The following is a 57671-nucleotide window of genomic DNA, read 5'->3' on the forward strand; positions in this document are numbered from 1 at the left end:
AGGAGCCAGAGAAGATAGTACGCTAGTATTATCAGAGGCAATGTTGGGATACTACCCTTGTTTGATGGCTACTCTAACTAGGATCTCTAAGCGAGATTTAGGACAGTGTCAGACGGGCAGTTTGACTGGGGCGGTCGCCTCCTAAAGAGTAACGGAGGCGCCCAAAGGTTCCCTCAGAATGGTTGGAAATCATTCATAGAGTGTAAAGGTAAAAGGGAGCTTGACTGCGAGAGAGACAACTCGAGCAGGGACGAAAGTCGGGCTTAGTGATCTGGTGGTACCGCATGGAAGGGCCATCACTCAACGGATAAAAGCTACCCTGGGGATAACAGGCTTATCTCCCCCAAGAGTTCACATCGACGGGGAGGTTTGGCACCTCGATGTCGGCTCGTCGCATCCTGGGGCTGTAGTAGGTCCCAAGGGTTGGGCTGTTCGCCCATTAAAGCGGCACGCGAGCTGGGTTCAGAACGTCGTGAGACAGTTCGGTCCCTATCCGTCGTGGGCGTAGGAAATTTGAGAGGAGCTGTCCTTAGTACGAGAGGACCGGGATGGACATACCGCTGGTGTACCAGTTGTCTTGCCAAAGGCATAGCTGGGTAGCTAAGTATGGCAGGGATAAGCGCTGAAAGCATCTAAGTGCGAAGCCCCCCTCAAGATGAGATTTCCCATACGTAAAGTAGTAAGACACCTCAAAGACGATGAGGTAGATAGGCTAGGAGTGGAAGAGTAGTGATACTTGGAGCGGACTAGTACTAATCAGTCGAGGACTTGACCAAAAGCGAGTGCAATTTGGTAAGAGAGTGGAACGGTAAAAGAGTAGATTATATTTAGTTTTGAGTGTAAAAACTCAAAGAGAATAAAAAGTACGGTGGCAAGAGCAAGAAGGAAACACCTGTAACCATGTCGAACACAGAAGTTAAGCTTCTTAACGCCGAGAGTAGTTGGTGGGAAACTGCCTGCGAGGGTAGGACGTTGCCGTGCTTTTTTTAATATTCCGGCTTAGCTCAGTTGGTAGAGCGCTTGACTGTTAATCAAGATGTCGTCAGTTCGAGTCTGTCAGCCGGAGCAAAAGAGGACCGAGGATGAATATCATCCTCGGTTTTTTACTTGATTTTTGGTTTGATTTCTAGTTCATTGAATGAATTAATTAGTTTTGTTATCCCTGGAGTTTGAGGTCTTTTTGCTTTGGTGGCAATGAAGTATCTAATATTAATTAAATTTGGGTCTAGGGGTAATAGGTTAATTGGTGTTTGTGCCATGCGTTTAATAATACTTGCTGCCGAGATCGTTAAGCCAACTCCCTTGATTGCTAAATTAGTGACAGTTATAATACTGTTGCTCTCTAATACTAGGTTGGGCTTAACGTTAAAGCGGTGAAAAATTGCATCTAGTTGATGTCTGATTGCAGAATTTGAATTACTGACAACAAATGGTTCTTGTAATAGTTCTTGCAAGTCATATTCATCAGATTCTAGAATAAACTTTCCTCTTTTAAAGTATTTTGATTTAGGTGAAATTATGATAAAGTATTTTTCACTACCATTTATGTGGAGGTCAAATTCTTGATTAATTGATTCTGGGTTTTGTCCAATATAACAGTCTATTTGTTCATTGAGAAGATTTGTTTCATTATTTCGGGGAGAAGTTTCCTTGAGTTGAATATTAATATTAGGATTTTTATCTAGAAAATCTGGTAATAGTTGTGCTAGTAAAAAGCTTCCCAGGCTTTCCAAAATGCCAATTCTAATGACTTCTGTGTTTGGTTGAATGATAGGAAGAAGCTGTCGATTTAAATTTTCTTTATCTACAATTTCTTTTTCAAGGTATTTATAGTAAATACTTCCAGCCTTTGTTAGTGTGAAAGGAATCTGCTGTCGGTCAATAATTGTTGTACCTAATTTTTTTTCGATACGTTTAATTAACTGAGTTAAATAGGGCTGCGAAATAAATAATTCTTGAGCTGCTTTGGTAAAATTACTTTCTTTTAGTAGAACATCAAGATAGTGTAACAAGGTTTCTGGATTTTTCATTAGTGAGCTCCTTTCGATAACAAAACTATTATAACCTATTTGCTAGAAAACTATTTCACAGATTTCGGTAAAGTTAGTAAAATTTAATTAAAAGTAATCAAAGTGAAAGGAAACTACTACGATGAAAACAGGAAAATATCAAGTTAAGGCTAAGGGTCATGGTTCAAGCTCTATGCCAATGGAAGTATCAATCGAAGATGATAAAATCACTAATATCACGGTTGATTCAAGTGGTGAAACTAAAGGCGTGGCTGATGAAGTATTTAAGCGTCTACCTAAAGAAATTGTTGATTATCAAACTCTAAATGTTGATGCAATCAGTGGCGCTACTATTTCCAGTAACGGAATTGTTAGTGGTGTTGCACAGGCAATTACAGAAGCTGATGGCGATGCAAACGAGTGGCAACAAAGGGCTAAACCAGAATTGGCACAAGCTAGCGATCAAGAGCTTACGACAGATGTTGTAGTGATTGGTGCTGGTGGTGCTGGTTTAGCAGCTTCAGCTCGTTCAATTCAAAATGGTAAAAAGGTTATTTTATTAGAAAAATATCCACAAATCGGTGGTAATACTACTCGCGCCGGTGGCCCAATGAATGCTGCTGAACCTGACTGGCAAAAAGAGTTTAAGGCTTTGCCTGGTGAAAAGGAAACTTTAAAAGAATTAGCAGAAACTCCAATTGCTGAAATTGATACTGAATACCAGGATGATTTTAAACAATTACAAAAACAGATTAATGATTACTTGGCAACAGGAGCGGATTATTTATTTGATTCAAAATTACTACATGAAATTCAAACTTATTTAGGTGGTAAAAGAACGGATCTTAATGGTCAAGAAATTCATGGTAACTATGATTTGGTTAAGGAATTAATTGAAAATGTACTTGATTCTGTTAAATGGCTAACAGATTTAGGAGTTAAGTTTGATCGTAAGCAAGTTACGATGCCAGTAGGTGCTTTATGGCGCAGAGGACACAAGCCAGTTGAACCAATGGGTTATGCTTTTGTCCATGTTTTAGGTGATTGGATTAAAGAGCACGGTGCTAATGTTTTAACTCAAACTCGGGCACAGCATTTATTAATTGAAAATGGACAAGTAGTCGGCGTAGTTGCTAAACAAGATAATGGCAGCCAAATAACGATTCATGCTAAACAAGTTATTCTAACATCTGGTGGATTTGGTGCTAATACGCCGATGGTTCAAAAGTACAATACTTATTGGACAGAAATTGCTGATGATATTGCAACAACTAATTCACCTGCAATTACAGGTGACGGGATTGCTCTAGGACAAGAAGCCGGAGCGGATTTGGTTGGTATGGGATTCATCCAATTGATGCCAGTTTCTGATCCAAAAACCGGTGAATTGTTCTCTGGACTGCAAACTCCACCTGAAAACTTTATTATGGTTAATCAAAAGGGTGAACGGTTTGTTAATGAATTTGCTGAGCGTGATACTTTGGCTAAAGCAGCGATTGACAATGGTGGCTTGTTCTACCTAATTGCTGATGATAAGATTAAGGAAACCGCTTATAATACTACACAGGAGTCAATTGATGCTCAAGTTGAAGCTGGCACTTTATTTAAGGCCGATACGCTTGAAGAATTGGCTGAAAAAGTTGGTATGGATCCAGCAACTTTAGTAGCAACAGTTAAAAAATATAATTCTTATGTTGATGCAGGTAAAGATCCTGAATTTGGTAAGAGTACCTTTAATTTGAAATGTGAAGTAGCACCGTTTTATGCAACTCCACGTAAACCGGCGATTCATCATACAATGGGTGGTTTACGAATCGATCCTAAGACGCGAGTTCTTGACCAAAATGGTCAAGTAATTGCTGGTCTGTATGCTGCTGGTGAAGTGGCTGGCGGATTACATGCCGGTAATCGGTTAGGTGGAAATTCGTTGGCAGATATTTTTACGTTTGGCCGAATTGCAGCAGATACGGCTTGTGCGTCAATCCCAGATACTGCTTCTGGCGCCTCAACACATTAAAAATTAAATTTAATCATTAAAAAGAAGTTGATCAAAGTCAACTTCTTTTTGTTTATAAATAATTACGCTCTAATGCTACAAAAATGGTCACGATTAACAGGTCAGCACAGCCACCTAGACTATAATTTTTATCAGTCATTTCTTGGTTAAATGCCAGTAAAAATTCCTTTCCTTGTACAGTTTGATATCCACCTAAAGCAAGATACTTTTTAGCTTGTTCTTGGATCCAAGTTACAGCACTAATGTCACCACCTGCTCGTTTAATCAAATTACTGTCAATTGCAACCGAGGCAATCTTCATTAGAGTATCCAAAATTCGCGCTTGGATAGGACCAGTTTGCTCCTTTAAGAAAGGCAGAGCGACTCGTTCAACAATTGGATAACCACTTTGTGCCTCTTGTCTGGCACCACCATAACCGTATTTTTGATAGGTTTTTGCTCCAGCAGTTTGAAGATCACGATTTTTATTTAGATCATGTTCGACTAAACCTGCGCACATTCGTCTAATAGTAGTGAATAATTCAGCTTGCTGCGTTTGTGCGTAACTTTCGGCGCAAACGAAAATTCCTAATGCAAAAATTGCACCCTTATGAGTATTGACGTTATTAGTGGCGGCATACATCTCTTGTTCAGCAGCAAGACCTTTTTGGCGTAATTCAAAGAACATGTCGGTTAAATTATCTTGTCTGAATGTTTGCCCTAGCATTTCAGCTGCTTTTAAATAGCTTTCTAGACTTAGGCTACTGTCAATAAAGGTATAGATATCCATGTCAGGATGTGGACCTGAGCTAACAGGGTCAACTAAGCCAGGTTTAGGCTGAGTGGCAACCTCATATAAAAGTGCGCGTAAGGCATTTTGTGTGATTGAATTAGTCATGATAATTACTATCCATAACAGATTCATCGGCTAAGTCTTGAATCATTTGTCTGCTTCCTTTTAAAAAATTAATCAAATCAAATATTTCTGGCGAAAGCTGATTAACAGGATCATAAACTAAATATAATTGTCGAGTATTTTTCGGTAAATCAATTTTTATTTTATGGATGTCGAAACCACTAAGATAAATAGTATTAGCAACAATTCCAACTAGATTATTGGTAATTACTTGACCAGCAATCGCTAATTCGTCATGAAGTCGATTGGTAATTGTTAAATCAGAAGCGGCAGCTAACAGTGCATCGGTAACATCTTTACCAATTTGAATTTTCTGGGAATAGGTAATGATATTTTCACCACGTAATTCTTCTGGTGAAATTTGTTTAATCTTTGTAAGGCTGTTTTCTTTAGCAACGATAGCAATTATTTCTTCGGTATAAAGTGGGATATAGGTAAAAGAGCGATATTTAGGGACAAAAGAACAAATTCCAATGTCATACCAACCGTTTTCAATCCCTTCACAAACTTGGTATGAAGGATTGTCATGGTAAATAAAATGGGCTGAAGTATTACTTTCTTGTTGATAAACTTTAATGATTTTAGGCAAAATAGTACCAATTGCAGTAGGGATGCTGGCGATATGAATGTTTCCTTGGTCTTGGCTAATTTTTTGTTTTAGCTTTTTTTTGCCATTATCAAGTGTATCTAATGAATTGACGACTGTGTCGTAGAAGATTTGTCCATAGGGCGTTAATTTTACATAATGACCAGCATGTCTAAATAGTTGACAGTGAAGCTCGTTTTCCAATTGCTTAATTGAAACGGATAAGGTAGGTTGACTAATAAAAAGTTGATTCGCTGCTTTAGTATACTGTCCTTGATCAGCTAACTCGCGAAAATAGTAAAGTTGATTTAAATTCATTTTTTACCTCAAAAGTTTTTGTATGATACCTAAATTATAAATGTTAACTATAAAATCGCAAAGATAATTTATATTAACTAATCAAAATAATAGTGTAAAGTTCAGTAAATGAATTTTAGTAGTAAGCAGTGCAATTTCTTAAATGGTAAAATCCTAGAGTTAAAGCCTTGATAAGATATAGTTTTATTAAATAAAGTCTAGAACAAAACTAATTGTTGTTTTTATTTAGAAAGCGGTATATTGATACTGATTAAAAAAACAAATATTTTTATAGGGAGAGTTTATGAAACGACAACGTTATGTTGGCGCAGCAACTTCTGTGTATTTGAATTATGCAGTAGTTGGTGCGGCGACAATCTTTATTAGTCAGTATCGGCAAGTCTTGGCTCAAGCTTGGCATGCTAGTGAAGCGGCTATTTCAATCGTGATGGCAATGGTTGGTTTAGGTCGAATTATTACAATTCTGTTTGCTGGTTCAATTTCTGATCGTATTGGACGTAAGCATACTTTACTGATTTCACTTGCTTGTGATATCGTTTTCTTATTAGGTGCAGCTTTTGCTAATAATGTTTGGTTAGCTGGAATTGCAGCCATGTTTTTTGGAGCAACTAATTCCTTTGGTGATACTGCTGGGTATCCTGCCTTAGCTGATGCTTTTCCAGATAAAACTGCAACGATGAATTCGTTTGTTAAGGCAGCTATGCAGGTAATGCAAATGTTGTTTCCGTTTTGGGTTAAATTGATTAAGGATCCTAAAATTACTGCTAGTGTTTTAGTAGTTATTTTATTGCTAGATATAGTGTTAACATTAAAAGTAGCTTATGCACCACAGACTCAAGATGAAACCTCAAGTGACCAAGCTGAAGTTGAGGCAACTGGCCAAACCGGTAATCAGCCTAAGCTGGCAGTTGATGGAGTTATGATTATTACTTTAGGTTTTACCCTTTGTTTTACTTTTTATATTTTTTCACTATATGCGCCGTACTATGGACAGTATGTTTTAAATGAATCAGCAGCTAATGCTAATCAACTAGTGTCATGGTATTCAATTGCATCGCTAATTTCTGTGTTTGTGACTTCAGCTTTGGTTACAAAAGTGAAGCGGCTATATTTAATTTTGACTTATGCTGCTATTTCAGCTTGTGGTTTGCTATTAATGGTACTTAATCCATCTGCTATTTCTGGTGAAATTGGTGCGGTTTTAGTTGGTTTCTTTGCGGCTGGTGGTGTTTGGCAGGTTGGTTTGTCTGTTTTGACTTCATATTTTCCACAAGGTCACGGGAAAATTACATCTTATTATAGTTTTGCACCAGCAGTGGTTTATTTTGTTGCCCCACTAGTGGCAGCCTTTGTCTTAAAAGCCAACTCGGCCAGTACATTAATGGTTTTCTGGATTACCACGATTATCGCTATTATTTCAGTAGTTTTAACTGGTGTTTTAATTATGCGGGGACGTAAATTTAATATCGCTGAATAAATAGGCACAATTAAAAAGAAAGGTTCAATATGACAACTAAAAAAATTAAAGCACAGGCTCAAGGGCGTAATGGTCAAATTGATTTTGATATTGCTGTAGATGGAAATAAAATTACCGATTTGCAGGTAACAAAGAGTTCAGAAACTCCAGCTATTTTTGATCAAGTTTTTGGTAAATTAAAGCAGAATGTACTGGATGAACAGAGTTTTGCTGTTGATGCAGTTTCAGGTGCTTCAATTATGACGCAAGCTATGCTTGATGCAGGACAAAAGGCACTTAAGGATAATGATATTAAACCTGCCCAGTCGCAGAATAAGCCAGAACATAAAAGTGTTACTCTAGATGTTGATGTTGCAGTCGTTGGATCTGGAATGGCTGGCCTAATGGCTGCATCGCGGGCATTAGCAATGGGTAAAAAGGTTTTAGTATTAGAAAAGAACGGCTACTTAGGTGGTGCAACTGCCTTAAACGGTTCAAACGTGGTTGGTACAGGTTCAAAAGTCTCTGCTAGGTTATTGGGTGCAGAAGCTCAAAAAGATTCTGTTAGCCGCTTAGTCAAAGATATTGCGCGTGAATGTCGCGGGACTAATTATCCAATGTTGTCAGATTTACTTGCCAATAATATTGGTAAAGCAGTTGATTTTATTACTGAATTTGCTGATTTACAATATCAAAAGGCTGAAACACAAACAGTAGAGCACTCGGTTGATCGGCAGATTGAAATGCCATCTGAAAGTTCGTATGAAGTTATAACTAAGGTGGCCAAGGCTTTTGAAGCAAAAGGCGGGAAGATCTTATTGGATGCGCGTGTTGAAGAACTAATTAAAAATGATAGTGATAAATTAGTATCCTTAGTTGCAGAGGGTAAGCATCAGACAACTACAGTTAATTTTAAGTCATTAATTTTAGCGGCTGGTGGCTGGGGTGCACGTGATTATCGCGAACACAAGACGAATATTCCTTACTATGGGCCAATGACTTCGACTGGTGATTATTTTGATTTTGCTAAAAACATGAACTTAGTAACACGTAATCTGGATTGGTATAAGGTATATCCACATGGCTTGGAAGTAGAACCGGGCATTGCTAAATTAACCACATATTCTACTAAAGAAGCTACTGATATGGGTGCAATCTTTGTTAATCATGCTGGTAAACGAATTGTCAATGAATCTGCGCCGTATACTCATTTTAGGGATGCCATTGTTGCTCAAAAAGATCAAACAGCCTACATTGTAATGGATGAGCGAATTTGGCAGAGATTCTATGCCTTATTACTAAAATATGGTTTTACTGCTGAAGAAATTGCTGGCTATTTTGCTTTGGAAGGAAAACAGAGTCCAGTTTTGGTTAAAGGTAACTTAGCCGAGGTTGCCCAAAAAGCTGGAATAGATTATGCTAATCTACAAAAGACGCTAGCGGATTATACGGCTGCAGTTAAGACAGGTTGCGACACAGAATTTGGTCGTCCGGCTAAGTTTATGCATGAGTATGAGGGTGATACCTATTATGTTATTGAACAAAAGTTGCGTTTTTGTACAACCTTAGGTGGCTATGAAACTACACCGCAAATGCAATTATTGGATACAGAACTAGAACCAATTACTGATTTTTATGCTGCTGGTGAGATTGTGGGCGGAGCTAATGGTAAGGATTCAATGCCAAGTATGATGAATTCCTGGAGCTATGCTTCTGGTTTTGTTGCTGGTACAGCAGCAGCTGATAATACTAACGCTGATTAATGGTAATTAAATTATTTAAATAAAGGAGAAAAAATTATGGCTAATAAAATTACAGGTATAAATGGACCAATTACAGGTTGGTTAGATGGACATACGTATTTAATCGGACTGATGGCAGATCCAATTCGGCACTCAATGTCACCGACGATGCACAACAATGCATTTGCTAAGTTAGGGTTAAATTATGCTTACCTTTGTTTTGAAGTGGGTAATGACAAATTGGGTAAAGCAGTTGATGCAATTAGAACGTTAGATATGCGTGGTTCGAATGTGTCAATGCCGAATAAAAATGCAGTTATGCAATATTTGGATAAGCTATCACCAGCATCAAAAATGTGTGATGCAGTTAATACGATTGTTAACGATCACGGGACGTTGACCGGTTATACAACTGATGGAATTGGCTTTGTGCAAGCTTTAAAGGATGAAGGCATTTCTGTTAAAGACAAGGTAATGACTTTAACTGGCGCTGGTGGTGCTGCTACTCCAATTGCAGTTCAATCAGCTCTTGATGGAGTTAAGGAAATTAAGATTTTCAATATTAAAGATGCTAAATGGGAACAAGCGGAAAAGACTGTTAAAACTATCCAAGAAAATACCAATTGCAAAGCTTCATTGACTAATCTTGATGATCAAGAAGCATTTAAAGCGGCAATTGCAGCTAGTGATATTTATTGTGACGCAACTGGCGTGGGGATGAAACCATTAGAAGATAAAACTTTAGTTGAAGATCCAACTTGGTTCCATAAGGATATGGTTGTTTTTGATACAGTATATTCTCCGCGAACAACTAAACTGATGAAGGTTGCACAAAAAGCCGGAGTTGAACATGTTTTTGACGGAATTGGAATGATGATCGAACAAGGTGCTGCTTCGTTTAAGTTGTGGACGGGTCAAGATATGCCTACTGATTATATTAAACAAATTATGTTTGCTGATGAAGACAAATAATTGAGGTAACCCATGGCAACTGTAAAAATCAGAAATATAATTTTAGGTGAAGGCTTACCTAAAATTGCTGTCCCCAATGTTGGTAAAACCAAGGCGGAAATCATTACTAATGCCAAGGAAATAGTTGCGGCTAGTCCTGATCTTATGGAGTGGCGGATTGACTACTATACTGAAGGTATTGAAGATAATGAGCAATTGGTTGCTACTGCACAGCAATTACGTGAATTAGTTGGTGAATTACCTATTTTGGTAACTTTTAGAACTAAGAACGAAGGAGGCGTGTGTGATTTAGCAGAATCCGCCTATCTTGAATTGTTGCAGACGATTATTACCAATCGCTTAGGTGATGCGGTAGATATTGAACTTTTTCATAATGAAAAACAGATAGTGGAACTAGTTGAGTTAGCTCATAAGTATAATGTGGTGGTAATTATGAGTAATCATGACTTTGAAAAGGTTCCTGGGCAAGATGTGATTGAGTTCAGGTTAAAAAAGATGGCACAATTAGGTGCGGATGTACCTAAATTAGCATGTATGCCGCAAACACCACAAGATGTCTTAACGCTTTTAGCAGCAACTACAAATGTCCATGACCAACTACCCAATCCATTGATTACGATGGCGATGGGAGATTTAGGTAAGGTAAGTCGGATTGCAGGGCAAGTCTTTGGATCGAGCTTATCGTTTGGAGCTGTTGGTCAAACTTCAGCTCCAGGACAACTTTCAATTGTTGATTTGCGTAACGCAGAAAAGTATTTACAAATGAATTCTTAAAGTCAATCTTTTTGAGCCCAAAGGGTATGATATTGCTATGTTGAGTGATATTGTACCTTTTTTGTTATATAACAAATCAAAATAAATATTTGATAAAGTTAAGTTATACTGTATTATATAACTTAGGAAACTAATTGAAAGGATATGATGATGTTGGGAAAGATAAAAGATATTAAAGTTAGCACATTGGTAGTTGCTAGCTTAGGTTTAACTGGTGTTGCTGCAGGCAGCACACTAATGCTTAATAATCAAGTAGTTAAGGCAGCCGATACTACGAATACAGCCACTAAAACTGCGACTGCTGACCAAGGGGTCGAAAAAGAATTATTTCATAATGCTTATATTTATGATCAAAATGGTCAACGAACTAACGACGTTGCTTTGAAAACTGGTACTAAGGTTGCAACTTATGGCACTAAGATTATTAATGGACGTAAGTTTTATAGTTTAGGTCAAGATTTATATTTGGCTGCCGGTAATATTGATAATAAAACTTGGACTGTGACTCACAATTCTGTTATTTATAATCAATATGGTGAGGCTACTAGTCAGGGTAAACTTAAAGGTGGCACTAGTATTGCGACTTATGGTGATCCTGTAGTCATGCATGGCGAAGAATATTATAGTATTGGCAATGATCAATTTGTTAAAAAGGCAGATCTTAATGATAACGCTGCTACACCGCAGCGTCCTGGCTATATTGAGGGAATTGTAGTCAATGGCAATGTTAAGCGAGATACTTATATCTATGATCAAAATGGTCAGCGGACTAATAAATTAATTCTTAGTGTAGGGTCAATGTGTTATGCTGCTGTATCTGAAACGATTAATGGTCAAGAATTTTATGAATTCGGTAATGGTGAACGAATTCCGGCAGATAACATTGATGGCACTAAACGTGGGCTTACTCATAATGCTTATATTTATAATCGGTATGGTCAACGAGTTGGTCGGCAGGTTGTCAAGGCAGGTCAAACATTGCGTACATACGGCAAGCCGGTAACTATTAAAAATAAAGCTTACTATACAATTGATAATAATCGCTATGTTAAGCAAGCTAATTTTAACTAGTTAGTATAAAATAACAAACCAAAACAAAAATGTCTGAATAATCCTTATAAAGAGGAAGTATCCAGACATTTTTTGTTATTATATTAAACTTAATTAGTCTTCGCTGTATGTGCCAACTTCTTTTAAGTTACCTAATACACTCTTACCGTGAGGAGATTGAGCAATTGCCTCAGTCAAGTCACGACCAGCTTCAACACCGTGATGTTCACCATCAGTCCAATGAGAATTGCCAGTTACATCGTAAACAGTACCGTCAATCGCAACGTATGCAGGGTTACCATTCTTACCATCAAATTTTGCTAAAGATTCTTTTGTGAATTTTTCCATTAAAAACATCTCTTTCTCTTTTATTCAAACGTTATTCTTATGATTATGATAATCTTTTAACGGCATAAAGTCTATTAATTAGCTTATATATTTATTCATTACACCAACCAGCGATGTCCCATGGTGTAAAGCGATAGTCTAGTTTTTTATGATAACACTTCTCATAAGCTGCTACCTTTTGTTGGTAGTCTTTTTCAAGCATCTGCTGCGAATTTTGTTTAAGACTTAGCTCGGGTTGCGGATAAATTGGTGGCAAAACATGGACTATATACTTGGTTTTGTAAAAGTTAGGGTGATCTTTTTCTTTCTTATTTATAGTTTGAATTTCAATAAAAGTTGAAATAATAGGAACATTTTGTTTAGCTGCAAAATAATAGGCGCCGCGCTGTAACTTGCGTGGTTTGCGATAGTTCCACCACATTTCTTGCTCTGGGTAAATTAAAACCCAATTATTTTTGGCAAGTGCATCATGCAAGTGTTTAGGAAATTCGTTACCCATATAGTTAGTGCTTCTAATTAGGGGAATAGTTCCGACATAGTGCATTAAATAACTTAAAAAACCAGGCAATTTTAAATTGGTATCTTCAATTACAATTGCTAATTGATGGTGAGTTTTACTTGCAAGGTGTTTAATGGCAAATTCGTCAATTTGATTAAAGTGATTAGCTGTAACAATTGCACCGCCAGTAGGGATATCTTTGAGGTTTTCTAATCCATCGAATTTGGTAGAAGCAGTTAATGTATGTACCAAAATATTAAAAATTGCATGGCCAATTTTGTTATTTATCTTACCTTTTAAGCTACTTTGATCCTGCCAAAAATCACTGACTAATCTTGTTCGCTCATTTAAAGACAAAACAGGATCTCCAATTTCAGTTTTAGCGGTAAAGTGTTCGTGATTAGCTGCTTGCTTGATATTTTGAATTACTTGTTCGCGCTTGTCGCCGATAATCATAAATTAACTGGTCCTTGTTCTTTGATCCGTGCCCAATTATTGGGATCATTGATAGTTTGATCTTTTTTGGTTAACATTTTATCAAGTTTTTGTCGATCATCAGTGCGCTGCTTGTCAGTGTAGTTGCTGCGCTCGGCTTGTAGCTCGTCATAAAACTTAGTTTCTTTAGCACTGTCCCAGAAATATTGGTCATATTGCACGTCATAAAAATGCCATGGCTTAAAGAAAAGATTGTAGTGAATTAGACTAGGATCTGTAAGAGGCTCCGTATTATCGTTTGGCATTGCATCCCATTTAGGATCAAGGTGCAAAATCCGTCCATCACAGATTTCATTCAAGTAATCTTGATCAGGCGCAATACAGTCAAAGTGATATTTGGTTAAAAGGCTCATGAAGTGATCGATAAACCCTTCTTCACGAAAGGCACGACAGTTTAGTACAAGCATTCCAGAATTAATGTATTTTTTGGGATCAAGAGCTAAGACCTCTTTAATATAAGTCACCATTTTGTCAACATATTGGATTGACAAATCTGTACAAGCTGCAAATAAGTTATTATTTAGCTCAGTGTTATATAGCTTAGCAATGTCATCATTAATGATGGTATCACTATCAATATAGATGGCCTTATCATATTGAGGAAATAGGTCAGGGATAAATAATCGGTAGAAAATCGACATTGTAAAAAAGTCTGCTCGTAAATAGTTTTCTTTGCGATTTTGAATCGGAGCAACTAATTCATCGTTAATTTTACAAAACTCAATATGAACGTTATCACTGCCTAACTCTTGTAGATCATGCTGATGCTTGGCAGTTAAATCTTGACTCAGAAAATGTACAGTGTAGTCGTTAGTGCTGTTTGCATGTTTAACTAGAGAATTAAGCGAGATAGCGGCATATTTGGTAAAATCGTCACTAATTGTATAAAAAACTGGGATAGTCATCATGTAATCTCCTCTAAAATATCAACTTTTAACTAAATTATCTTTAATAGCAAGGTAATCGTCTAATAAATCATCATATTCGTGTAATTTTAACACATCGTGAACGCGGTCAACCTCCCAAGGTTTGACTGTTTGTGTATGGAAAAATGGCAAGAAACGAAAACTAGTAGTGAAGTGTTGTATAACAGTATCGGGTTTTAGTTTGTATTGCTCATTGTAGCGGCGTGGCAGGATCCTTTTTTCGCGTGCTAAGCGATTAAGTGCTGCTTGATCAGGCATTAAGACAGTTTTGGTTTGTAATAGTTGCCTGATTCTGGCAAATAAGCGGGTACGTTTAATTTCTGCTAAATTTAACAGCAGAACTCCAGAATTGATATAGTCAAATGCTTTGTGTTCGTGTAAGTTGTGATAAAAGAAGCGACCCCAATAGTCAAGTACGCCGGCAAATTCAGTATTGGTTAGATCATGTTCGTAAAGCTCGGATAAATTTTGTCTAATAATTACATCTGCATCAAGGTATAAAACCTTGTCTGGTAATTGTGGAATTTGATCCGCAAATAAGCGCAACATGGCATAAGGAGTAAAGTGAGTTCCCATATTGGCTAGAGGTGGCTCCTTAACAAAGACACCAGTACAATCAATTAGCTTTAATGTGTTTTTGGAATTTTGTTTAGTTAAAAGTGAATTTAAATAATCTGCGGTGTGTTTGCTAAAAGGCTGAAACTGCTTTTTGTAGCTTTGAGCATACATTGTAAAAATATAAATATGTAGTTCTTTAGCTCCAGAATTTTTTAATAAAGATAGGATAGCAATCAAGATACCGTCTTCAGCGTGATGATCGCCGCAAAAAAGAATATTCATTTAGAACTCCTTAATCTTTCTTTGTGTAAGTGCAATATTGATAGTCACTCAATGCTGCTCGTTTCTGCATCATTGTATAAATTTGCTTGTGCAATTTATTTTGAGCTTGTTTCTTATTTAAATTATTATCAGGATAAAATGGACCATCAAGATAAACTATGATTTGTGGCTGCTTACCTCTTTTAGGACGATGATAAGTGGTTGTCATGACAAAACTTGGTGCATTAAGTGCAATTGGGAAATGCATACTAGTTGCATTAAATGGTCTAATTTTAGTGTAATAAGGCCAAACGTGCGCTTCGGGATAAATGACCACTGTTTTGCTGGCTTTAATAATTTTTTTAACAGCCTTAACTAGTTTACCAGATTCCTGTAAGTTATAACCAACTGGTAAGCCGAAATAGGGCACGACTAGTTTACCAAGTATGGGAATACTCCAATTAGCTTGGGCACAGATTGCGTAATAATTATTAGCTGGTAAAAAGCTTAGTGGCAAAATCGCATCGCCAAAGGCTTGGGTATGATTGCCATAAATAAAATATCCCTGTCCATGAGCTGCTGCTAGTTTTTCTTTTCCTATTATATGGACGCGTACAATTACTCGATTATAAATTATACTGGCTAAATGAGCAACCCGCTTGATGATTGCTGACCAAAACCTATGTCCAGTAGAAGTAGGAAGAATAGTGTAGTTAGAAGCTAAGTGATAGTCTTGATCTTTAGTTGTGACCAGATCATCGCTTAGATCGTGATAGTAATATTGGTGCTTAACCATGGATGCCTTCCTTACAATAATGTTACTAAGTAATTTTATCATGAATTACTTAATAAGAAAAAGAGCTGCTGTGTAAAGCATAACGATTGTAATTATATCCACGTAAATTTATAAGCAAATTTTTATTATTACTTGATTGCTAAAGCTGCTAATGTTTAATGCAATAGTTATAAAATTGTGTTATATTAATAATATGTAATTACAAAAAATAGTAATTTCAAATATTTACAGCTACACCATTAAAATATGTAATAACAAAAGGAGACTTGGAAATGAAATATACAGTTGATGACTTTGCGCGTTTAATCGATCACACTAATTTGCATGCTGACGCGACTGAGGCAGATATGAAGCAACTTTGTGCTGAAGCTAAGAAATATCATTTTAAGATGGTGGCAATTAATCAGGTGCAGTCAAAATATTGTTCAGAGCAACTGCAGGGAACTGATATTGATACTGGTGCGGCAATTAGTTTTCCACTAGGGCAGACATCAATTGCTGCTAAGGTAGCTGAGACTAAGGATGCTATCCAAAATGGTGCCAATGAAATTGATTATGTAGTTAATCTAACTCAAGTACGGGCGCACAATTGGGCATATCTAGAAGATGAAATGACACAAATGGTGACTACTTGTCACGACCAACAAGTGCCTTGCAAGGTGATTTTTGAAAATTGTTATTTAACCAAAGCTGAAATTGAACAATTAGCTTTGGTTGCGAAAAAAGTTAAGCCAGATTTTATTAAAACGTCAACTGGTTTTGGCACATCGGGAGCTAAAGTAGAAGACGTTAAATTAATGAAGCAAACGGTTGGCTCGACGGTTAAAGTCAAGGCAGCAGGTGGAATTAGAAATACTGATGACTTCTTGGCGATGATTAGTGCAGGGGCAGAACGAATTGGGACTAGTTCTGGTATCAAAATTATTGATGCGTTGAAGAAACGTTTTGCTGAAGATAAGGTAAGTTTTTTAGAAGTTTAAAAGTTGTAACTGCTTTTAAAAAGGTCGATGTAAGCAATGGAGATTTTGCTTTAACACCGGCTTTTTGCATGGTATAGTATTTATGTCATAACATAAATTAACAAGTTAGAAAGCAGAGAATCTATATGGCAATACCGAATCTTCCCAAATATAAAATAATCGCAGATGATCTTTTGCAGAAAATCCAGACAGGTATTTATCCATTAGGAACCATTATTCCTGCTGAAACTGAATTGGCACAAAAGTATCAGGTTAGCAGGCCAACCGTGCGTCAGGCAATTTCTAATTTGGTTAATCAGGGCTATTTGGAGCGTCGCCGTAAACGGGGAACTTTAGTAAAAAAGACCAAAATTGAGCAAGAATTCACGCATCTAATCGAAAGTTATAGCAGTGAAATGAGTGCTAAAGGTATGTATCCCAAAACTAACTTGCTTTACTTTAAAGAAGAAGCAGCTAAAGAAGAAGTGGCAAATAGTCTACATATCAAAGAAGCAGAGGCTGTTTTTAAACTAGTAAGACTGCGTTATGCAAATGATCAGCCTACTGTTTTAGTTACGACATATATTCCCCAAAAAAGGGTGCCAGAGTTAATCAAGTATGATTTTGCTAAAGATTCCTTATATAAAGTGCTGGAAAAATATGACTTAAAAGTTACCCATGTAATTCGTAAGTTGGAAGTACTTGAAGCCGATGAAACAATAGCAAGTTTATTGAATGTTGCTCAAGGTAAGCCAATTTTTAATTTTCATACTCAGGGGATGACGATTGATGAGCAACCAATTGAGTATTCGATCGCTAAGTATCGCGGTGATATTAATTCCTTTGTGATTGATGTTCAGCAGTAAGTAAATGAGAAAATTATAGTTGGTAATGAAGCCTAGTATAGCCAGACTTTTAAGCAATTGAGTTAATTAATTCTTAGTTTGACTAAAAATAACAAGTGTTGTATTATTTGTAGATGTAATATACTTAAAATGGAAAATATAGTTGATTTAATTTTTAGGAGGGGATATAATGCGTCGAAATACTGTTCCAATAGCTATTGCAGGCTCACTAGTTGCTGCATCACTAATGTTTATGTCAAATGACAATTCAAAAGTATATGCAGCACAATCTGACAACGATATAGTGCAGACTACAACAGCTATTTCGGATGAAAATCAGGCTACTAGTGTTGCTGAACCAGATTCTAATGCAAATGAGAATACTGATTCAGCAGCTCAAGAGCCAGAAGTTGTTGATAGTAATCAAGAACCAACAGCTAATCATGACAATGAATCAGATGTTGATACAACTGATAATTCGTCAGCAGTAGATAGTACTAGTTCATCTAATACTGCTACTGATCAAGATAAGCCGGCAGAAAATACTACCAATAATGAAGAAGCTCACACAGCAGCTACTACTGATGAAGATGCAAATGAGACTGCAACTGATCCGAGTAATCAAGGTAAATCTGACAAAGCAATGTCAGAGGCAGATGCTATCTGTAGTTCACTTGCTGTCGCAAATGGGATTAACTTAGCGGCTGATGTAGTTGAAAGCTTAGTCGCAGAACCAATTAATGCTGTTGCGTATGCGGCAATGATCGTTTTAGGAGTTGCTAGTGCAATTCCTGTTGTTGGTATTGCACCATTAATTGTTGATGGGGTATTAATAGGAGTAGACTCATTGTGGCATGGATTCCAATATGCTTGGAGTACAATTCGCCGCTCTCTTGTTTTAGCACCAGTTGCAGCACTATCTATTGTCGGTCCATTGAAGATCTATGATGAAAATCAAAAGGCTAAAGAAAACGACCCTGATTTAGATATGACTGATGAAGATGGTGAGGATGAAGAAGAGGATACTACTGAAGCTGACGAAGCTGACGAAGCTGATAGAGAACTAGCTGAAAGTGTTTATGGCTCTGTTGTAAACTTAGCTTCTATCGGAATTGATGCAGCTGCACAAGGTGTTACTTTTATTGCTCATGCTATAACTGAAGTAGTTTTTGATGTAGCTGAATGGGTACTCGGTGTATTCAGTGCAATTCCTGTTCTTGGAATCGCTCCATTAATTGTTGATGGTGTTGTAATTACTGTTCACTCATTAGTAAATGTTGGCCAACGTCTTTTAGATGAAGCTAGACGTGCAGTTATTTTAGGAATTGGTGGCGCCGCATCTTTTGCCGCTCCAGTTGCTCATGCTGCTAGTGAAAGTAATTCTCAAAGTCAAAACTAAGATAAACTTATGTATATTACACATAAAAGATAATGTTTTAAAAAACCAATCCATTGCGGATTGGTTTTTTGCTGTTTTTTAGTGTAATATTCCATATTTTTAGTGGTTTATAGTATATAGGCTAAATTTTCATGTTTTCATAATTAAATCATCAAGTGGTATGATTTTTAAAAAATAAAAATCCTTTAAATTGGTAAGTCAAAAAAGTGCTTTATTATTAAGCCCATTGTTTAAAAGATGTCAAGATGAGATTATAGAAAAAATTGTTGTATAGCCAATAATTTTAGAATTGGTCTACAATTATTTTATGTTTTTATTGAAAGCGCTTATTTAAAATGGTATATTATAAATATAAAGGTAATACGTATAAGAAGTTGGATTAATAACTTATAGAGAAAGTAGATGTAACTCATGAAGAAGCTAAAGAAAGTCCAAAATAATTCTAAAAAATTGCTACACTTTGAATTTGCTGTACATTTTGTTGTTACCGTATTAGTTTTGGCAGTAACTGATTTCTTTGACTATCAAATACAGATACTTATTCATAATATAAATATTTTTAGTGAATTACCAAATGTCTTGATAAAATTTTGCTACTTATTATTAATCTTTTGTGCTTTAGAAAAGATCTACCCAAAAGTCTTCAATTATTTTTCCAATAAAATATGTTGAACTATAAATTTTGGCAATCACATTAATGGTACTAGTGAGGTAAGCATATGAAAAAAATAATTAAAGTTTTAGCTGTACTAACAATGGTATCAACAGGACAGCTATTAGCTATCACAAGTAATACTCCGGTTCAAGCTGCGCAAGTAGAGAACCCTAAGCGTGTAACTGATAAAGCTTGGACTAAAAAGTTAGCTAATGCAGGATACGTTTTTGAATTACCTCATGCTACTAAAGGAGCACTGTATAAGAATACAGCAGCTAATGGTGGTAAATCATACAGTAAAAAGGTGCTAAAGAAGCTTGTTAAGAATCATACACTATTTAAAGTAAAGCGGCTTTCGACTATTAAAAATGGTATTTCTGTTGATTTAGTCTCTAAGGATGGTAAATATAAAGGCTACACTAATTATATTAATGGGATTCGTAACAAAAACCTATCCAATAAAGCTTTACAGCCATTGATTAAAGCGGAATTACGTGTAATGACTGCTAAGGATAGCAATGAGCCTACTTCAGACCTGTTAAACCAAGTTCAAGTATTAGCAAGTAAATTAACTGGTAAAAATAGAAAAATTGCTAATACTTCAGTTAAACAATTGAAGCAGTTCCTTAAAAATAATACGTTATCGGAAACGCCAGTACTATTAATTGGGAAATATCCGGATGGTTCATTAGAAAAATAAACAAAATATCGTTAGGTCAGAAGCCTTGCGATATTTTTTATGATGACAATGAGAATAGTTCTTATTTACCATACAAAACTATTAAGGGAAAAGAATATTATAGTATCGGTCATGACGGATATATTAAATCTATAAATGTTGCAGAGATTAATGTCCATTATCTTATAACTAATTATGCTACAGTTATTGTTAAAATGAATAGTAAAAATAAAATTTATGCTTATGATTTTGCAAATGGAGCACCAAAAAAGCTTTTAAAAAAGGGAGAGAAGGTTCTGGTTGATCGTGAATCAAGTACATTTGATCTGATGGGAGATGACAATGGTAATTTGACTTATTCTACAGCAAATTATCGAATAAAGGGTACAGATGGCTTCTTTATTGACGATGTTAACCTGGATAATAGACCTAGACAGCATCTTTTGCTTTATAGTGTTTATCCGCATGTATTTTTTATAAATAATTCGTATGTTTATAATAAAAACGGAAAAGCCCAAAAACCTACGAACATTCAAAACTTAAATGCTTATCGTTTTGATAAAGGAAGCTCAGTTGAAGTGACAAAGTTGGTTAATATTTGGTTTCCAGATGAAAATAAATATGAGCTTTGTTACGAGTTAGCTCCTCAAGGAGATGCAGGGGGCTACGATTATATTAAAGCTTCAGATGTTAAGTATGGTTATGGACCTCAGATAACTAATGTAAGTCCATTGGAATAAAAAATATCCGTTAGAGTGAATTCTGCGGGATATTTTTTGTTATAACTGAAACTTGAAAGCTAGAAATCACCTCAAAAGAGCGTGATTTCTAGCTTTTTTGCCTAAAAAATAAAAACGCAAGCCCTCTCTGCGTTATACTTTAAATAACCAAAACTAAAGTTACAGGAGTTCTTACGTTATGAACAGTATACCGCAATTCAATCAAGAAAAGGACACTTCTTCCTTAATTTCATCTTTTACAAAATTAATTGGTCTAGCTGACTTAAGTAAACAGGTTAATTTTAAACGTCATTCTTTAGTTAGCCTGCTCATGGTAGTCAAATGGTTAATCCAATCACGTTTTGCCCGTAAATCACTGTATCGTTTTGACCAACCAGCTGAATTTACCTCTAAGACTGGCAGAAATATCCTTAATGATGGCCGCATCAATTGGCAAAAACTGCTTTGCTTAGCTGCTGCCAAACTAATTAAGGTACTTAAACCGGTAATCGACAAGCGTAGAAGACTAGCTTTGATTGTAGATGATACTTTGCTAGCACGTTCCTATTCTAAGAAAGCGGAATTACTTGCCAAAGTTTACGATCATAATGAGCATAAATATGTTAATGGTTATCGTGGCTTGACCGTTGGTTGGAGTGACGGCAATACTTTTTTGCCAGTTAATTTTGCTTTGATGTCCACCAAGAGAAAACAAAATCTGCTTGGCAGTAAAGCCACTACAACCGATAATCGTTCTATTGCAGGCAGAAGAAGAACCCAAGCCCAAAGGCAAATGAATGATGTCACGGTTGAATTGCTTAAGCAAGCTATCAATGAAGGTGTACCAGCAGACTATGTACTGTTTGACAGCTGGTTTGCCTCGCCCAAAATGTTCTGGCAGTTAAAGCAGTTAGGATTAGACAGTGTCTCGATGCTTAAGTTGAGCAAGAAGGTATACTACTGCTATCGTGGTCGCCTTTATGATGTAAAAAGTTTGTATGAACGCTTAGCTGGCTCAAAGCTGAAAGCCAAAGATGACTATCTTTATAGTTGTGTAGTCGAGGCAGAGTATCAAGGACATAGTTTTCCTATCAGATTAGTATATGTTACTAAACGTGGTAATAAGGGAAAGTACTTGGTCTTGGCTACCACCAGATATCAGCTGCAACCTAAAGAAGTCATTCAGCTTTATGGTCGTAGATGGCAGATAGAAACCTACTTTAAAGCAGCTAAGCAATACCTAGCTTTAGATAAATCACAAATTCAAAGTTACGATGGTCAGTGCGGATATTTTGCAATTACCGCCTTAACTTATGACTTGCTGGCTTGGCAAGAGAGACAAGCAGTTGATGAGCGAACAATTGGGGATTTATTCTATTTGATGAATGATGCGTTGCCGGATTTGGCGTTTGAAGAAGCATTGGTCTACCTGCTAAGTGCCCTAAAAGCAGTTAAAGAAGAAATAACTACAGAAGTCGAGCGGATAATAAATAATTTTATTAAATTACTGCCAGGATTTATTCAAAAGCAGCTGCAGAGAAGCGTTTAAAATATAATTAAGAACCAAAAAAGCCAGACTCAATAAGGAATCTGGCTAGTTTTACTGCTTTCAAGTTTCAGGTTATAATAAAACAGCGTAGAAAAGTTAAAAAGGGCGGTGGCTACCGTTTGAAAGAAGATGATGCTTATGGCATTCAATGGACTAATAATCCAATTTCTTAGTAGAAAGGTAGTCATTGTGAGTGGATACGAAGTAGCAACATTAGTGTTGTTATCAGTTACGTTTCTCATTGATTTGTTGACGTATATCGACAATCGCAAGAAATAGTCGCAAACAAAAACGCCCTGAATAATAACTTGGTAGTTACAGGACGTATTTGTTTCAAATATTGTTTGGTAGCCACCGTCCTTTGAAGACGGTTCTACGTTGAGAAGCTCTATTAACAGTAGAGCTTCTTTTGCTTTACACTGGTATTGTAGCATGTTTAAAAGTGGTATGCAATTTTGATATTATTTTTATTATAAAATTGAAATCGCTTTATATGTATGCTAAAGTGACGATATTCTGATATTTGATTTTGTAAGTATCAATATAGTAAATGATAGGTAAAACTGTTAAGGATGATTATATTAAACTGGCACTTAAAAAGGATGGTAAGCTCAAGTTGATTCTTAAAGGTGCTACGGAACTAAAAAATGATCAAAAAATTGGTGTTGTTTCAGTGATATATATAACTAGGGATGTAGAGTTAGCAAAAAAGCAATTTGAAAAATTAACTAAACATAAAGAAAATGATGATTTTTATATGATCTATAGTTGTGATGAGGATACATATTTGCCAGAATTAGAACATTATCCGTCTATAGAAATCAGTAAAGAAGATTTACAAGATTAGGCGGGAGTGCTGATCCTGTAAGAATGGACAAGTAAGCGGATAACTACTAAACTAAAAATAGAAAGCTACAAAATGCTATAAGGAGAATCAATATGAAAAACAAGAAGACTCTGCTAGGACTAGCGGCAACATTGCTGCTAACTACTCCGGCAGTATCATTAATGACCAACACTAATCAAGCTCACGCAGTGGAAAGTACAACTCAAGATCCAGTTAATGAACAGGGGACTTTAGAGCTTAATCATAATGCTCGGGTATACAACAAAAAAGGCAAGAAACTAAAAAAATTCCAAGGTAAAAGTTCATTACTAAAGAAGAACAAGTCAGTTGAATACGCCAAAGAAGTCAAGCCAATTGCTGATCCAAGTACTAAACGATATTCCTTCCATGATGATAAATGGAATTGGTTCTATTTGCCATATAAGACGATCAAGGGCAAGGAATATTATAGCCTAGGACATGGTGGCTATATTAAGGCTGTAAATGTTGATAAGCTTAATGGTAACGATTTGTATACGAATTATACTACTGGAGTAATTAAAGATGTAGAGCACCTTAATCCACCTAAAAAAATACCAGTTTTTGATAATGATGCTAAGCAAATGAGTAAATATTATAACCCCGGCAAAGAAGTTATTGTTAGCCGATATACTACTCAAAGCTTATTAAGTAATAACGGAGGTGGCAGTGATGATAATCCAGAGTATTATGGTATACAAAACAAAAAAGAATATCTTTGGAAGAATGCAGTAACAGTTAAGAGTAGACAGTTGCTGTTACCATTTAGTAATTTTATGAATGTAGCTACCATCCGCGATGCACAAGTTTATAGAGAAAATGGTGAACCCTATATATCATATCCTAAGAGTAATGAAATTATTTTAAATGATGGGTCTAATCAGTCGAGTGCGATTGCTCCTGCAAAGAATATTGTTATTCCTAAAGGTGTACAAGAAGTTACTCTTAAAGCAGTTAATTTGTGGCTACCTAGTGAACAAAGATTTGAGTTATGCTATCAGTTGAGGTCATTGTATCCATATAATGGCTATAATGAGTCAGAGTCTGGATTTGTTAAAGCTTCTGATACTCGATATATGTATGGACCTAAACTAGCCTCTAAACAATAATAAGTTTTTGTAATTTTCTCTTGCAAAGTATTCTAATGATGTATCTAGAAAAAATAAATGCAAAAAGCAGTCAATTGCGACTGCTCCAGACGTCTTACGATTGATTGGATTGCATGCACGTTTTTTACTGATGCTAAAAACGCATTAAATTCTTCATAACATACATCTTTCTTAAGCAAATAACTAATTTATTAAATGCATTTCGTTGTATTTTAAACGATTTAGTAAAATTATTTAAGTAGAGTATACAAGGCAACCTAGACTTTTGTCTAGGTTGTTTTTTGCATCAAAAAAGCAGTCGATTAAGGCTGCTCCAGGTACCCTACAAGCGGTCAAACTTGCATGCACACTCTATTTCGTACATGACGAAATATATTACTTATTCTGATGAAATTATACCATAGATAAATAAATCTGGTAAACTAATTAAGCACGCTCGTTAGTGTCAACTTTTTGTGGGTAATAAACTTTTAGCCTTTACCTGCTGCTTTTCGTAGTTTTTGCTTTTTTAAATTATTTGTTCTGGCAGCTCAATTAATTGTCCACCATTGATAATTCCCTGATTCCAATAATGGGGCTTGGCTGCTTCGCCAAACTCAGCCTGCAACTCTTCATAGTACGGTAAGCTCTTGGCTTTAAACCGCCGATCTACTTGCATAATTCTTTGCGCTTTAGCTGTTTCTTTTTGCTTTTTAAGCAAATACTGCATAATATCGCCACCGTTTAACTGGAAGATAATACTCCTAGCTACACCTTCAGCGCCCCTTTTACTCCAACCCATTGGTCTTGAGCTTAGGCGTTCTGACAAATAATGACTAATATGTCCTTCAGCCGTACAGCGCTGATAATCTAGATCCTGGGTGTTTAGAATGGCTTGCCAATTGCCTAATAGATAGGTCTTTGCCTGCTTTAGCGCCTCTATTTGTGTTCTGGTTAATTCTGGATCACTAAAACGGGTTTTAAAGTATAACGCTACTTTATCCCGCTGACCTGTTAAAGCCCAACGATATAACCGATAAGCCGCACTGGCTTTAGTATTAACGGTTGCTTTACGGCAATACTTTAACAAGTGAAACCGATCCAAGACAAATTTGCAGTTAGGTAAATATTTAGCTCCAGCTTTAATCCAGGGTGCACCATCGCCAGCCAGATAAACTTGTTTAGCCTGGGGATAATTAGCTTCTAAATAACACAAGACTTCGTCCCAAAGTTGTTCATTGGCTACTCCAGGATAAGTACCGGTAAAATACTTCGGATTGATTAAATGATGCCGCTTCTGCCTTTCATCATAACCTTCATGGACATAAACCAGCTTCATAAAATGATTACTGCCATCTTGAAAGGCCACGTGATCTTCATCAGCTTCTAAATAAATGATTTGATTATCACGCGATCGCACCTGATCTGGCTGATTAGGTAACAGCTGTCCCTCACGATGCACAATATTCATGACTGTGGTTTTAGAATGAATTTCACTGTATTTAATCATGTCAATGGCTGCTTGATAATGATACTTAGCCACATTTTCTAAGACAGCTGCCTTAAAGCCTAGAGTCATACGGCTATATTTTTCAAAGGATAATGCTCGATCTAACCAAAAGAAATATTGCTTAGACTTCTTATCTTGGTAATAAGTTCGCTTAAAGCTAAGTTGACCATACAGGGTTTGTTTAATACATGTTCGCGTAGCTTTAACGGTATATTTCTGTTTACGACTGGGCAACTGCTTATAATTATCATCGAGCTGCTCAAGATAAGACCTAATTAAGTTTAAGCCCCAATGGCGTAATTCTTGCATAAAGGCTTCTAACAAATCATCAAAAGTAAGCTGGTTACCAAGCAGCTTATTAGTATTAGCAGTCAAATTATCTAACAAAAGTTGTAAGTCTTGTAGTAAACTAATCATATAGAAGAAAACCTCTCTTAATGTAATCTTGTTCAAACTACATTTTAGCAGAAGCTAATCTTCTATTTTTTGTTTTCCCCACAAATACTTTACACTAACAGCACGCTCTGCGCGCCATCTTGAGAAGTTTGGTCAACTTCTCTTTAAGGAGGTGATTATCGTGCATGAGTTTGTATTACTTATTCTACTGTGCTTTCTTTTTGCTAAGACAGAAAGTATTCTTGATGCTCTTAATGACATTTTGGATAAAATACTGAATTTGTTTAAGTAAGTTGCAGAAAAAGGCGTAAAATTTCTTGCGCCTTTTTTAATTGGTCTAGTTGTTTACTTCAACTTCAGGATCAATCTCACTACTTTTTTGAGATTTGAGCATTACATAAAAGGTAACAATAAAAATTATCACACCTACTACAAGTAACCCATACAAGGCATAATTGAGACTACTTGCACCAACAATGCTAGTAAAAATGGTAGTCATTATTGGCCCGGCAATTGCAAGAATAGTATTAACTGCCCCCATTGAAGAAGCTAAGATTTTACGATCAACTGAGGTAACTAGCCATTGAATTAGTTTAGGTCCAGCAGTTCCGGCAAAGAAGCCCAGCATAGCCCCAAAAATTAGGCAGGCAATGGTATTTTTGTTAATCATGGCGATTATCATACAGGTACTGGCAATAGTATCCAGTAAAATGATAATAAATAGTGAGGTTTTTTCGAGTAATTTTGTTCCGATTGCACTGCCTAGAGCTGTTCCGATGGAAACAACTGCTCCAAAAAGAGCGATGGTAAAACTATAGGTTCCAAGTAGCATACCTCTGTTAGCGGCAAAGGAAATTGAGATTAGCGGTTCAATGGCACTTAGTAAGCCATTTAGTAATGCGACAACTATGACAACAGTCAATAAGCCATGAGCTTCGCTAGCTTGCTTAATTGAAGTTTTAAAGGTAGTGAAAAAGTTTCGTTCATTAACTGTTTGAATTGTTTTTGTAGTTTGGCTCTTTTTAAGACTAGCTGCAATATTGGCAAACATAAGACCGGCCATTAAGAACGTTAAGGCATTAACTATGGCTAAAGTGGAATAGGACATAAATAATAATAAAGCAGAGCCAACAAATTGAGCTCCCATAGTAATTAATTGGAAAATTCCACCAGTAAAGCCTTGAGCTTCAGATATTTCATTTTCACCAACAAGATCGACAATGATAGGGGTCTGTAAGCCACTAGAATACATACCTGCAAGGTCGGAAATGAAGTTGATCCCAATTACCATTAGGACTAGGTTCCAGCCTGCAAGGTTAGTAACAAAAAGAATTCCAACAGCTACGTATAGTACAAAGCGAATAATGGCCAACCAAATCATGACTTTAAACTTGTTTCTAGTTTTATCAGCAAAATAGCCACTAATACTTTGCAATAGATCAGGAATTGCTTCAGTGATGGAAATTAACGACAATGCTAAAGCATAGTTTTTAAGTTTACTAGCATAGGTCATTAAAGCTAAGTAAAATAAAATATTTCCAGCATTTGATAACCAACTAGCAACTGTAAATTTACGATAATTCTTATTTTTTAAAAAAATGCCCATAATTTTCTCCTCCATTAACGTTACTTTTAGTATATTTTGTTTATAATAAGTTGGGAGAAATTGGCATATTTGACATTTAGCAACCATATTTGAAAAACTAAAGGGAAAATCGAAAAATTTCTAAATGAGTATAAATAAAGTTACAAGATGATGAACAATATAGAGAAATAAAAAAAGTTGAATAACTTAATTTTATGCTATAATTATACGTATTAGAGCGTATTATGAAAACGCCATTTTTAGCAAATAACTTTATTTTAAAGTAAAGGGATAAATCTTATGACCCAATATACGGCAGCAGATGTATTAAAACTTCTGAAGGAATACGGTTTCTCAGAACGCAACATAACTGGAGATCACCATAACTTTAAAGATGCAGCTGGTCATCTTGTTACGGTGCCCTATTCAAGTCGCAAAGATAGCATTGGCACGGGTCTTTATAAGGCAATACTTAAGCAAATAAAGGGAGAAGTTTAGGTAATCTTTGCTTTTGACAAGGTGCGTACTAATACGTAAAATAAAAAACAAGATAATATAAAAATGTAATTAAATTTAATAGGGGGATATAAAATGACAGCTTATACTGAAGACAGATATTATGCATTTCCAGCAGTGATTGATGATTCTGAAGATGCTAAAGGTGATTACACTGTAACTTTTCCTGATGTTCCAGGAGCATATGGTTATGGCACAGGTATTGCGCAAGCTATAACAAGTGGCAAAGAAGGATTAGAAGGTATTCTTATTAATTCGGATAAAAAATTTACTAGTAGTACGCTGGAAGAGATTCAAAAGGCTAATCCTGGTAAAATTGTCAGTTATATAACAGCTGATATGCTGGAAGCAAAAGCAATTACTAAGCCAGTTATGGTTAAGAAAAACACGTCGATTCCTAGGGATCTAGCTCTTAAAGGAGAAAAAATGGGCATCAATTTTTCAAAAGTATTAACTGATGCGCTTAGAGTAAAATTGGGTTAAAAATTATTGGAGCAGCTAAAATTAACTATTTTTTATTAGTCTAACTGTAAAAGAAAGAGTCCGCATTGGCGGACTTTTTTTAAATAGATCATTCATTTTTCACAAAGGACAGAAGTTAGTCAATTAGTTTTGAACGTTTGATTTATTCTGCGGGCTTATCTGTTGTTAATTGCTGAATACTTCTTGTTTTGAACATAACAGTTAAAGTAACAAGAAATACTACTATGCTAATTATTATTAATCCGAATAAAGCATAGTTCAGCCTAACTAGCAATTGTAAATTTACGATAATTCTTATTTTTTTAAAATGTCCATAATTTTCAGCTTCTCTTAATTCGATGTTATATATAAGTATGTTTTGGTTATAATAAGAGTTAGTAAAGACGGCATATTTGACAATTAATAACTATATTTGACAAATTAAGGAGGAATGAATAATGACGATTGGTGAACTGTTAAAAGATTATCGTATCCAGCAACGAAAAACACAAAAAGAATGGGTTGGTGATGTGATAAGTTCATCATTTTACGCAAAAGTTGAAAAAAATATTAGTAGAATTTCAGCAGATGATTTACTGGCTATCCTAAATCATAATAATATTTCAATTGTAGACTTTTTTAGTGAATTAAATAAAAAAAGGCAGTCAAAATATGACCAAGAACGTGATTTAATCCACTTGATAAATGATGCTTATTATCGGAATTCTAAAGCAGAACTTTTAAAGATTAGAAAAGTCATTAGTGAAAATGACTTTCCAAACCAAAAAGATGATTTACTTTATATTGATGCATATATTGCTGATGTAGATAATGAGGATTTGAATGAAGAAGAAAAGGAATTACTCAAAGATAAAATCTTCAGTAGTCCCAGTTTTGATAAAGCAACTTTATTGCTGTATTGCAACTTTATGATGTTCTATGACTTAGAAAGCAATTTATTAATATGTAGAAATATAACTAAACAGGTTTCAAATAGTAATGATGTTAAAGTTCAAACAATCTTGCTTAGTATCATAGCTAATTTGGTAATTCAATGTATTGAAAATAAAAAATATGATGAAACAAAATATTTTATCGCTGCGGCTGATCAGATAGAAACTAAACCAGAATTGTTTTTTTACAAGAATGTCTTGGTTATGCTTAAAAATATGATTAATTATCAATATGATCGTAAAGAAGCTTACTTAAATCAATGTACTAAGGCAATTGATAATTGTGCTTTCTTAGGTATGCCAGAGTACGGAGAAGAATTAGCAAAATTTTTTAAGAAGAATAAACGTTAAAAGCAGACTAGCGAAATCTAGCCTGCTTTTAAAATCTTGTTTGCTCAATTGTTAATTAATAAATGATAATGTCACCAGTATTGGCAGTTACCTTAAGCCAGTCATTCAGAGAGGTTTTGCTGTCAAATTTAGTTCCAATGCTTGACCTGTGATAAATAATGTTGCCATGTTCAGTTGCCAATTGATAACTAATATCATGCGCCAATTGGTTCAAATATAGATCCCCAGCAGCTAAGATGATAGTAGTTTTGTTGATAAATTGACTTTGTTTGATTTTGATATCACCATTTTTAGCCTGAAATTTTAGGGTAAGATTGCATTGGCTAAAGCTAGCATCGCCGTTTGTACTTTCTAAAGTAAATCGTTTTAAAATGCTACGCTTAATGTTAGTATCGCCATTGTGAATGTCAAAAATTCCTTTGACAATCTTGGTTTGAACTAAAGTTAAGTCACCGTTTTTTGAGGATAACTGAAAGTTTCTGTTAACATTGACATTGTTAATCAGGGTATTACCGTTTCTTTGAGTTAGAGAAATCTCACTCAACTGTAGATTCTGTAAAATGATATCACCATCAATATTTGTACCACTAATCTTAGTTATTGAATTTTGTTTAGGGATGATCACTTCAATCCGGCTGCCGCCGGTTTGCCAATTAAGTAGGAGGTGATGATTTTCTTCTTTGCTAGGCAATTCATCGATTAGTAGAGTTTGATTGGCTACCACTGCATTAACTGGACGACTGTTATAATCAGCAATAAAAATTGCCAAGCGCTCACCTTGATGAATAAAGACATCTGCGTTGATCAAACTGAGTTTGATTTTGCCAAATTTAGTTGGTAAAATGGTGCGTTTACGTAAAGGGTTCTTCTCCACATGAAAGCCGCGTACATAATTGTCACTGGCTGATGCTTCATTTTTAGAAACTGCTGTTTTCGCTTTGATTCGCTCGTAGTCTTGTTTAATTAACTTGGCTAATTCAGCAGGGGTTCCCAATTCTTTTTCAATTTCTTCTTTGGTTTGAAAGTCACCATCCAGCAAAAATTCACGGTAAAAATTAAGGTTATTTGTTCGCTCGATATCAGACAAATCTGTTAAATATTTTGCTAAATTCGTAATGTAATTATCAGTTATTTGGGACATTTTTCCCCCTACAATGAAAAGATAAAATAACTTACTTTATCAAAAATCCTTTAATTTAATTATATGCTTTTTACCAAGTAAGTGACTATTTAAGGAACCAAGCTTTTTGCTTATTACCTAATTATAATCTCCCCGTCATCAGAAGTAACCGCTAACTTATTTTTAGAATTATTAGTGTTCTTGATGAAGTGGCTAGAAACATGTCTGTTGCCAAAGATAATCGTGTCATCATCAGTTCTAAGATTGAAACTAGTGTTTTTTGGTAATGGATTAAGCCTAAAATCGCCTTCGGAAAGCGTGGCAGAATTATGCCCACTTAGAGAACAGTTTCTAAAAGTAAGATCTCCTTCATCTTGAGTAGTTGAAATAGCTTGAATTTTGCTATTCTTAATGTCAATGTCACCCTCATCGCTATCAAAATCACTGTTAGTTAGTCGGGATGAGTCGATGGTAAAATTCCCTTCGCTAGAGTTAAAAGTCCCTTTCTTGTTAATCGTAACATTATTTAGGCTGATGTCTCCTTCATCGATATCTAAGTCCAGTTGATCCATTGTCAAATATTCTAAAATTAAGTCCCCTTCGTCGTTTTTACTAGTAATTTTAGTTAAAGCAGCCTTTTTTGGCAGTGTAATTTCGATGCGAGAGTTGTGATTGGAGTTGCCAAAGTTAATCCAATAAGATGATTCTTTACCACTTATTGAGAGCTGCTTCTGGTTAGAAACTTTTGCTGTAATAGGTGTATCTGAGTAGTTGGTAGTGGTTACCTGAAATTTATTACCTCGATGAATATAAACATCGGCTTCATCAACATCGATATCAATTTGCTTAAATTTCGGAACATTAATTACCTTTTTCTTAGGTTTAGGCCTTTGCGTGACAACATGAAAATTGTTAAATTTGTTACCAGAGATGGTTTTAAATCCGTGATTAGCAAAGCCAATAATCGCTAGAATTATGCCGATAACTATGGTAAAAGCACCGATTTTGTAAAATTTCTTCATTGGTTAGTTCTCCTTGTTATGTGAGGTGGTTTGGTAGTATTGTTTTTTAAATAACTTGCTACCGAGATAACGGGCAAATTGCGTGCATTTATTAATTAAAAATCTAATAACGATAATGATGGCAGGACATAAGAAACAACCAATCCCAACTAAGATTAAACCTACGCCAAGATAAAAAACGCCTACGGGCCAACTCGCAGTAAAGATAAAACCACAGGCCACATAGCCAATAACAATTCCAGCCACTGTTAATGCAAAAATCACGCCAATTAGGCCAAGAAAAATGCCGAATAAGGCACATAGCAAGGCAATTAGTACAGCGATAATTGGAATAATGAGAATTAGTCCTGTCGGAATAGCGCAAATACCGACAATAATGTGCCAAATGGTCTTCATATTGCTTGAAGAAGATGGCTCAGTTTGTTCTTGTTTATCGTTTGTTTCACGTGAATCATTAATCGAATAATCTGCGACAATTTTGTGTGCCAGTTGGGTTGGCGTTCCTAAGTTTTGTTCGATAGCAGCGCGATCAGTAAAATTACCATCAAGTAAGAATTCTCGGTAAAATTCGCACACGTCTTTACGATCATTTTCAGGTAAAGTCGCTAAGTTCTGTTCGACTTCTAAAATATAGTCATTAATTGCTTGTTCCATGTTTTTCTCCCAAAATTGTGTTAACTTTTTGACTGAATTGCCACCATTCTAATTGGATCGATTGCAGTAATGTTAAGCCTAGAGAAGTTAAGCGATAATATCGCCGATTACGTCCTTGAAAGGGTTCATCGTAAGTCTCTAAGTAGCCATTCTTTTTTAACCGCCTTAAAACTGGGTAGATAGTTGATTCAGAAATGTCGAAAACCGCTTGAACTTTTTGGGTTAACGCATAGCCATAGAGGTCTTCAGTCTTAAGAAATGCTAATACTGCACCATCTAACAGGCGTGTCGGAATTTGAATTGCCATTGCTTTGCTCCTTTCTAATATTATACAAGATATAATATTGTCTGAAGCTTATTTTGTCAAGTGGTTTTTATCAAGAAAAGTAAATTAAATAACTAATAAAAAATTATTTTGTGTTATTTAATGGCTTTTATTAATTTGTTGTATACAAATATAAAATAACCACTTGACAGCGGAAACATTCTACAATATATTTGTAGATAACGTATGTAATTTAATTTAAAAGCATCGAAGGGAGGGTATATAAAGATGATTCTTAAAGGATTTTTTGCTATTGCAGCCTTAGTTCTTGATGGCATTAGTGCATTTTTTGATGTATTTAAATAATTACCTATATAGGAGTATCATTTTATTTATGAAGGAGATGATTTCATGTCTTGGGTTGCTATCGTACAAGCTGCATTGGGTATGGCATCAGGTATTTGCAAGATCTTGAGCCTGTTTCTCTAATTATTAGGCAAAAGAAACATAATAAAAAAGGAGCGTTAGACTAAAGTTTAACGTTCCTTTTTATGTGGGTAAGTTTAAAGACAATATGTATGATGATTAATAAATTTGGCGATTTATTAGTACTTATTTCTAAAATTGGGTATAAAAAAAGCACCGACTACTTGCAGTGCCATTTCTATTATGGTGGGTGGCCAGGGGCTCGAACCCTGGACCCACGGATTAAGAGTCCGTTGCTCTACCAACTGAGCTAGCCACCCATGTCAATATTTCTGTTGACAATTAAATATGTTAACAATTAATTGGCTCTTTGGCAAGTCATTTTGCTAAAAAAGTGCAAAATGTCTAGTAAACTACTCAGGATAAAATTTTTAAAGCCCATATAGCAACAGTTAATAATAGCCTTGATAGTTTGAATAGTGTCATTTTATGATCTAAAAGTATTTCATTTTGCTATTTTATTGTGATAAGATAATAATACAGTGAAGTGAACTCGACTTAACTTTATATAGGAGCTTAAACAATCATGAAGAAATTTATAAAAAACAGTGTTATCGTTATCGCTATTGGGTTATGTCTAATTGTAATAGGAGGCGTTATCCATCACCATGATGAACATGCTATACAGCATTCACCAAGAATTGCAAAGCATTTCAAGAATAGACACATTAGAACAGCTAACATAGAGCAAACAAGTACAAAAAAGCCTAAGTTAGGAGCCCAACGAAAACGGACTGTTTCAACAGCTAAATTTGATAAAATCAAACTAAATCTAGCAGCAACTGACGTTGATATCCATCGCGGTGATAAATATCAAGTCAAAGTAACTGACTTTGAAAATGTTACTGTTTCGGCAAAAGTTAAGCAGGGGACCCTAGAAATTAGTGATCACGGTCCTGGAAGACCCTTTGGCAAGCATGGTTGGGCTAATCAAGGCTTTGACTATGCACTTAAGATTGAAGTTACTGTTCCAACTAACGCAATCTTGTCAACAATTACTGGTAAAGATAATGCGGGAGATTTTAGCTTGCAGGGGTTACAACTGCAAAAGTTAAATCTTAAGACGGATGTAGGTGATTGCAAATTATCAGATTCACAGCTGCAAGACCTAAATTTCAAGACAGACACAGGTGATTTCACTATGCATCAAGCTTCTAAAAAAGTTAATTACCAATTGGGAGCAGTTGACTGCGACATTAACTTCTTTGGCAAGCAATATGATAATAAATTTAATCAGAAGATTGTTGAGAGTAATAGTTTGATCAAGGTTGAATCAGATTGCGGTGATATCCTGATTAATTGATGCTGAATAAGAGTAAATAGTTTTAGTTGAAAATCCAAAAAGTGCAAAAAAAAGACGATCAACTTAATGATCGTCTTCCTTTAGGTTAATGGGTGGCCAGGGGCTCGAACCCTGGACCCACGGATTAAGAGTCCGTTGCTCTACCAACTGAGCTAGCCACCCAAGTGTTGCAATAAATAATCAACAGAAACTATTATGCTATTATTTACTAAGAAATGCAAGTTTTTTTATTAAATTCCGGTGACTTTTTTGCTAATGGCGCAAAAACCAGTATAATAAGTAGCAAAGGAGGATTTCCGATGCCAAAAAAGATTTTTGTGGTCGATGACGAGAAGCCAATCTCTGATATTATCAAGTTTAACTTGACTAAAGAGGGTTTTGAAGTTGAGACTGCTTACGATGGCGAGGAAGCCGTCAAAAAAGTTGATGAGTACAATCCTGATTTAATGATTTTGGACTTGATGTTGCCCAAAAAAGATGGATTGGAAGTTGCACGTGAAGTACGTCAGAAGCATGATATGCCAATTATCATGGTCACTGCCAAGGATACCGAAATAGATAAGGTTCTGGGGCTAGAAATGGGAGCTGATGATTATGTCACCAAGCCATTTTCTAATCGTGAATTAGTTGCCCGAGTTAAGGCTAATTTACGTCGCCGGGCAATTGTCAAACAAGTTGAAACCACTAACCAAGATAATTCTACTAAGAATATTACTATCGGTAATCTGGTAATTATGCCAGATGCCTATATCGTTGAAAAAGATGGCAAAAAAATTGAGCTTACTCACCGTGAGTTTGAACTGCTGTATTATTTAGCTCAACATATGGGACAAGTGATGACCCGAGAGCATTTATTGCAAACTGTTTGGGGATACGACTACTTTGGTGATGTGCGCACCGTTGATGTGACAGTTCACCGATTACGAGAAAAGATTGAAGATAATCCGATTCAACCGCAAGTTCTGGTGACACGTCGCGGTGTCGGCTATTATGTTAAACATCCAAATGAAGAATAACCAAAGAAAGCCCGCAGATATTATTTTTGATGCGTGGCTTTCTTTTTATCTCTATAATATATGATTATGATTAAAAAGATTAAGAGCAAGTTCAAACATTTATTTATTTCCATTAATACCACGTTAGCAATTGTCTTTATGGCGATGATTATTGCCACGATTGAAGTTATCGGGGCTTATTTCACTAGGCAGCTAGAACAAAGTAGCATTGAAAACTTTCAGTCAACCATTCAAGTGCCACCAATTGTTACTAATCAAGTGGCGATGCAGTTGTTGCGTGACAACAAGCATACGGATAGTAGCATTAATCGGATTGTCAATGATTATGGCAACGGCACTAGTGCAATTAGTCAAATTATCATTGTTGACAATAAGGATATTATTCGCGCAGTATCTAACTTTAATGACAAAAGCCGAGTTGGTCAGCGAGTCAATAATGCTTTGGTTAAGCAGGTGACTTCGACTGGCAAGCAAGCGACCAAGGTGGTTGAGGATCATGGCGATTACATGGTGCAAGTTACACCGCTCAATGCGGGCAATGGGTCCGCTAATACTGTTGGTGCAATCTATGTTCGTGCGTCAATGCAGGGTGTCTTTGATAATCTGCGTAATGTTTCGTTAATGTTCTTAGTGACCTCGCTAATTGCAGCTGTTTTAGGAGCAATTTTGTCACTAGTAGTTTCACGTGCAATTACGCGACCGATTGAAGAAATGCAATCACAGGCGTTAAATATTGCCGAAGGGGATTATTCTAGCCAAGTAAAGATTTACTCAAATGACGAATTGGGGCAATTGGGCCAGGCTTTTAATACCTTATCAGTTAGAATTGAACGTTCCCAAGAAGAGTCAGAAAGTGAACAGCGTAGACTTGATAGTGTCTTGTCACATATGAGTGATGGCGTGTTGGCTACAGATCGTCATGGCAATATTAGTGTTGTTAATCAAATGGTGCTTAGTTTTTTTAATACTACTGAAGAGCAGATTATTAACAAGCCAATTGCGGTGGTTTTGGGAATTGATGAAACTTCACAAGACTTAATTGCCGAGCAAAAAGGCATTGTCCTAACTGTTAACAAAGGAACACGTGATGAAGTAATTTTGCATGCAAGCTTCTCACTAATTAAGCGGGTAACTGGCTTTGTTTCAGGTAGTGTTTGTGTCTTGCATGATATTACGGAACAGCAGAAAAATGAAGATTCGCAAAAACAATTTGTGTCTAATGTGTCTCATGAACTGCGAACGCCGCTAACAAGTTTACATGCCTATATTGAGACCTTGAATGCTGGCGCTTGGAAAGATCCCGAGGTTGCTCCACAGTTTTTGCAGGTTACTCAAGAAGAAACCGAACGTATGATTCGAATGATTAATGACTTGCTTAGTTTGTCACGGATGGATCGAGGCGTTTCTAAAGTTGACTTTGAGTGGGTTAATTTTAATGATTTTGTTGCGCATATTTTGGATCGCTTCGATATGATTGTGAAAAGCGATCAAAAAGCGGGTAAGAAGAAATACACGATTAAACGACATCTAGCCCCGCAAGCACTATGGGTTGAGATTGATACTGATAAAATGGCGCAAGTAATTGATAATGTTGTAAATAATGCGATTAAATATTCACCTGATGGCGGTGTGATTACTGTTAAGTTGCAACAAGATCAACAGCAGATTATTTTGAATATTGCTGATCAGGGATTAGGTATTCCGCGTGAAGATTTACACAAAATCTTTGACCGTTTTTATCGGGTTGATAAGGCACGTTCACGAGCTCAAGGTGGTACGGGTCTTGGTTTAGCAATTGCTAAAGAAATTGTTGAAGATCATCATGGCCAGATTTGGGCCACCAGTAGTGAGGGAAAAGGATCAGTCTTTCATATTGCACTACCGTATGAGCCAATGAGTGAAGGGGATGATTGGGATGAAGTTTAAGCATAAAATTGGTGATACACTGCTCTTTTTGGGTACAGGTGCAGCTTTTATATTATCAATCGTGCTGTGGATTTTTATTATGACTAATGATCAATATTTTAGCCATATTAAACAAGACAATAATGTTACTCAGCAGTCACGAATGCATAAGACTCAATCAGTTAATGACTTATATATCCCAACTAGTTCTTATGGTTATCAAGATGGTCAACTGTGCAGATTATATGATGCTAAGAACAACTTGCCTTTAGAATTTACCAAAGAATTAAAAGGTGCTAAATATCAGCAGGTAAAAAAAGTTAGCAGTAGTCAGCTAAAGTATGAGCAGTTACTGAAAGATCCAGATTACTTGCAGTTAACATTTCCAGATGAAGTTAATTTAAATTTACTGACTAAGCGAAATTTACAAAAAACTGGTCAGCAGTTTCGCCGTGTCTTTGTTTCCAGCAGTAACAAATATCTGTATTTAGGTAATGATGAAACTTATACTGTATTAAAACTTGAGCTAGCTAATGTTAATTTTAAGCGGCTGCGCGGGTACGCCAAGCAAGCACGCAGCAAGATTCCGGTTAAGTTTGAGCACCTAAAGGGATGCTACGAAGTTTTTTATCTTAATAATGAAGACTGGCGCGTTTACAGCTACCTTACTAATAGCCAAACGGATTCCTATTTTGTTTCACGTTTATTAGGCACAACCAATGTTACTACTCATACTGGCAAAGGCCCCTGGACGATCTATTCGCTAAATTATTATACTAAGCTGCGGGTACCTAAGACTAAGTCTAACCGTCATGACTTCTTATATACTAATTATGAAAAAAGAAAGAATATGACTGTTAATGAGCAGCTGCTTGATAGTGTTGATTACGTGCATAAGACTGGCTTAAATGAACAAGATTTACGCTTTTTTGATACTAACGGTGCCATCACCAACTATACTAATTATGTTGAAGGTATACCAGTCTTTTTAAATAAGCATGATTTACAAATTAATACTAATTACAGCCAAGATGCTGTTGAAGTGACTTTTAATAATTTGGAATTACAGATTCCGATTCCCTTTGATGGACAAACTCGTAATTTGCAGTCAACAGATTCAGTGGTGCAAAACTTAGTTAATAGTGGACTTAAGAGAACAGAGATTCAACGTGTAGTGGTTGCTTTTCAAGTAGAAAAAGATAACAGTCATGATAACTTGGTTAACTTGATTCCAACATATTATGTTAAAGCGTATGATCAATGGAAAAGCTTGTCTGAATGGAAAAAGCAAGACTTTAGTGTATTAGATAGAGTAGGTAAAAAGCAAGGAGGAACGCAATAAAATGGACCATAAACGAATAGAATGGCTATTTTTTATTATTTTCTTGTTAATTGACTTATACCTAGGAATAGAAATTTGGCGTTCTCCAATCAGTTTGAGCAGTAGTTCAGGGACGACAACTACTAGTATTCGTAATGAGATGAGGGCAGACGGGATTGATATTCCTCGCCACATATCGCATAAACAGCGTTCGGGTTATTATTTGGCGGCTAAGAACAAAGATTATTTAGGTAATAAAACAAACGATTTAACTCAGATGACTACTCATTTTTCCAAAAATGACAATACTCTAACTGTGACACCTAAGAATCCAATTATGTTAAGTGGCAATCAAAAACAAATATTGCAGCAGCTAAATAATTTTAAAAATGACTCACAGAATGTTCCGTTTGGCGCTAAATTTAATTATGATGCCGGCATGTCCAATAAAAGTACTTATTGTTATGTTCAAAGTTCACCTTATGGGCAAATCTATGATAGTAGTGCGCAACTAACGATTAATGTTCATAAAAATCAGATCACTAATTATATGATTACGTATCTCGGGCCAATTCACGCGGTACGTGAACCACAATTAATTATCAGTGCGTGGCATGCGGTTAAAGCAATGTATACTGATCGTGAAATTGCCAATAATTCACGAGTAATGCAAGTTAAACTAGGATATTCTAAGTTAACGGAAGTGCGTGGCAGTACAATTTTATTGCCGACATGGATTATTTGGATTGAAAGTAAGGCCACTAAGAATGTTACGATAAAGCGAGTGAATGCTTTTACTGCTCAGTTATTGCAAGTTGGTAGCTCATATTAATAATGAATATTTTAGAAGGGGAAAAATTTGCAAGTTTCTATTTTAGCTAGTGGTTCAACTGGAAATACCAGTTTAATCGAAACGAGGCAGCACAAGATTTTGATGGATGCTGGACTGTCTGGTAAAAAGACGCAGCAGTTATTGGCGCAAGTTGGAGTTGATATTGCGGATATTGACCTAGTTTTTTTAAGCCATGATCATTCTGATCACAGTAAAGGATTAGGGGTATTAATGCGGCGGTATCCGCAAATTGCGGCATATACTAATGAAGCGACTTGGAACTATCTATCGCAAACCAATAAGATTGGTAAGTTGCCAATGCCACAAATTAATGTCATTGAACCTGGACAGACATTAACTTTAGGTGATCTTGACGTTACAGCGTTTGCTACTAGTCATGATGCGGCTGCGCCGCAATATTATGTGTTTGCTAGTCAGGGCAAGCGAATGGCTTTTTTGACAGATACCGGTTATGTTTCGCAAAAAGTTGAAGAGGTAATCACAGATGCTGATGCCTACTTAATGGAATTTAACTATGATGACATGATGCTGCGTAATGGGCCATATTCGTGGGAATTGAAGCAGCGGATTCTTTCAGATGTTGGTCATTTGTCCAATGAAGAAGCTGGAGAGGCTTTACGAGATGTTGTAAGCAATAAAACTAAGCAAATTTTTTTGGCTCATTTAAGTCAACATAATAATACTGCGCAGTTAGCTAAAGACAGTGCTGAAAAAATCTTGCTGTCCGGGGATACGAATTTACCCAGTGATGTTAAAATTAACTTGACTGATCCACAACAACCTACTAATTTAGTTGAAATTTAGCAGCATTGTTCATAATTTGTTCAAAATTTATTAGTATATTAGAAAGTATAGACAAAGGAGATAATTAATCATGAAAAATGGTCTTGTTAAAACAGCGGTAGTTGGCGTTGTTGCAGGGATCATTGGCGGCGGGGTTTCTTATGTTGCCATTGATCAAATTAATAATGCTAACTTAAATAATAACAGTGCCCAGACTAGTGTTACTTCTAATAGTGCTAAGCTCTCTAAAAAGAGTGCTAAAACTAGTGGTGCAATGACCCCAGCTTATAACAACGTTAAGGGTGCAGTTGTGTCTGTTATTAATATGAAGCGACAGGCAAATAATAAGAGTAATTCTTTGTTTGATCTATTTGGTGATGATGACGACAATAATAGTAACAGTCAGGGCAAAGGTAAGTTACAGACTTATAGTGAAGGTTCCGGCGTTATTTATATGAAGTCGGGCAAAAAAGGTTATATTGTAACTAATAATCACGTTGTCTCTGGTAGTGATAAGGTGCAAGTGATGCTGACCAATGGTAAGACTGTCAATGCCCGAATCGTTGGTACTGATGAAACAACCGACCTTGCTGTGCTAGCCATTGATGCTAGTTATGTAAGTCAAACAGCTGAATTTGGCGATTCTAAGAGCCTAGCTCCTGGACAAAATGTGATTGCGGTTGGTTCACCTTTAGGTAGTGAATACGCGTCTACGGTCACTCAAGGGATTATTTCAGCACCAGCACGTAACATTACTACGTCATCTGCTAATGAGCAGACGGTTATTCAAACTGATGCGGCAATTAATCCAGGGAATTCCGGTGGTGCTCTAGTCAACTCGGCTGGCCAAGTAATTGGAATTAACTCAATGAAGTTAGCCCAATCTAGTGATGGTACTTCAGTTGAAGGAATGGGCTTTGCGATTCCATCTAACGAAGTGGTTACGATTGTTAACCAGCTAGTTAAGAAGGGTAAAATTACGCGGCCACAATTAGGTGTTAAGGTAATTGCCCTAGAAGGAATTCCTGATAGCTACAAGAAGAGGCTCAATATAAAATCTGATTTGAAGAAGGGGATTTATGTTTCTTCAGTAACTAAGAGAGGTTCTGCTGCGGAAGCTGGGATTAAATCGGGTGATGTTATTACCAAGGTTGACAATAAATCTGTTTCAGATGTCGCTTCGTTACACAGCATCTTGTATAGTCATAAAGTCGGTGATACCGTCAATTTATCTGTTAATCGGGATGGAAAAATGCTGAATTTAAAGGTTAAGTTGCAGGCTAATTAAAGTTGCTAATATTCTTTATTTAAATAAAAAAAGGCTATGCTGGCTAGGTTTTATCCGCTAACATAGCTTTTTTATTAATAATTTTATTGCGAAACATCATTATGTTCGGAATTATAACTTGTCAAGTTTTTTAAAAGCAATAAAACGATGTTGATAACTGTGTATAACTTTGTGGATTGTGTATAACTTTGCCAAAAAGGCTGCTAGATAGCTGTGGATAATCTGTTGATTGTGTGTAGATTACAGGTACTATTTTTAGGAATAATTAGTCAAATATCCTAGTATAATAGCATTTATTGCCATACGTTTGTAAATTTGCGAATTAGAGATAATATGTGGGCAACTTTTTAACAAAAAAATTTTAAAAAATCTGCAATCACAAATTAGGTGGCGAACAGAAGTTTTGACTACAAAATGTAGATTTTGCTTTTACACAGTTGTGGAAAACTGGGGTGGAAACAATGCGAATTAGGGGATAAAATAGAAGTTATGAAGATTAAGATTGTATGTGTAGGTAAATTAAAAGAGAAGTATTTTCAGGCTGCCATTGCGGAATATTGCAAGCGTTTAAGTCGTTTTGCAAAAGTAGAACTAATACAAGTTGCAGATGAAAAGGCACCAGAAAAATACAGTTTAGCTCAGCAAGAACAGGTTAAAGCAATTGAGGGTAACCGAATTTTGAGTAAGATCCAGCCAAAAGACTATGTTTATGTAACTGCAATTAAGGGAAAAGAACGTAGTAGTGAGGAGTTTGCCCATGAATTGCAAGATTTGGCTACTTATGGACATTCAACGCTAACTTTTGTGATAGGTGGTAGTCTGGGGACTAGTCAGGCAGTGAATCAGCGTGCCGATAGTTTGCTCAGCTTTGGTAAGTTGACTATGCCGCACCAATTAATGAGGGTGGTCCTAATTGAACAGATTTATCGTGGTTTTATGATTAATAGTGGCAGTCCATATCATAAGTAATTGAATTACTGATGGTTAATTGCAAGTTGCTTAATCAAAAATTTGGTTGAACAATGAAGCTAGTGGAAGTATTATTAACAGATAAGTAAATACCAGTAGATATAATGTAATAATGATTGTGAAATATAAGTTTAAAAGAATAAAGGTGATTATATGGTAGATAAGTATTCTGACTTTGATTATGTTGGGTTGGCTAACAACTTGGCTGATGATATTTCTAATTGTGGTAATTTTGTTGTTTGGGCTTATTGGTATACAACTTATGATAAGCAAGAAGTATTTTTTGAATACTTTTATTTAGACAATCTTGAAGCTGCCATAACTAATCCGAAGTATCGTAGTGTAGCAGAAGTGGACCAACTGGTAATTGCAGAGTTACCACTATTTTTCCGAAAGAAGATGGAGGCTGTAGATTTATTGCAGATCTTTGTTAAGGAAAATAGAGAATGGGGACAAAAGCAGTCACGGGATTAAAAGGTTAATAACTAGCAAAAAGACAGCAGGAATTAAACTGTTGTCTTTTTGCTTATTTCAATGTAAAGAGGAAGAGGTTCGTTAAACAGAGTAAAAGTATACTCCATAACCAATCACTGCGTTTAACTGTGATTGGCGCAATTATAGAACGCTGACCGCCTTCGCGGTATCCATGTGATTCCATTCCTTGGGCCAAATTATCGGCTGAATTAAGGGCAACCAGAATGGCTTTAAAATAAAGTACTGGTGACCAAAAACTCAGATAAACACCGCGCATCATACCAGCAGTTCGGATTTGTTTAACCGCATGCTTCATTAAAGGGATAATATTAAGAGCAGCTAGCACACCATAAGCAAATTTGCTTGGCAGCTTAAAATTTTGTTCAAATGAACGTGCCAATGATTCAGCACTAGTATTGCAGCTAACACAGGCAATCGAGAGCGTATAAACATAAATTCGACTTGATAGGCTCAAAGCATTATTAAGATTTGGCTGGGTGGTAAACCAGTATAAAGTAGCAAAAACGGTGATAGCAGCAATTAATGGTGCAAGTAGCAAAGTTAGCAGTTTTTTTATCGTAGTGTGGTGAACTAACAAGTAACCAATACAAAATAAAATAATTAGTAAGTTAGTGGTTAGACTGACCTTGATGGAGATTTCGATAGAAATAATTAACGCTAAAATAAATTTGAAACTAGGATTCATGATTGACCTCACTTAGTAGAATAGCTCAAATGCTGATGTTGCAAGACTAGATGATAGTCGCACCAAGGGGCTAAGTTATGTAAATCATGACTGATAATTAAAAAGGTTTGGTGGCGAGCTTGCTGACTTTCTTGCATGAGCTGGACAACTTTTTTACTGGAGGCTTCATCTAATCCACTTAATGGTTCGTCAAATAGCAATACGTCTTGATTAGTTAGTAGCATTAAAAAGATTTGTAGTTTCTTTTGTTGACCTCCCGAAAGTGTGTAAACAACTTGATCTAGGTGCTGGTCTAAATCAAGATAGTTCAATGTTTGATTGATTTTTTCAGAGGTAAAGAATGGATTTAATCCTTGTTTTTTACTCAAAGCAATTTCGTCGGCAACTGTGACACTTAAGAATTGATCCGTGGCATTTTGAAAAACTTGTGCCACGTTAAGCAAGTATTTTCGAGCGCTTAACTTGCTAATCTCCTGATCATAATATGCAATACTGCCAATGTAAGGGATCATCTTGGTGAGTGCATTAAATAATGAAGTTTTACCAGTACCGTTAGCCCCAGTAATGAGAGTTGTTTTTCCAGCAGCAATTTTAAGCTCAGGTTGTTGTAATAGCAGTCGCTTGTGAGCAATTTGGACATTAGTTAAGGTGAAACAAGCAGCCTTGTTATTTGGGACAGCGAAGCAGTAGGAGGCAGCAGTCTGCCCCTGTGTCAACAGCTGGTCTTTTTCATGATCAGATAGTTTAGTGATTGTACCATTTTTGAATTGAAAGAGATAATCGCAAATGCCGGCATAATCGTTTAATAGGTGGTCACTAACAATAATAGTTTTACCCTGAGTTTGTAATTGTCCGAGCTTGTCAATTAGAAATCTGCGTGCTTCAGGATCACAACTGGCAAAAGGCTCGTCTAATAGAAAAAGGTCAAGGTCCATTGCGACCAAAACAGCGAGGGCAACCCGTTGTTGTTCACCGCCTGACATAGTATTAATCTTTTGATCAAGTAGCTGCTTAATTTGGGTAAATTCTACACCGTGAGCCAATCGCTGGGAATATTGTTCAGGAGAGACTTGTAAATTTTCAAGTGCAAAGATGATTTCTTCACGAGGTGTGGCCATAGTAAACTGTTCACCAGCGTGTTGAAACATCATGCCGGCTTGTAATCCATCAAGATCAACGTTTCCAGTAGTTTGACCAGCGTATTTAGGATACAAACCAGCAAGAATTTTTAAAATAGTTGATTTACCACAGCCAGTTGGTCCAATTAAAAGCGAAAATTTAGCTGTTGGGATTGTTAAATTAATTTGATTAAGAATTTTGGTATTTTGATTATATGAAAAACAGAGATTGTTAGTTGTGATTGACATTTTTTCACCAAATAAAAAGTCGTCAAGGAAAAACTCGACGACGCAAAAACGTTAATTTTCCCTTCGCTGGTATTAGCCATAGCAGGTTCAATGGGTATCTTCTCAGCCAAACGGCACCCCGATGTTGTTTGGCTAAATTGTACAAGAAAAAATGTCCTTTGTCTAGTTTTTCATCATTAAACTGCTTTTTTGTTATATAATTGAACTATGAAAATAAACTAAGATTAGGTGGTGAAATCATGGCAGTAGTTAAACTGGAACAATATTTACTCAGTATTTTGCATGCAACTACAGCAGATACCAATGAGTTACGGTTAAATTCAGGAAATAAAAATTTTGACCTATTTACAATTTTGCTTGAAAATCATAATACTGGTGTCCATCGTTATCAAGCAAGCAGCTATCAACTGCTTTATGTGGCAGCAGGTGAAATAAAAATTAAGGTCGATAACTATGAATATCGGCTCAAGCCGGGAAATATGCTTTTTTTGTTGAATAAGTGTGAATATGAGATACAACAGCAAACAAATAGTGGGGTATTGGTTAAACTAGAATTTAGTTTACAAAAGCTAGGGCAGTATTTCCCAGGAAATACTGGTTCGCGTACTGCGTCAGAGCGGGAAATTATCAAGCAGTTGGAACAGAAATTGGAACAACAGCGATTTTTATATCTTAAAAATACTGAATTATCAGAACCAGTTCAATTAATAAATAAAATAATTGATGAATATCTACAAGCAAATTTATTTGCTAAAGAAATTATTGCGGCCGAATTAAAATTGTTGTTGATTACTACTATCAGAAAGCAAGACTTGAACGCTGCACCAGCAACAACTATGGAATTTGCCGGAACAGAACTTGATCGCTATATTGATGCCAATTTTGCTGATATTACTTTAGCAGAAGCAGCCAAACATTTTGGCTTAAATCCTAATTATTTTTCAAGCCTAGTTAAACAAAAAACGGGGAAGAGTTTTGTCGAACATGTTGATGAGCGAAGGATGCAAGAAGCCCGTAATTTGCTAGCCCGACCAGATATCTCGGTTAAGGAAATTATCACTTTAGTGGGATATCAAGGAAAATCCTTTTTTTATAAGAAGTTTAATGAATATTATCATCAAACACCGGTTCAGATGAGGTCGGAGTTATTTAGACAAGCTAATATTAATTTAAAATAGAATAGTATCAATGGTGATTCGGTCAGAATCGCTATTTTTGTTGCACTAAAAAACCGATCAAAGAATAAGTTCTCTGGTCGGGCAGTGAAAAATTACATTTTTTCTAGTCGCTTAATTCGGTCTGCAGTTGCTGGATGGCTGTCAAATAAGTTTTTCTTATGTAATGGATTCTCAATATATAATCCACGACTGCTTGGATCAGCCTGTTGCATTGGCTCACTGTGTTCAATCTTAGTTAAAGCAGAAATTAGTCCCTGTGGATTTCGGGTTAGTTCAACTGATGAAGCATCGGCTAAATATTCGCGATTACGTGATAACGCCATTTGGGCCAGACTGGCACACAATGGACCGAGAATTAACACAAATAAAATTGCAATAATTTTAAATATTAAAACCGCCTTGTTGTCATCATGATCGTCATTGTCGCGATCATCATCAAACCACCAGATGTAACGACTAGCAATACCTGAAATATAGGAAATAACGCCCACTAAAACAGTAGCTACGGTTGAAAGGCGAATATCATAGTTTCGAATGTGTGAAACTTCATGACCTAGAACTCCCTCGAGCTCTTCACGATTCATCATGGTTAATAAACCTTGAGTGACTGCAATAGCGCTGTGCTCGGGATCACGACCAGTCGCAAAAGCATTAGGGCTAGGATCATTAATAATAAAAACTCGCGGCATTGGCACGCGACCCACTAAGGCCATATCTTGTACAATATGCCATAATTCTGGATTGTCTGATTCGTGAACTTCTTGGGCATGATTAAGGTTCATTACCATATTTGCAGGATCATGCATAACTATCAATAGATAGATTGCACTAACAATTAGGGCAAGGATTAAACCGCTCCAAGGTGTCCCACCAAAAAGATAGCCTAATCCTGAACCAACTAAAGCAAGAATAATTATGAATAACACCATAATCAAGCCTGTTTTACGCTTATTACTGGCGATTTGTTGAAATAGCATGGTTGATCCTATTATTAAAACTTAACTTTAGGTGCTTCTTTTTCAGCTTCACTTGTTTGCAAATAATCGACTTTTTGGAAGCCATGAATTCGCGCAACCATATTAGATGGAAAAGTTAATAGCTTTTGATCATAAAGGGCAGCTGAAGAATTATAAAGTTGCCGAGAATAAGCAATTTTATTTTCGGTATTGGTCAATTCTTCTTGTAGTTTCATGAAGTTTTGGTTGGCTTTTAAATCAGGATAATTTTCCTGTAAAGCAAAAACTGATTTCAGCGCATCTGAAATCTGGTTTGATACCTTTAACGCTTGCGCCCGGTCATCACTAGGAATCGCAGTCAATTGATTCCGTAATTGCACCACTTCGGCTAAAGTACTTTTTTCATGTTTAGCATAGCCTTTAGTGGTTTCTACAAGATTGGGAATTAAATCATTACGCCGCTTTAGCTGCACGTCAATTTGACTCCAAGATTCATCAGTATATACCTTAGATTTTTGTAGTGAATTATAGCTGGTAATATAGATAGCAACTAACAGAATAATGATAATTAGAATTATCCACATTAATGGTGACATATTTTTCTCCTTTTAATCTAGCTTAATCTAATTATAACTAACTTCTGCTTTTTTTGGAAATAGTAACGAACTGGTTTTAAATGAGTAATAAAATTCCTCCGATAATTGTTAAGATAACTAAACCAGCGATTTGCATCAATAGCCATTTCTTAAAGAATTCACCTTTTGAAACTGTCCCATTTTCAGTAAAGGTTTTTAGAACTAACATGTTCGCCATTGAACCAATTGGCGAGCCAAAGCCACCAATATTTGATCCCAAAAATAGGGCTTCAGCGTACGGCGTGAACTTCCCAACTAAAATCGTAGCTGGCACATTACTAATAATCTGGCTAGAAACAATCGAGGTAAGATAAGTTGACCCCTCTGAATTAATCATGGTGTGAATTAAGGTCACAATGACCGGAATCTGTTGGATATCACTAATAAAAATAAAGAAACAGGTAAAAGTTAGCAATAAAGCATAATCAACTCTAAGTAGTATCTTAGGATTGATTAATAGTGCCAAAATGATGGCAGCTATCATTGGCCAAGCTACATTAACCACCTTAAAAACGCCCAAAAAGAAAAAGGCAAAAACCATTGTAGTGATGATTGTTGGCCGAACACTTATTTTAACTGGTGTAGTTTTTTGAATTGGAATCTGTTTACGAGGAATAAAGTGAAAAATAATAAAGGCAATAATTAACGAAGCAATCAGATAAGGCAGCGACCAAGAAAAGAATTTTAGGGCACTGACTGAATATTTACTGACTAAAAAGATGTTATGTGGATTACCCCAAGGCGTAAATGCCGCTCCAATGTTTGCTCCCATACCAATTAAGGTAACAGGCAATATTTGCGGTAAATTATACTTTTTGGCAATATTGAGATATAATGGAATTAGTGTAAGCGCTGTTATGTCGTTACCTAAAAACATCCCAGCAATAATAGCTAATAGCGTAAATAGAATATTTAGTTTACGTGTGTTATCTGCAATACTCGTTAATTTATACGCCAGCACGTCCAAAACATGCAAGTAGGCATATATTTGAATAATGACTAGCATCGCGGCTACCGAAAATATCGTGTGTAAGTTAATGTCCTCGAGCCGCGGTCTAGCAAAAAAAAGGCTGATTATAGTTACTACAGCAGTAATTTGTAAGATTCTGTCGTTAGCGATTTTTTTCAAGACGGTCATAAAATGTCCCCTTTCGCAAGTTACAATCATCTAAAGTCATTACTTCTATTTTGAGCTTTTTTTTTGCTGTATGCAATAATAAATTTGTAATCATAATGAAGTCTGGCTAATAAACAAGAACTTTGCTTTCCTATATTATTATATACTATACTTTAGTTAGTAGTTAAAGATAAGGGGGATTTAGTTATGGATAATGTTCAAATGAATTTAAAGCCAGCTGCCGAAAAGAAGCTTAACAGACGTGTTCAAGCTGGTCAGGTGGTTTTACTAACGTTAAATGACGGTTCTAATGAATATTCTAAAGTTGGTGGTACCTGCTCAATTGGAGCTAATTTTCAATTTGTTATTTTAGCTGCCAAAGATCCAGCTTTCACAATAAAGGTAACCAATAATGCTGGTCTTGACCTATATACTAGTCCGGCTGAGATGCAATTTTTAGGCAACGATTTAGTTGTTGATGAAAAAGATGCTACGTTGAATTTAGCTGATGACAGTGGCGTAATTGACGGTGCAGTTTCGATTAATGAATATGAACCATCGGCAGTAACTGCTAAAGATATGCAAGAGGGTAAGACTTGCTAGTTTAAAAAGATGTAACTTTATAAATAATCTGCAATTACGGCAGGTTATTTTTTTGAAATCCTACTTTCTGCTGGATCTTACTTATTAAAATCGGTTAAATCTTGCCTAGAAAGCTTTAACATGGTAAACTAAGTGAGATTTTCGAAAATCTGAAAGGAAGTATAGTACTATGCGTAAAGGTGAAAATTACAACACTGGTTGTGAACCAAACCAAAGACCTAAGAACAAGAAGAACGCTAAGAAGCGTGTTGCTCACGTTGCAGCTGTTGTTTCTTTCTTGAACAAGGCTAAAGCAGACGAAACTAAGTAGTTTGTTCCAAATCTATAAAAAATAAAAGTCGACTTACGAAAGTAATGCGGCTTTTTTTATTTGTTTAACTTGAGTAGAATTAAGATAAATAATTAACACTATCAAAGGAGACCTAAGTGAAATTCCAATGCAGTGCATGCGGCTTACGCATGAATTCCGTTCATTTTAAGCAGGAAGGATTAATAAATCCTAAACTGACTAGTGTTTGTGATCTGTGCCTGGAGCGAGGTCAAAGGCCCGAAGATTTTGCCAATATTGCAGTACAGATTTTTGCGCAAAGTATGCTATATACCTTTACCGGCAGTGATGCTAGCGAAGATAGGCAATTTTTGATTACTGATAAACAACAACGAAAATGTTATGAGGCTCTGATTCAAGACTATGACGGTAATAGTCTAGCACAGCAGCAATTACCGCGATCCGATTTTAATAAGGCGGTAATTGCTAGTGAAACAGGAAAAATAAGTTTTGTGCCGCGCAAAGATTTAACTTTTGCTGAAAACTTAGAAAAATTGGGCTTAGCAGTTAACTTCCAATTAAATGAAGTTGATTATATTGATCGTGAAAGAGTTCGCGCCAAGTATCATTATCGTTGTCAATATTGTGGTCGCCGTGGTCATAGCGTGGATCATAAGGACCCAGTATCGCTATCGCATAATAATGACTTTGATAATTTGATACTGTCGTGTAAAGAGTGCAATCGAATAAAATCCAACATGCCGTTTAAATTATTTATGCAGTTAAATAACCAGATTTCGCAGGTTAATCAAAAGCTAGTAACATATGAGAATACGCTGGCAACCTTAAAAGGTGAGTTTGAGGAAAGAAGACGTTCGCTAGCTGCAACAATGCATCTTAAAGGAGTGGTTAACGATCCTGAATTGAATGAAATACGCAGACAAAACAAGCAGCTTCAGGATGCGATTGATAGCCTGGAAAGTGATTATCACGACTTGTGTAATTTGCGTGAGCAGCATTTTGTTACTGGCTGGAAGTTAGTCCAAGAGGAAGGTAAGACTAATATTATTTAGTTTACCAAGATCTAATAAAAAAGAACCAGTCTACTTTGGTAAACTGGTTCTTTTAAATGTTGTGTGAGCTTTAGCTCCAATCTTCGAAGTCAAGTGTCGTTAATTGAGTTTGTGTTGTTTTAAGTAGCCAGATAGCTTCTTTAGCCTGGGCAACAGTAGCTTTATTAGACTTAAGTAGATTGCTTGCATAAGTTAATGCATTATCGTAATTGTAGCGAACAACTGAATGATAAGCATCACTGTTTTTAATAGTTTGGCTTTGGGCAATCAGGTCTTGCAATTCTTTCTTGGTACTATCAGTGATTGGTTTTTGTGCCTCATCAGTTACTTCTTTAGCCGTATTGATTGGTGTCAGCTTAATACCATTAGTAAAAGTAACATCACTAGCTTTAATAAATCTGTTGGTTAGACTAGGGTCTGCAGCTTTAGGCTGCTGCGTACTTACTGGAGTCGCTATTACAGTATTGGGATTGCTATTAGTAGGAATGTTTGGCTTGTCAGCGGGGTTAACAGTGTCACTGCTAGTATCATTATGATCATAAAACAGGTGGTAGAATAATTCTGCTTTCTTTTCACTGGCATTCCAAAGATAAATTAAGCCATCAACTGAAATAGTAGCATCTTGATGATATTTAATACTGCTATCGGTAGCTTTACCATTGACGTCATAGATTTGGACATTATTAGTTGTATTAGGCTTAACAAAGCTATAGGCAAGGTTGGTGTAGTCAGTTACAGGTAAAGCAGCACGAGGTTGAACGTAAAATTCATTAACATATTCATTTGGATAATCATGCAATCTGTAAATGTAACCGCCAAAGTCTTCAGACCATGGCGTAACTGTTAGATCCAATTTGATTTTTTGTCCCTTTTTCAGAATATGCTTGGTCCTGGCATTAGTTAAAGTTTGAGTTTTTGTGTCACTAATAACTTTAGCTGTGGTAACGCCATTATAGCGTGCGGGTTCACCATTAATGCTATCAACGTTATAGGCATTGAGATAGCGATTGTGACCAAGGGCATAATAATCATGACCCTTAATTTGGTGAGTAGTCAAATATGAGTACGTTTTAGTTTCAGCTTGCGAAAAGAAGTACTTAGGCATCTCAGTAGTAGTTTTAACTTTGCCAGCATAGTTGATAATTGAATTTTTGGCATAAGTTTGTCCAACTTTTTGCCCTTTTTTATTGTAAACAGCTGATTTGTGGTTAAGAACTAACTTACCCTGTTTAATATTTTTGCCGTTTATTTCTTTAACATCAGCTGCATTAACATAATAATTTTTACCTGTATCATAATAAGTTTGCCCGTTAATTATGCGTGTCTTGCCAGTATATGGAAAATTAGTAACATCATAATTTTCAAGATAATAATAGCCATTAGGATCATTGCTAGTAGCAGCATCGGGTGGATTAATCACCATATTATTTTCATCAATCTTTTCCTTAACTTTGTGACCATTTTTATTATAGAGATAGGCGGGATGGGTTAATACTATTGTTTGTTCTTGTGTTTTAGCTTCAACCGATTGTAAATTAGCTGTACTGGTTGCTAAGGAACTAATTGTCATTATCATAGCAGCTAAACCGATACTTAGCTTAGTAGATATTTTCATTATTTCACCTCATAAAATTAATTTAGTATGTAATTATTATAGTTCTTTTTTTTGGGGGGTAAACCGATAACTAAAAAATTATCTTTGCCAACCGTTATTTTCGGCATAATCGCGTTTTTTCATTCTGGAAACGTAAGGATTACCAGCAACATAATAGCGCAGCGGCTTATTGGCCCATTCAAGTTCAGATTGGTTTACGCCAATTCGGGTCCCAGCAGCTATCTCAATGGCGCGCTTTTTTTGCGTTTCGGATAAATCAATTGAAAAGGGTGAGTCACTTAAAAAATGTAAGTTCCACTTTTTGTCGTGAATACCAAACGCTTGCATCATTTTAGCCGGGCCATTTGTTAGTAAGACGCCACTTTTACCTGAGCGATTAGTAGTCATTTGTTCAATGCCCCAAGCGGGTTCAATTGCCCTGATTAAAACCCCTTGTGGCTCATCTAATGCTTGGGTGGCAACGTCAAAGAAGAAATACTGCCGCTGGCTGTAAATGTAAATGGTCCCACCTGTCCGATAAAGTCCTTCGTTGGCGGGACTGCGGTGGCCGCCATAGGAGTGGGCAGCACGATCGTGAATGCCAAGATAGGCCTCGGCTTCAACGATGTAACCACCGAGTAAATGAGCACCATCATGATATGTTAAAGGCCGGCCAATTAAGTCAGCAGCAATTGCCGATGTAGTATTATTGGTAAAGTATGTTGAATAATCCATTTTGTGTTTTCCATTAGTTAATAAAGAATATTTTGAGATACCAAAGTTAATTATTGCATATTTTGGTTTACTAAAATACTAATTTAAGCAAGCAAAAAGGCGAGGATCTTTCTCGCCTAATTGTTAATCTGCCAAACGCTTGCCATGCCAAGAAAGGATCATTTGCATAATTGCTTGGGCTATATTAAGATTTTTCAAAATCGGACCGTGGGAGTAGCTGCCAATAAAATTGCGGTAATGCAAACCCTCAACACCGTCTTGAGGATTGTTCCCATAACCTGTGATCATTTTACCAAGTGGCTGCAATTGCGAATCATCAAAATAAGTTTGGCCCGAGTGATTTTCAAATGCTCGAACGTCACCCCATTGGGTTGTATAGTAGGTATCGCCAATCATCCGGTTGTCAGCCTTAAAAACTGTGTGGAATGGTAAAATATCAAGGCCTTTGATGGTGGTACCAGAACTGGTCTTGTAATATGTTCCGATTAATTGGTAGCCTCCGCAAATCCCTAGCATGGGATGACCCGAATTAATATATCGCTCCAGTGTTTTTTGATGTCGTTGTAAATCTTGGGCAATGACAGTCTGTTCAAAATCTTGTCCACCGCCAAAAAAGACAAAATCATAATTAAAGGCGTCGAAAGGGTCGCCTAATGAGATATTATCGACTTGTGTTTGATAGTCCTGTTTTTTTAGTAAAAATTGTAAGATTTTAACGTCGCCTGAATCACCATAGGTATTCATCAAGTCTTCATATAAATAGGCAATTTTAATTGCTTCGTTGTTCATTATTTATCAACCCCATAATTAATTTGGTTAAAGTATAACTGATATTGCTATCTAGAAAAAATCATTTTATTTCTTGTTGCGCTGCTAGATGATTAATTGGACCATATTTAGATCCAACTGCAATTGGATGAGCGATTGCTTCATAAGTAAAATCTTTAGCAATTTTGACGCTATTAAACATTGACGAGCCTTTAGCTAGCTCTGCAGCAATGACGGCAGACAAGGTATCGCCAGTACCATTAATTCTATCAGTATTAATAAATGGCTTGGTAAACTCGTAGAATTGGCCATCAGCAGCTAAGAAAATATCGGTGACAGTATCTTGACTGGTATCATCATGCCGACCTTTCATTAATACGTTTTTAGCACCCATCTTTTGTAATTTGATAGCTCCTTGCTTAATTGCTGCTTTGTTGCCTAGGGTAGAAGCAGTAAGTCTTTGTTGTTCATAAAAATTGGGAGTAATAATGTCGGCTAGTGGCAATAATTCTGTCAAAAAGGTTTGGTAGGCATCGTCGTCAAGTAATGTATCGCCATGCTTAGTCATAATTACTGGGTCAATGACTATCTTCCCCATATGATAATTGCGCAAATTTTTAGCTACGCAACTAATGACCGCTTTGTTAGCTAGCATCCCAGTTTTTAATGCATTAATAGTAAAATCAGCATTAAGTACTTCAAATTGTTTTTGGATAAAGGCAATTGGCAAGACTTCTTGGGCATAAATGCCAGTGGTATTACCAGCAACTGCTGCAGTAAGCAGTCCCATACCATAGACTTCGCGTGCATAGAATGAATGTAAATCCGCGCTCATCCCGGCACTACCATCACTATCGTTACCGGCAATTGTTAGAGCAATAATTTTTTCTTCCATATTGAACACCTCTTTTAATGATCTCTTTATCCGCTAGTATAACTTTAAAAAGGCGATAATGATATAATTATTTCTTGTAAAACTGCAACTTGGTAGTAAAATTATTCTAAAACGCTTTCCTAGCAAAAGGAGATAATTACGGTGAAAAAATACATTATGGCGATTGACGAGGGTACCACCTCAACTCGTGCAATGATCATTGATCATCAGGGTAAGAAAGTTGCTTCTTCACAAAAAGAATTTCCCCAGTATTTTCCCCAGCCTGGTTGGGTAGAACATAAGGCTGAAGAGATTTGGCATGCAGTGCAAACTACGATTGCCAATGCCATTATCAGTTCGGGTATTCGGCCTGAGCAGATTGTGGGTATCGGTATCACTAACCAACGAGAAACGACGGTTATTTGGGATAAGAAAACAGGCAAACCAATCTATAATGCAATTGTTTGGCAGTCTCGGCAAACTACAGAATTAGCAGAAAAGCTAAAAAACGATGGTTATAGTGAAATGATCCATAAAAAGACGGGATTAATTATTGACCCGTATTTTAGTGCGACCAAAATTCGCTGGATTTTAGATCATGTTGCTGGTGCTCAGGAAAGGGCAGAGCAAGGCGATTTATTATTTGGGACAATTGATAGTTGGTTGTTGTGGAAGCTAACTGATGGCGAAGTACACGTTACTGATTATACTAATGCTTCTAGAACTATGTTGTTTAATATTCATGATCTTGAGTGGGATGATGACATTCTAAAACTGCTTAATATTCCTAAGAAAATGTTGCCAACTGTTAAGTCTAATTCGGAAGTCTATGGCTGTACTAAGTCGTATCGCTTTTTCGGTGGGAAAGTGCCAATTTCAGGAATTGCAGGTGACCAACAGGCAGCCCTGTTTGGTCAACTTGCACTGAAAAAAGGAATGGTTAAAAATACCTACGGTACAGGGTCATTTATTGTGATGAACACCGGCGAAGAGCCGACGGAATCTGATAACAATTTGTTAACAACGATTGCTTATGGCATCGATGGTAAGGTTTCTTATGCATTAGAGGGTTCCATTTTTGTGGCAGGCAGTGCGGTGCAGTGGCTACGGGATTCAATGAAGATGATTAAGAGCGCTGCTGATTCAGAAAAGGCGGCGCGGGCTTCTAAGTCTGAAAATGAAATTTACGTTGTGCCAGCTTTTACTGGCTTAGGCGCGCCATATTGGGACTCTGAGGCGCGCGGGGCGGTTTTTGGTGTTACACGTGGAACAGATAAGAACGACTTTATTAAAGCTACTGTGCAGTCATTGGCCTATCAAACTCGTGATGTAGTTGATACTATGCAGGAAGACTCAGGAATTAAAATTCCTACTCTGAGAGTGGATGGTGGCGCTTCTAATAACGATTACTTATTACAATTTCAAGCTGACATTTTAGGAACTAAAATTGAGCGTTCTAAGACCCTTGAAACCACGTCAATGGGAGCGGCGTTTTTAGCTGGACTGGCAGTTGGCTATTGGAAAAATACTGATGAGTTAAAAGATGTTTTTGAGGTTGGTAAGACCTTTGAAAGTAAAATGGAGCAGCCTGAGCGCGATCGACTTTATCATGGTTGGCAACGTGCAGTTAAAGCTACCCAATCTTTTGCTCACGACGATGTTTAAGTAATGGGGGCAAAATGGCACAGGAGAGAATTGTTGCATTTGACGGGCCAGTAAACTTTCGAGATCTTGGCGGTTATCAAAATGAAGCAGGGAAAAGACTTAAGTGGCATAAAATATATCGTTCTGATTCACTTAGTGCACTATCTGATGCTGATCAGGCTAAGCTAACTGCAATGAATGTGAGCGTTGATTGTGATTTGCGTTCGGCTTATGAAAAAGAAACTGCACCAGATAAATTGTGGTCAGGGGTAAAGTTTATTGATGTGCCAATCTACGCCGAAGATACTAGTCCCAGAAAGCACCAAGTTTATCGCTTTTTACATCATATTCCAGATATGAAAGATAATTTTATTGGTCAAATTTATCAGCAAACTTTGTTGGATAAGCATAGTCAGCAGATGTTTAGTCAAATTTTTATGCAGTTATTGACTTTGCCAACT

General features: G+C 36.3%; 55 protein-coding genes, 3 tRNA genes, 2 rRNA genes and 1 riboswitch (2 of these 61 cut by a window edge). Of the genes, 35 read left to right on the plus strand and 25 right to left on the minus strand.

The window, feature by feature from the left end; translation table 11 throughout:
* From OZX56_RS00225 to OZX56_RS00235, 3 genes are all read left to right on the plus strand, one after another.
* Positions 1-776: ribosomal RNA gene (locus OZX56_RS00225) — 23S ribosomal RNA — on the plus strand (it extends 2141 nt beyond the left edge of the window).
* Positions 777-864: 88 nt separating this feature from the next.
* Positions 865-981 (plus strand): 5S ribosomal RNA (rrf, locus tag OZX56_RS00230).
* A gap of 12 nt (positions 982-993) precedes the next feature.
* Positions 994-1066: transfer RNA gene (locus OZX56_RS00235), tRNA-Asn, on the plus strand.
* Between the two features lie 37 nt (positions 1067-1103).
* Here OZX56_RS00235 and OZX56_RS00240 read toward each other — a convergent pair.
* The gene (locus OZX56_RS00240; RefSeq protein ID WP_277139729.1) at positions 1104-2030 is read right to left on the minus strand and encodes a LysR family transcriptional regulator; all 927 of its coding nucleotides are present in this window, start codon (positions 2028-2030) and stop codon (positions 1104-1106) included.
* Positions 2031-2151: 121 nt separating this feature from the next.
* On the opposite strand from OZX56_RS00240, the gene OZX56_RS00245 reads away from it, so the two are divergent.
* Entirely contained in the window at positions 2152-4026 is a 1875-nt protein-coding gene (locus OZX56_RS00245; RefSeq protein ID WP_277139730.1) for a flavocytochrome c, read from the plus strand.
* A gap of 52 nt (positions 4027-4078) precedes the next feature.
* Here OZX56_RS00245 and citG read toward each other — a convergent pair whose 3' ends face one another.
* Positions 4079-4930, minus strand: a complete 852-nt coding sequence (gene citG / locus OZX56_RS00250) for a triphosphoribosyl-dephospho-CoA synthase CitG (RefSeq protein WP_277139731.1) — start codon at positions 4928-4930, stop codon at positions 4079-4081.
* Positions 4896-5825 (minus strand): LysR family transcriptional regulator, encoded by a 930-nt coding sequence (locus OZX56_RS00255; RefSeq protein WP_277139732.1) that lies wholly within the window; start codon positions 5823-5825, stop codon positions 4896-4898. The genes citG and OZX56_RS00255 overlap by 35 nt, the downstream gene beginning before the upstream one ends.
* Positions 5826-6108: 283 nt before the next feature.
* Between OZX56_RS00255 and OZX56_RS00260 the strand changes: the two genes are divergently transcribed.
* The 5 genes from OZX56_RS00260 (at position 6109) to OZX56_RS00280 (ending at position 11840) form a co-directional block, all read left to right on the plus strand.
* Complete coding sequence (locus OZX56_RS00260; RefSeq protein WP_277139733.1) at positions 6109-7302, plus strand: MFS transporter; 1194 nt, start codon at positions 6109-6111, stop codon at positions 7300-7302.
* A gap of 29 nt (positions 7303-7331) precedes the next feature.
* Positions 7332-9044 carry an FAD-dependent oxidoreductase gene (locus tag OZX56_RS00265; protein WP_277139734.1) on the plus strand — a complete coding sequence of 571 codons (1713 nt, stop codon included), beginning with the start codon at positions 7332-7334 and terminating at the stop codon, positions 9042-9044.
* Positions 9045-9080: 36 nt separating this feature from the next.
* Positions 9081-9995 carry a shikimate dehydrogenase gene (locus tag OZX56_RS00270; RefSeq protein WP_277125204.1) on the plus strand — a complete coding sequence of 305 codons (915 nt, stop codon included), beginning with the start codon at positions 9081-9083 and terminating at the stop codon, positions 9993-9995.
* A 12-nt stretch (positions 9996-10007) separates the two neighbouring features.
* Positions 10008-10769, plus strand: a complete 762-nt coding sequence (aroD, locus tag OZX56_RS00275; protein WP_277139735.1) for a type I 3-dehydroquinate dehydratase — start codon at positions 10008-10010, stop codon at positions 10767-10769.
* 144 nt (positions 10770-10913) lie between these two features.
* Positions 10914-11840: an SLAP domain-containing protein gene (locus tag OZX56_RS00280; RefSeq protein WP_277125200.1), complete on the plus strand. Its 927-nt coding sequence runs from the start codon at positions 10914-10916 to the stop codon at positions 11838-11840.
* Positions 11841-11933: 93 nt separating this feature from the next.
* Here OZX56_RS00280 and OZX56_RS00285 read toward each other — a convergent pair whose 3' ends face one another.
* The 5 genes from OZX56_RS00285 to OZX56_RS00305 all read right to left on the minus strand — a co-directional run bounded on the left by OZX56_RS00285 (position 11934) and on the right by OZX56_RS00305 (position 15702).
* Positions 11934-12167, minus strand: a complete 234-nt coding sequence (locus OZX56_RS00285) for a cytochrome b5 domain-containing protein (RefSeq protein ID WP_277125198.1) — start codon at positions 12165-12167, stop codon at positions 11934-11936.
* A 91-nt stretch (positions 12168-12258) separates the two neighbouring features.
* Complete coding sequence (locus OZX56_RS00290) at positions 12259-13122, minus strand: lysophospholipid acyltransferase family protein (RefSeq protein ID WP_277139737.1); 864 nt, start codon at positions 13120-13122, stop codon at positions 12259-12261.
* The gene (locus OZX56_RS00295; RefSeq protein ID WP_277139738.1) at positions 13119-14066 is read right to left on the minus strand and encodes a glycosyltransferase family 8 protein; all 948 of its coding nucleotides are present in this window, start codon (positions 14064-14066) and stop codon (positions 13119-13121) included. Before OZX56_RS00295 ends, OZX56_RS00290 begins: the two co-directional genes overlap by 4 nt.
* A gap of 21 nt (positions 14067-14087) precedes the next feature.
* Complete coding sequence (locus OZX56_RS00300) at positions 14088-14927, minus strand: glycosyltransferase family 8 protein (RefSeq protein WP_277139739.1); 840 nt, start codon at positions 14925-14927, stop codon at positions 14088-14090.
* A gap of 10 nt (positions 14928-14937) precedes the next feature.
* On the minus strand, positions 14938-15702 hold the full coding sequence (locus OZX56_RS00305; RefSeq protein WP_277139740.1) for a 1-acyl-sn-glycerol-3-phosphate acyltransferase: 765 nt from the start codon (positions 15700-15702) through the stop codon (positions 14938-14940).
* Positions 15703-15974: 272 nt separating this feature from the next.
* Between OZX56_RS00305 and deoC the strand changes: the two genes are divergently transcribed.
* The 8 genes from deoC (at position 15975) to OZX56_RS00345 (ending at position 24481) form a co-directional block, all read left to right on the plus strand.
* Positions 15975-16682 carry a deoxyribose-phosphate aldolase gene (gene deoC / locus OZX56_RS00310; protein ID WP_277139741.1) on the plus strand — a complete coding sequence of 236 codons (708 nt, stop codon included), beginning with the start codon at positions 15975-15977 and terminating at the stop codon, positions 16680-16682.
* A gap of 125 nt (positions 16683-16807) precedes the next feature.
* The gene (locus OZX56_RS00315; RefSeq protein WP_277139742.1) at positions 16808-17527 is read left to right on the plus strand and encodes a GntR family transcriptional regulator; all 720 of its coding nucleotides are present in this window, start codon (positions 16808-16810) and stop codon (positions 17525-17527) included.
* A gap of 169 nt (positions 17528-17696) precedes the next feature.
* Positions 17697-18905 (plus strand): hypothetical protein, encoded by a 1209-nt coding sequence (locus OZX56_RS00320; protein ID WP_277139743.1) that lies wholly within the window; start codon positions 17697-17699, stop codon positions 18903-18905.
* A gap of 719 nt (positions 18906-19624) precedes the next feature.
* Positions 19625-20260 (plus strand): hypothetical protein, encoded by a 636-nt coding sequence (locus OZX56_RS00325; RefSeq protein WP_277139745.1) that lies wholly within the window; start codon positions 19625-19627, stop codon positions 20258-20260.
* 194 nt (positions 20261-20454) lie between these two features.
* On the plus strand, positions 20455-20979 hold the full coding sequence (locus tag OZX56_RS00330; RefSeq protein WP_277139746.1) for a hypothetical protein: 525 nt from the start codon (positions 20455-20457) through the stop codon (positions 20977-20979).
* Positions 20980-21157: 178 nt separating this feature from the next.
* Positions 21158-22507 carry a transposase gene (locus OZX56_RS00335; protein WP_277139747.1) on the plus strand — a complete coding sequence of 450 codons (1350 nt, stop codon included), beginning with the start codon at positions 21158-21160 and terminating at the stop codon, positions 22505-22507.
* Positions 22508-23057: 550 nt separating this feature from the next.
* Entirely contained in the window at positions 23058-23354 is a 297-nt protein-coding gene (locus tag OZX56_RS00340) for a hypothetical protein (RefSeq protein ID WP_277139748.1), read from the plus strand.
* A 92-nt stretch (positions 23355-23446) separates the two neighbouring features.
* Complete coding sequence (locus OZX56_RS00345) at positions 23447-24481, plus strand: SLAP domain-containing protein (RefSeq protein WP_277139749.1); 1035 nt, start codon at positions 23447-23449, stop codon at positions 24479-24481.
* A 508-nt stretch (positions 24482-24989) separates the two neighbouring features.
* On the opposite strand, the gene OZX56_RS00350 is transcribed toward OZX56_RS00345, so the two are convergent.
* Together OZX56_RS00350 and OZX56_RS00355 are read right to left on the minus strand one after the other, a co-directional pair.
* Positions 24990-26387 (minus strand): ISLre2 family transposase, encoded by a 1398-nt coding sequence (locus tag OZX56_RS00350; RefSeq protein WP_277139750.1) that lies wholly within the window; start codon positions 26385-26387, stop codon positions 24990-24992.
* A gap of 316 nt (positions 26388-26703) precedes the next feature.
* Positions 26704-27972 (minus strand): MFS transporter, encoded by a 1269-nt coding sequence (locus tag OZX56_RS00355; protein ID WP_277139751.1) that lies wholly within the window; start codon positions 27970-27972, stop codon positions 26704-26706.
* A 279-nt stretch (positions 27973-28251) separates the two neighbouring features.
* On the opposite strand from OZX56_RS00355, the gene OZX56_RS00360 reads away from it, so the two are divergent.
* The 3 genes from OZX56_RS00360 (at position 28252) to OZX56_RS00370 (ending at position 30233) form a co-directional block, all read left to right on the plus strand.
* Complete coding sequence (locus OZX56_RS00360; protein WP_277139752.1) at positions 28252-28449, plus strand: type II toxin-antitoxin system HicA family toxin; 198 nt, start codon at positions 28252-28254, stop codon at positions 28447-28449.
* A gap of 93 nt (positions 28450-28542) precedes the next feature.
* The gene (locus tag OZX56_RS00365) at positions 28543-28950 is read left to right on the plus strand and encodes a type II toxin-antitoxin system HicB family antitoxin (protein ID WP_277125178.1); all 408 of its coding nucleotides are present in this window, start codon (positions 28543-28545) and stop codon (positions 28948-28950) included.
* 437 nt (positions 28951-29387) lie between these two features.
* Positions 29388-30233: an Rgg/GadR/MutR family transcriptional regulator gene (locus OZX56_RS00370; RefSeq protein WP_277139753.1), complete on the plus strand. Its 846-nt coding sequence runs from the start codon at positions 29388-29390 to the stop codon at positions 30231-30233.
* Positions 30234-30288: 55 nt separating this feature from the next.
* On the opposite strand, the gene OZX56_RS00375 is transcribed toward OZX56_RS00370, so the two are convergent.
* The 5 genes from OZX56_RS00375 to OZX56_RS00395 all read right to left on the minus strand — a co-directional run bounded on the left by OZX56_RS00375 (position 30289) and on the right by OZX56_RS00395 (position 34040).
* On the minus strand, positions 30289-31374 hold the full coding sequence (locus tag OZX56_RS00375; protein WP_277139754.1) for a DUF4097 family beta strand repeat-containing protein: 1086 nt from the start codon (positions 31372-31374) through the stop codon (positions 30289-30291).
* A gap of 113 nt (positions 31375-31487) precedes the next feature.
* The gene (locus OZX56_RS00380) at positions 31488-32375 is read right to left on the minus strand and encodes a DUF4097 family beta strand repeat-containing protein (protein ID WP_277139755.1); all 888 of its coding nucleotides are present in this window, start codon (positions 32373-32375) and stop codon (positions 31488-31490) included.
* A gap of 3 nt (positions 32376-32378) precedes the next feature.
* A complete protein-coding gene (locus tag OZX56_RS00385; RefSeq protein ID WP_277139756.1) occupies positions 32379-33029 on the minus strand; it encodes a DUF1700 domain-containing protein in 651 nt (216 codons plus the stop codon).
* Positions 33013-33336, minus strand: a complete 324-nt coding sequence (locus tag OZX56_RS00390; protein WP_277125168.1) for a PadR family transcriptional regulator — start codon at positions 33334-33336, stop codon at positions 33013-33015. Before OZX56_RS00390 ends, OZX56_RS00385 begins: the two co-directional genes overlap by 17 nt.
* 628 nt (positions 33337-33964) lie before the next feature.
* Positions 33965-34040 (minus strand) — tRNA-Lys (locus OZX56_RS00395).
* A gap of 266 nt (positions 34041-34306) precedes the next feature.
* Here OZX56_RS00395 and OZX56_RS00400 point away from each other — a divergent pair.
* Entirely contained in the window at positions 34307-35083 is a 777-nt protein-coding gene (locus OZX56_RS00400; RefSeq protein ID WP_277125166.1) for a DUF4097 family beta strand repeat-containing protein, read from the plus strand.
* Between the two features lie 89 nt (positions 35084-35172).
* Here OZX56_RS00400 and OZX56_RS00405 read toward each other — a convergent pair.
* A tRNA-Lys gene (locus tag OZX56_RS00405) sits at positions 35173-35245 on the minus strand.
* Positions 35246-35382: 137 nt separating this feature from the next.
* On the opposite strand from OZX56_RS00405, the gene yycF reads away from it, so the two are divergent.
* The 8 genes from yycF to OZX56_RS00445 all read left to right on the plus strand — a co-directional run bounded on the left by yycF (position 35383) and on the right by OZX56_RS00445 (position 43692).
* On the plus strand, positions 35383-36099 hold the full coding sequence (gene yycF, locus OZX56_RS00410; protein ID WP_277125164.1) for a response regulator YycF: 717 nt from the start codon (positions 35383-35385) through the stop codon (positions 36097-36099).
* Between the two features lie 69 nt (positions 36100-36168).
* Positions 36169-38025 carry a cell wall metabolism sensor histidine kinase WalK gene (walK, locus tag OZX56_RS00415; RefSeq protein ID WP_277126997.1) on the plus strand — a complete coding sequence of 619 codons (1857 nt, stop codon included), beginning with the start codon at positions 36169-36171 and terminating at the stop codon, positions 38023-38025.
* On the plus strand, positions 38006-39346 hold the full coding sequence (locus tag OZX56_RS00420; protein ID WP_277126996.1) for a hypothetical protein: 1341 nt from the start codon (positions 38006-38008) through the stop codon (positions 39344-39346). The genes walK and OZX56_RS00420 overlap by 20 nt, the downstream gene beginning before the upstream one ends.
* A gap of 1 nt (position 39347) precedes the next feature.
* Entirely contained in the window at positions 39348-40157 is an 810-nt protein-coding gene (locus OZX56_RS00425) for a two-component system regulatory protein YycI (protein ID WP_277139757.1), read from the plus strand.
* A gap of 27 nt (positions 40158-40184) precedes the next feature.
* Positions 40185-40982, plus strand: a complete 798-nt coding sequence (locus OZX56_RS00430; protein WP_277125160.1) for an MBL fold metallo-hydrolase — start codon at positions 40185-40187, stop codon at positions 40980-40982.
* Positions 40983-41052: 70 nt separating this feature from the next.
* Positions 41053-42249 carry a trypsin-like peptidase domain-containing protein gene (locus OZX56_RS00435; protein WP_277139758.1) on the plus strand — a complete coding sequence of 399 codons (1197 nt, stop codon included), beginning with the start codon at positions 41053-41055 and terminating at the stop codon, positions 42247-42249.
* Positions 42250-42738: 489 nt separating this feature from the next.
* Positions 42739-43218, plus strand: a complete 480-nt coding sequence (gene rlmH / locus OZX56_RS00440) for a 23S rRNA (pseudouridine(1915)-N(3))-methyltransferase RlmH (RefSeq protein WP_277139759.1) — start codon at positions 42739-42741, stop codon at positions 43216-43218.
* Positions 43219-43371: 153 nt separating this feature from the next.
* Positions 43372-43692: a hypothetical protein gene (locus tag OZX56_RS00445; RefSeq protein WP_277125154.1), complete on the plus strand. Its 321-nt coding sequence runs from the start codon at positions 43372-43374 to the stop codon at positions 43690-43692.
* A 52-nt stretch (positions 43693-43744) separates the two neighbouring features.
* Here the strand turns inward: OZX56_RS00445 and OZX56_RS00450 are convergent, their stop codons facing one another.
* The gene (locus OZX56_RS00450; protein ID WP_277139760.1) at positions 43745-44398 is read right to left on the minus strand and encodes an energy-coupling factor transporter transmembrane component T; all 654 of its coding nucleotides are present in this window, start codon (positions 44396-44398) and stop codon (positions 43745-43747) included.
* Positions 44399-44406: 8 nt separating this feature from the next.
* Positions 44407-45765: an ABC transporter ATP-binding protein gene (locus tag OZX56_RS00455; protein WP_277139761.1), complete on the minus strand. Its 1359-nt coding sequence runs from the start codon at positions 45763-45765 to the stop codon at positions 44407-44409.
* Positions 45766-45806: 41 nt separating this feature from the next.
* A riboswitch (TPP riboswitch) is annotated at positions 45807-45896 on the minus strand.
* A 108-nt stretch (positions 45897-46004) separates the two neighbouring features.
* Here OZX56_RS00455 and OZX56_RS00460 point away from each other — a divergent pair.
* Positions 46005-46943 (plus strand): helix-turn-helix transcriptional regulator, encoded by a 939-nt coding sequence (locus OZX56_RS00460; protein ID WP_277139762.1) that lies wholly within the window; start codon positions 46005-46007, stop codon positions 46941-46943.
* A 92-nt stretch (positions 46944-47035) separates the two neighbouring features.
* Here the strand turns inward: OZX56_RS00460 and htpX are convergent, their stop codons facing one another.
* From htpX to OZX56_RS00475, 3 genes are all read right to left on the minus strand, one after another.
* Positions 47036-47920 (minus strand): zinc metalloprotease HtpX, encoded by an 885-nt coding sequence (htpX, locus tag OZX56_RS00465; RefSeq protein ID WP_277125148.1) that lies wholly within the window; start codon positions 47918-47920, stop codon positions 47036-47038.
* Positions 47921-47934: 14 nt separating this feature from the next.
* Positions 47935-48495, minus strand: a complete 561-nt coding sequence (locus OZX56_RS00470; protein WP_277139763.1) for a LemA family protein — start codon at positions 48493-48495, stop codon at positions 47935-47937.
* Positions 48496-48571: 76 nt separating this feature from the next.
* The gene (locus tag OZX56_RS00475) at positions 48572-49672 is read right to left on the minus strand and encodes an SLC13 family permease (protein ID WP_277125145.1); all 1101 of its coding nucleotides are present in this window, start codon (positions 49670-49672) and stop codon (positions 48572-48574) included.
* Between the two features lie 186 nt (positions 49673-49858).
* On the opposite strand from OZX56_RS00475, the gene OZX56_RS00480 reads away from it, so the two are divergent.
* The 3 genes from OZX56_RS00480 (at position 49859) to OZX56_RS00490 (ending at position 51595) form a co-directional block, all read left to right on the plus strand.
* On the plus strand, positions 49859-50254 hold the full coding sequence (locus OZX56_RS00480; RefSeq protein ID WP_277139764.1) for an iron-sulfur cluster biosynthesis family protein: 396 nt from the start codon (positions 49859-49861) through the stop codon (positions 50252-50254).
* 169 nt (positions 50255-50423) lie between these two features.
* On the plus strand, positions 50424-50564 hold the full coding sequence (locus OZX56_RS00485; RefSeq protein WP_277125141.1) for a hypothetical protein: 141 nt from the start codon (positions 50424-50426) through the stop codon (positions 50562-50564).
* Between the two features lie 116 nt (positions 50565-50680).
* Entirely contained in the window at positions 50681-51595 is a 915-nt protein-coding gene (locus tag OZX56_RS00490) for an HNH endonuclease signature motif containing protein (protein ID WP_277139765.1), read from the plus strand.
* Between the two features lie 70 nt (positions 51596-51665).
* Here the strand turns inward: OZX56_RS00490 and OZX56_RS00495 are convergent, their stop codons facing one another.
* From OZX56_RS00495 to thiD, 4 genes are all read right to left on the minus strand, one after another.
* Positions 51666-53210, minus strand: coding sequence for an SLAP domain-containing protein (locus OZX56_RS00495; protein ID WP_277139766.1), 1545 nt, complete (start codon positions 53208-53210; stop codon positions 51666-51668).
* A gap of 78 nt (positions 53211-53288) precedes the next feature.
* Positions 53289-53924, minus strand: coding sequence for a DNA-3-methyladenine glycosylase (locus OZX56_RS00500; RefSeq protein WP_277139767.1), 636 nt, complete (start codon positions 53922-53924; stop codon positions 53289-53291).
* A gap of 123 nt (positions 53925-54047) precedes the next feature.
* Complete coding sequence (locus OZX56_RS00505) at positions 54048-54713, minus strand: cobalamin biosynthesis protein CobQ (RefSeq protein ID WP_277139768.1); 666 nt, start codon at positions 54711-54713, stop codon at positions 54048-54050.
* A gap of 61 nt (positions 54714-54774) precedes the next feature.
* Complete coding sequence (gene thiD, locus OZX56_RS00510) at positions 54775-55587, minus strand: bifunctional hydroxymethylpyrimidine kinase/phosphomethylpyrimidine kinase (RefSeq protein WP_277139769.1); 813 nt, start codon at positions 55585-55587, stop codon at positions 54775-54777.
* 156 nt (positions 55588-55743) lie between these two features.
* Here thiD and glpK point away from each other — a divergent pair, with 156 nt between their 5' ends.
* Complete coding sequence (glpK, locus tag OZX56_RS00515; RefSeq protein WP_277140331.1) at positions 55744-57231, plus strand: glycerol kinase GlpK; 1488 nt, start codon at positions 55744-55746, stop codon at positions 57229-57231.
* Positions 57232-57245: 14 nt separating this feature from the next.
* A protein-coding gene (locus tag OZX56_RS00520) for a tyrosine-protein phosphatase (RefSeq protein ID WP_277139770.1) crosses the window boundary here: on the plus strand, positions 57246-57671 show its 5' portion. 342 nt of this gene lie beyond the right edge of the window; only the first 426 of its 768 coding nucleotides appear in the window; its start codon is at positions 57246-57248; its stop codon lies off the right edge, out of view.

The sequence above is a fragment of the Lactobacillus sp. ESL0684 genome (assembly GCF_029392675.1).
GTDB lineage: Bacteria > Bacillota > Bacilli > Lactobacillales > Lactobacillaceae > Lactobacillus.

Excerpts from the sequence above, each read along its gene's own strand:
- OZX56_RS00485 (WP_277125141.1), top strand. The coding sequence starts at position 50,424 with ATGCGTAAAGGTGAAAATTACAACACTGGTTGTGAACCAAACCAAAGA.
- OZX56_RS00290 (WP_277139737.1), bottom strand. The coding sequence starts at position 13,122 with ATGATTATCGGCGACAAGCGCGAACAAGTAATTCAAAATATCAAGCAA.
- yycF (WP_277125164.1), top strand. The coding sequence starts at position 35,383 with ATGCCAAAAAAGATTTTTGTGGTCGATGACGAGAAGCCAATCTCTGAT.
- OZX56_RS00295 (WP_277139738.1), bottom strand. The coding sequence starts at position 14,066 with ATGACTATCCCAGTTTTTTATACAATTAGTGACGATTTTACCAAATAT.
- OZX56_RS00270 (WP_277125204.1), top strand. The coding sequence starts at position 9,081 with ATGGCTAATAAAATTACAGGTATAAATGGACCAATTACAGGTTGGTTA.
- OZX56_RS00320 (WP_277139743.1), top strand. The coding sequence starts at position 17,697 with ATGCGTCGAAATACTGTTCCAATAGCTATTGCAGGCTCACTAGTTGCT.
- OZX56_RS00315 (WP_277139742.1), top strand. The coding sequence starts at position 16,808 with ATGGCAATACCGAATCTTCCCAAATATAAAATAATCGCAGATGATCTT.
- OZX56_RS00325 (WP_277139745.1), top strand. The coding sequence starts at position 19,625 with ATGAAAAAAATAATTAAAGTTTTAGCTGTACTAACAATGGTATCAACA.
- OZX56_RS00350 (WP_277139750.1), bottom strand. The coding sequence starts at position 26,387 with ATGATTAGTTTACTACAAGACTTACAACTTTTGTTAGATAATTTGACT.
- OZX56_RS00420 (WP_277126996.1), top strand. The coding sequence starts at position 38,006 with ATGATTGGGATGAAGTTTAAGCATAAAATTGGTGATACACTGCTCTTT.
- OZX56_RS00360 (WP_277139752.1), top strand. The coding sequence starts at position 28,252 with ATGACCCAATATACGGCAGCAGATGTATTAAAACTTCTGAAGGAATAC.
- OZX56_RS00260 (WP_277139733.1), top strand. The coding sequence starts at position 6,109 with ATGAAACGACAACGTTATGTTGGCGCAGCAACTTCTGTGTATTTGAAT.
- OZX56_RS00365 (WP_277125178.1), top strand. The coding sequence starts at position 28,543 with ATGACAGCTTATACTGAAGACAGATATTATGCATTTCCAGCAGTGATT.
- OZX56_RS00480 (WP_277139764.1), top strand. The coding sequence starts at position 49,859 with ATGGATAATGTTCAAATGAATTTAAAGCCAGCTGCCGAAAAGAAGCTT.
- OZX56_RS00340 (WP_277139748.1), top strand. The coding sequence starts at position 23,058 with ATGATAGGTAAAACTGTTAAGGATGATTATATTAAACTGGCACTTAAA.
- deoC (WP_277139741.1), top strand. The coding sequence starts at position 15,975 with ATGAAATATACAGTTGATGACTTTGCGCGTTTAATCGATCACACTAAT.
- OZX56_RS00390 (WP_277125168.1), bottom strand. The coding sequence starts at position 33,336 with ATGGCAATTCAAATTCCGACACGCCTGTTAGATGGTGCAGTATTAGCA.
- OZX56_RS00445 (WP_277125154.1), top strand. The coding sequence starts at position 43,372 with ATGGTAGATAAGTATTCTGACTTTGATTATGTTGGGTTGGCTAACAAC.
- OZX56_RS00500 (WP_277139767.1), bottom strand. The coding sequence starts at position 53,924 with ATGGATTATTCAACATACTTTACCAATAATACTACATCGGCAATTGCT.
- OZX56_RS00255 (WP_277139732.1), bottom strand. The coding sequence starts at position 5,825 with ATGAATTTAAATCAACTTTACTATTTTCGCGAGTTAGCTGATCAAGGA.
- OZX56_RS00345 (WP_277139749.1), top strand. The coding sequence starts at position 23,447 with ATGAAAAACAAGAAGACTCTGCTAGGACTAGCGGCAACATTGCTGCTA.
- htpX (WP_277125148.1), bottom strand. The coding sequence starts at position 47,920 with ATGCTATTTCAACAAATCGCCAGTAATAAGCGTAAAACAGGCTTGATT.
- aroD (WP_277139735.1), top strand. The coding sequence starts at position 10,008 with ATGGCAACTGTAAAAATCAGAAATATAATTTTAGGTGAAGGCTTACCT.
- OZX56_RS00300 (WP_277139739.1), bottom strand. The coding sequence starts at position 14,927 with ATGAATATTCTTTTTTGCGGCGATCATCACGCTGAAGACGGTATCTTG.
- OZX56_RS00460 (WP_277139762.1), top strand. The coding sequence starts at position 46,005 with ATGGCAGTAGTTAAACTGGAACAATATTTACTCAGTATTTTGCATGCA.
- OZX56_RS00505 (WP_277139768.1), bottom strand. The coding sequence starts at position 54,713 with ATGAACAACGAAGCAATTAAAATTGCCTATTTATATGAAGACTTGATG.
- OZX56_RS00370 (WP_277139753.1), top strand. The coding sequence starts at position 29,388 with ATGACGATTGGTGAACTGTTAAAAGATTATCGTATCCAGCAACGAAAA.
- OZX56_RS00245 (WP_277139730.1), top strand. The coding sequence starts at position 2,152 with ATGAAAACAGGAAAATATCAAGTTAAGGCTAAGGGTCATGGTTCAAGC.
- OZX56_RS00470 (WP_277139763.1), bottom strand. The coding sequence starts at position 48,495 with ATGTCACCATTAATGTGGATAATTCTAATTATCATTATTCTGTTAGTT.
- OZX56_RS00355 (WP_277139751.1), bottom strand. The coding sequence starts at position 27,972 with ATGGGCATTTTTTTAAAAAATAAGAATTATCGTAAATTTACAGTTGCT.
- OZX56_RS00435 (WP_277139758.1), top strand. The coding sequence starts at position 41,053 with ATGAAAAATGGTCTTGTTAAAACAGCGGTAGTTGGCGTTGTTGCAGGG.
- OZX56_RS00240 (WP_277139729.1), bottom strand. The coding sequence starts at position 2,030 with ATGAAAAATCCAGAAACCTTGTTACACTATCTTGATGTTCTACTAAAA.
- OZX56_RS00425 (WP_277139757.1), top strand. The coding sequence starts at position 39,348 with ATGGACCATAAACGAATAGAATGGCTATTTTTTATTATTTTCTTGTTA.
- OZX56_RS00265 (WP_277139734.1), top strand. The coding sequence starts at position 7,332 with ATGACAACTAAAAAAATTAAAGCACAGGCTCAAGGGCGTAATGGTCAA.
- OZX56_RS00330 (WP_277139746.1), top strand. The coding sequence starts at position 20,455 with ATGAATAGTAAAAATAAAATTTATGCTTATGATTTTGCAAATGGAGCA.
- OZX56_RS00455 (WP_277139761.1), bottom strand. The coding sequence starts at position 45,765 with ATGTCAATCACAACTAACAATCTCTGTTTTTCATATAATCAAAATACC.
- glpK (WP_277140331.1), top strand. The coding sequence starts at position 55,744 with ATGGCGATTGACGAGGGTACCACCTCAACTCGTGCAATGATCATTGAT.
- thiD (WP_277139769.1), bottom strand. The coding sequence starts at position 55,587 with ATGGAAGAAAAAATTATTGCTCTAACAATTGCCGGTAACGATAGTGAT.
- OZX56_RS00450 (WP_277139760.1), bottom strand. The coding sequence starts at position 44,398 with ATGAATCCTAGTTTCAAATTTATTTTAGCGTTAATTATTTCTATCGAA.
- OZX56_RS00305 (WP_277139740.1), bottom strand. The coding sequence starts at position 15,702 with ATGGTTAAGCACCAATATTACTATCACGATCTAAGCGATGATCTGGTC.
- OZX56_RS00375 (WP_277139754.1), bottom strand. The coding sequence starts at position 31,374 with ATGTCCCAAATAACTGATAATTACATTACGAATTTAGCAAAATATTTA.
- OZX56_RS00385 (WP_277139756.1), bottom strand. The coding sequence starts at position 33,029 with ATGGAACAAGCAATTAATGACTATATTTTAGAAGTCGAACAGAACTTA.
- citG (WP_277139731.1), bottom strand. The coding sequence starts at position 4,930 with ATGAATCTGTTATGGATAGTAATTATCATGACTAATTCAATCACACAA.
- OZX56_RS00400 (WP_277125166.1), top strand. The coding sequence starts at position 34,307 with ATGAAGAAATTTATAAAAAACAGTGTTATCGTTATCGCTATTGGGTTA.
- OZX56_RS00475 (WP_277125145.1), bottom strand. The coding sequence starts at position 49,672 with ATGACCGTCTTGAAAAAAATCGCTAACGACAGAATCTTACAAATTACT.
- OZX56_RS00495 (WP_277139766.1), bottom strand. The coding sequence starts at position 53,210 with ATGAAAATATCTACTAAGCTAAGTATCGGTTTAGCTGCTATGATAATG.
- OZX56_RS00335 (WP_277139747.1), top strand. The coding sequence starts at position 21,158 with ATGAACAGTATACCGCAATTCAATCAAGAAAAGGACACTTCTTCCTTA.
- OZX56_RS00285 (WP_277125198.1), bottom strand. The coding sequence starts at position 12,167 with ATGGAAAAATTCACAAAAGAATCTTTAGCAAAATTTGATGGTAAGAAT.
- OZX56_RS00380 (WP_277139755.1), bottom strand. The coding sequence starts at position 32,375 with ATGAAGAAATTTTACAAAATCGGTGCTTTTACCATAGTTATCGGCATA.
- OZX56_RS00280 (WP_277125200.1), top strand. The coding sequence starts at position 10,914 with ATGATGATGTTGGGAAAGATAAAAGATATTAAAGTTAGCACATTGGTA.
- rlmH (WP_277139759.1), top strand. The coding sequence starts at position 42,739 with ATGAAGATTAAGATTGTATGTGTAGGTAAATTAAAAGAGAAGTATTTT.